This window comes from Streptomyces sp. NPDC058464 (assembly GCF_042721035.1).
Taxonomy (GTDB): domain Bacteria; phylum Actinomycetota; class Actinomycetes; order Streptomycetales; family Streptomycetaceae; genus Streptomyces.
Genome location: NZ_JBHXMA010000043.1, coordinates 1 through 57,671, shown reverse-complemented (window position 1 = coordinate 57,671; position 57,671 = coordinate 1). Strand labels below are relative to the sequence as shown.

Annotated in this window: 37 protein-coding genes (1 of these 37 running past the window's edge); 3 read left to right on the top strand and 34 right to left on the bottom strand. The window is 68.8% G+C overall.

Annotated elements, in window-relative coordinates; genetic code table 11:
- The 7 genes from ACFWPQ_RS40885 to ACFWPQ_RS40855 all read right to left on the bottom strand — a co-directional run.
- Positions 1–770, bottom strand: the 5' portion of a protein-coding gene (locus ACFWPQ_RS40885) for a tyrosine-type recombinase/integrase (RefSeq protein WP_384046941.1). It extends 484 nt beyond the left edge of the window; the window shows 770 of its 1,254 coding nt (coding positions 1–770); the start codon lies at positions 768–770; its stop codon lies off the left edge, out of view.
- A gap of 917 nt (positions 771–1,687) precedes the next feature.
- Positions 1,688–2,518 (bottom strand): hypothetical protein, encoded by an 831-nt coding sequence (locus ACFWPQ_RS40880; RefSeq protein WP_384046836.1) that lies wholly within the window; start codon positions 2,516–2,518, stop codon positions 1,688–1,690.
- Between the two features lie 256 nt (positions 2,519–2,774).
- Positions 2,775–3,215 (bottom strand): hypothetical protein, encoded by a 441-nt coding sequence (locus ACFWPQ_RS40875; RefSeq protein WP_384046833.1) that lies wholly within the window; start codon positions 3,213–3,215, stop codon positions 2,775–2,777.
- A gap of 151 nt (positions 3,216–3,366) precedes the next feature.
- Entirely contained in the window at positions 3,367–3,621 is a 255-nt protein-coding gene (locus tag ACFWPQ_RS40870; RefSeq protein WP_384046830.1) for a hypothetical protein, read from the bottom strand.
- 29 nt (positions 3,622–3,650) lie between these two features.
- On the bottom strand, positions 3,651–4,583 hold the full coding sequence (locus ACFWPQ_RS40865) for a hypothetical protein (protein ID WP_384046827.1): 933 nt from the start codon (positions 4,581–4,583) through the stop codon (positions 3,651–3,653).
- A gap of 249 nt (positions 4,584–4,832) precedes the next feature.
- Positions 4,833–6,014 carry a hypothetical protein gene (locus tag ACFWPQ_RS40860; protein ID WP_384046824.1) on the bottom strand — a complete coding sequence of 394 codons (1,182 nt, stop codon included), beginning with the start codon at positions 6,012–6,014 and terminating at the stop codon, positions 4,833–4,835.
- Positions 6,011–6,265, bottom strand: coding sequence for a hypothetical protein (locus ACFWPQ_RS40855; protein WP_384046821.1), 255 nt, complete (start codon positions 6,263–6,265; stop codon positions 6,011–6,013). The genes ACFWPQ_RS40860 and ACFWPQ_RS40855 overlap by 4 nt, the downstream gene beginning before the upstream one ends.
- Positions 6,266–6,511: 246 nt before the next feature.
- On the opposite strand from ACFWPQ_RS40855, the gene ACFWPQ_RS40850 reads away from it, so the two are divergent.
- Positions 6,512–6,718 carry a hypothetical protein gene (locus tag ACFWPQ_RS40850; protein WP_384046818.1) on the top strand — a complete coding sequence of 69 codons (207 nt, stop codon included), beginning with the start codon at positions 6,512–6,514 and terminating at the stop codon, positions 6,716–6,718.
- Between the two features lie 20 nt (positions 6,719–6,738).
- On the opposite strand, the gene ACFWPQ_RS40845 is transcribed toward ACFWPQ_RS40850, so the two are convergent.
- The 3 genes from ACFWPQ_RS40845 to ACFWPQ_RS40835 are packed head-to-tail and all read right to left on the bottom strand — an operon-like array spanning position 6,739 to position 10,486.
- A complete protein-coding gene (locus ACFWPQ_RS40845) occupies positions 6,739–7,314 on the bottom strand; it encodes a 2OG-Fe(II) oxygenase (protein ID WP_384046815.1) in 576 nt (191 codons plus the stop codon).
- The gene (locus ACFWPQ_RS40840) at positions 7,311–8,432 is read right to left on the bottom strand and encodes a hypothetical protein (protein ID WP_384046811.1); all 1,122 of its coding nucleotides are present in this window, start codon (positions 8,430–8,432) and stop codon (positions 7,311–7,313) included. The genes ACFWPQ_RS40845 and ACFWPQ_RS40840 overlap by 4 nt, the downstream gene beginning before the upstream one ends.
- On the bottom strand, positions 8,429–10,486 hold the full coding sequence (locus tag ACFWPQ_RS40835) for a carbamoyltransferase (protein ID WP_384046808.1): 2,058 nt from the start codon (positions 10,484–10,486) through the stop codon (positions 8,429–8,431). Before ACFWPQ_RS40835 ends, ACFWPQ_RS40840 begins: the two co-directional genes overlap by 4 nt.
- A gap of 204 nt (positions 10,487–10,690) precedes the next feature.
- Between ACFWPQ_RS40835 and ACFWPQ_RS40830 the strand changes: the two genes are divergently transcribed.
- Both ACFWPQ_RS40830 and ACFWPQ_RS40825 read left to right on the top strand, forming a co-directional pair.
- The gene (locus ACFWPQ_RS40830; RefSeq protein ID WP_384046806.1) at positions 10,691–12,142 is read left to right on the top strand and encodes a radical SAM protein; all 1,452 of its coding nucleotides are present in this window, start codon (positions 10,691–10,693) and stop codon (positions 12,140–12,142) included.
- Between the two features lie 20 nt (positions 12,143–12,162).
- Positions 12,163–12,369 carry a hypothetical protein gene (locus ACFWPQ_RS40825; RefSeq protein WP_384046803.1) on the top strand — a complete coding sequence of 69 codons (207 nt, stop codon included), beginning with the start codon at positions 12,163–12,165 and terminating at the stop codon, positions 12,367–12,369.
- Between the two features lie 234 nt (positions 12,370–12,603).
- Here ACFWPQ_RS40825 and ACFWPQ_RS40820 read toward each other — a convergent pair whose 3' ends face one another.
- The 24 genes from ACFWPQ_RS40820 to ACFWPQ_RS40705 all read right to left on the bottom strand — a co-directional run bounded on the left by ACFWPQ_RS40820 (position 12,604) and on the right by ACFWPQ_RS40705 (position 56,745).
- A complete protein-coding gene (locus ACFWPQ_RS40820; protein ID WP_384046800.1) occupies positions 12,604–14,607 on the bottom strand; it encodes a hypothetical protein in 2,004 nt (667 codons plus the stop codon).
- A 340-nt stretch (positions 14,608–14,947) separates the two neighbouring features.
- Positions 14,948–15,292: a helix-turn-helix domain-containing protein gene (locus ACFWPQ_RS40815; RefSeq protein ID WP_384046797.1), complete on the bottom strand. Its 345-nt coding sequence runs from the start codon at positions 15,290–15,292 to the stop codon at positions 14,948–14,950.
- On the bottom strand, positions 15,289–16,416 hold the full coding sequence (locus ACFWPQ_RS40810; protein ID WP_384046938.1) for a tyrosine-type recombinase/integrase: 1,128 nt from the start codon (positions 16,414–16,416) through the stop codon (positions 15,289–15,291). Before ACFWPQ_RS40810 ends, ACFWPQ_RS40815 begins: the two co-directional genes overlap by 4 nt.
- 117 nt (positions 16,417–16,533) lie before the next feature.
- The gene (locus ACFWPQ_RS40805) at positions 16,534–16,983 is read right to left on the bottom strand and encodes a hypothetical protein (RefSeq protein ID WP_384046794.1); all 450 of its coding nucleotides are present in this window, start codon (positions 16,981–16,983) and stop codon (positions 16,534–16,536) included.
- A gap of 534 nt (positions 16,984–17,517) precedes the next feature.
- Positions 17,518–18,261 carry a hypothetical protein gene (locus tag ACFWPQ_RS40800; protein ID WP_384046791.1) on the bottom strand — a complete coding sequence of 248 codons (744 nt, stop codon included), beginning with the start codon at positions 18,259–18,261 and terminating at the stop codon, positions 17,518–17,520.
- 391 nt (positions 18,262–18,652) lie between these two features.
- Positions 18,653–26,692 carry a SpvB/TcaC N-terminal domain-containing protein gene (locus ACFWPQ_RS40795; protein WP_384046788.1) on the bottom strand — a complete coding sequence of 2,680 codons (8,040 nt, stop codon included), beginning with the start codon at positions 26,690–26,692 and terminating at the stop codon, positions 18,653–18,655.
- Positions 26,692–35,781 carry a neuraminidase-like domain-containing protein gene (locus ACFWPQ_RS40790; RefSeq protein WP_384046785.1) on the bottom strand — a complete coding sequence of 3,030 codons (9,090 nt, stop codon included), beginning with the start codon at positions 35,779–35,781 and terminating at the stop codon, positions 26,692–26,694. The genes ACFWPQ_RS40795 and ACFWPQ_RS40790 overlap by 1 nt, the downstream gene beginning before the upstream one ends.
- Positions 35,782–36,392: 611 nt before the next feature.
- Entirely contained in the window at positions 36,393–36,953 is a 561-nt protein-coding gene (locus ACFWPQ_RS40785; RefSeq protein ID WP_384046782.1) for a DUF6262 family protein, read from the bottom strand.
- Positions 36,946–39,480 carry a tyrosine-type recombinase/integrase gene (locus tag ACFWPQ_RS40780; RefSeq protein WP_384046779.1) on the bottom strand — a complete coding sequence of 845 codons (2,535 nt, stop codon included), beginning with the start codon at positions 39,478–39,480 and terminating at the stop codon, positions 36,946–36,948. The genes ACFWPQ_RS40785 and ACFWPQ_RS40780 overlap by 8 nt, the downstream gene beginning before the upstream one ends.
- Entirely contained in the window at positions 39,477–40,562 is a 1,086-nt protein-coding gene (locus ACFWPQ_RS40775) for a tyrosine-type recombinase/integrase (protein WP_384046776.1), read from the bottom strand. Before ACFWPQ_RS40775 ends, ACFWPQ_RS40780 begins: the two co-directional genes overlap by 4 nt.
- Positions 40,563–40,710: 148 nt before the next feature.
- Positions 40,711–40,926, bottom strand: coding sequence for a hypothetical protein (locus ACFWPQ_RS40770; protein WP_384046773.1), 216 nt, complete (start codon positions 40,924–40,926; stop codon positions 40,711–40,713).
- A gap of 80 nt (positions 40,927–41,006) precedes the next feature.
- Entirely contained in the window at positions 41,007–41,999 is a 993-nt protein-coding gene (locus ACFWPQ_RS40765) for a hypothetical protein (RefSeq protein WP_384046771.1), read from the bottom strand.
- A 113-nt stretch (positions 42,000–42,112) separates the two neighbouring features.
- The gene (locus tag ACFWPQ_RS40760) at positions 42,113–43,603 is read right to left on the bottom strand and encodes a hypothetical protein (RefSeq protein ID WP_384046769.1); all 1,491 of its coding nucleotides are present in this window, start codon (positions 43,601–43,603) and stop codon (positions 42,113–42,115) included.
- Positions 43,604–43,639: 36 nt separating this feature from the next.
- Positions 43,640–44,263: a hypothetical protein gene (locus ACFWPQ_RS40755; RefSeq protein ID WP_384046766.1), complete on the bottom strand. Its 624-nt coding sequence runs from the start codon at positions 44,261–44,263 to the stop codon at positions 43,640–43,642.
- Positions 44,264–44,286: 23 nt separating this feature from the next.
- Complete coding sequence (locus tag ACFWPQ_RS40750; protein WP_384046763.1) at positions 44,287–45,855, bottom strand: ParB/RepB/Spo0J family partition protein; 1,569 nt, start codon at positions 45,853–45,855, stop codon at positions 44,287–44,289.
- Positions 45,856–46,147: 292 nt separating this feature from the next.
- Positions 46,148–47,392 (bottom strand): DUF6573 family protein, encoded by a 1,245-nt coding sequence (locus ACFWPQ_RS40745; RefSeq protein WP_384046760.1) that lies wholly within the window; start codon positions 47,390–47,392, stop codon positions 46,148–46,150.
- 92 nt (positions 47,393–47,484) lie between these two features.
- On the bottom strand, positions 47,485–48,096 hold the full coding sequence (locus tag ACFWPQ_RS40740; protein ID WP_384046757.1) for a hypothetical protein: 612 nt from the start codon (positions 48,094–48,096) through the stop codon (positions 47,485–47,487).
- A gap of 102 nt (positions 48,097–48,198) precedes the next feature.
- Entirely contained in the window at positions 48,199–49,095 is an 897-nt protein-coding gene (locus ACFWPQ_RS40735; protein ID WP_384046754.1) for a methyltransferase, read from the bottom strand.
- Positions 49,096–49,225: 130 nt separating this feature from the next.
- Positions 49,226–50,425, bottom strand: a complete 1,200-nt coding sequence (locus ACFWPQ_RS40730) for a hypothetical protein (RefSeq protein ID WP_384046751.1) — start codon at positions 50,423–50,425, stop codon at positions 49,226–49,228.
- A gap of 80 nt (positions 50,426–50,505) precedes the next feature.
- On the bottom strand, positions 50,506–50,763 hold the full coding sequence (locus ACFWPQ_RS40725) for a hypothetical protein (RefSeq protein WP_384046748.1): 258 nt from the start codon (positions 50,761–50,763) through the stop codon (positions 50,506–50,508).
- Positions 50,754–54,950: a DUF3560 domain-containing protein gene (locus tag ACFWPQ_RS40720; protein ID WP_384046745.1), complete on the bottom strand. Its 4,197-nt coding sequence runs from the start codon at positions 54,948–54,950 to the stop codon at positions 50,754–50,756. The genes ACFWPQ_RS40725 and ACFWPQ_RS40720 overlap by 10 nt, the downstream gene beginning before the upstream one ends.
- Positions 54,951–55,076: 126 nt before the next feature.
- On the bottom strand, positions 55,077–55,712 hold the full coding sequence (locus ACFWPQ_RS40715; RefSeq protein ID WP_384046742.1) for a hypothetical protein: 636 nt from the start codon (positions 55,710–55,712) through the stop codon (positions 55,077–55,079).
- A 114-nt stretch (positions 55,713–55,826) separates the two neighbouring features.
- The gene (locus tag ACFWPQ_RS40710; RefSeq protein ID WP_384046740.1) at positions 55,827–55,979 is read right to left on the bottom strand and encodes a hypothetical protein; all 153 of its coding nucleotides are present in this window, start codon (positions 55,977–55,979) and stop codon (positions 55,827–55,829) included.
- Between the two features lie 202 nt (positions 55,980–56,181).
- Complete coding sequence (locus tag ACFWPQ_RS40705; RefSeq protein ID WP_384046737.1) at positions 56,182–56,745, bottom strand: hypothetical protein; 564 nt, start codon at positions 56,743–56,745, stop codon at positions 56,182–56,184.
- Positions 56,746–57,671: the final 926 nt, after the last annotated feature.

Sequence of the window (57,671 nt, the reverse complement as noted above, 5' to 3'; positions counted from 1 at the left end):
CCCGTTCCCTTGCGCCTGACCCGGACGAGCTGATCACCCCAGTCGAGGTCGCCGCAGCGGATGCCGAGAACCTCGGCGGCGCGGCTGGCGTTGCTGATAACCAGCGAGGCCAGGGCCCGGTCACGGTCCGAGCGCAGAGCCGCGAACAAGGCGTCCCACTGCTCATCGGGCATCGCTCGCGGACGACGCTTGGGAACAGGCGGGTTATAGCGCAACCGGCCTTCAGGCCGGAAAGGCTCCAGCGGGTTGTGGTGCGCGTTCGGCCGACGCCCCCCGCAACGTTCCTGAGGCACCGGGTTGACCAGCGGCCCAGCTCCCCGCTCGATCCAAAACTCGTAGAAGCTGCGGATCACCGCGTTGCTGTGACGGATCGTGCGGACGGCGTACTGGTCTCCCGGGTGCTGCTTACGCGTGATCGGGTTGATCGTGCCGGCGGTAGCGGCCGTCTTCTTCCTGGGCGTATGGCGCAGTTTCGTGGTGCGTTGCAGCCACAGCACGAACTCGCGCACCTCCGCCGAGGTCACCTTGTCCCATTCGACGTCGACGACCTGGAGCCACCGCCACCACCGCAACAGGTCGTAGGCATAGCTCCGGACGCTTCCAGCACGGCGGCCCTGGGCGACGAAGTCACGCAGGTACCGGCGCACCGGCTCGATCGGCTGGCCGTCGGCGCCCTGTACCTCGTACGGCACCACACCGTTGGTCTCCACCACCCGCCCCCACCGCGGGAGCCGGATCGCGTCGACATCGCGTTCCACATCGTTCGGCATCGCCACGCAGATCCCTCCATTCGGGTTGCGTGACTTCCTACCGATGCAGCAGGACGGATCGACCACGACACGCGCGTGTCGCTGCCCGTAGTCCGGTCAACATGTCGGCTGGAGCCCATCCAGTCTCCGGCTCCAGGGCGGGAGTCGTAGCACCACTGGTGAGGAAGGCTCCGCTCGTCCGTCCAGTCCTTCACCTCCTGGGAGGTCACCTGGTGCGCCGGGGACCACTCGTGCACGATCCGGGCCGTGTTCTCGGTGGTCGTACGCAGCGCGGGCCGCTTCTTACGGTCAGGGCTCTCATCGGCCCTGATCCCCAGGACGTTGGCGCAGACCGCCGGACGGCCGAGCCGCTTCTTGTGGTCCCTGACCATGGAGCTGAAGGCGCCGTAGATGGGGCCGGTCTTCCAGTCGCTCCGGCAGGGGAGTACGCCCTTCCACGGCCAGTCACCGCGCTCGGCGATGTAGGTCAGCAGGTCGTAGGGGACCCGTTCGCCCTCCAGTTCTCGGGTCCGGCGGACCTCGATGTGCCGCTCGGGAGGCACGCCCAGGGCGCGGCTGTGAAGGGCCGCCAGCTCGCTGCTGCCGGGGTAGCGGATGCCGTCGACGGTGACGGCGGGCCACTCCAAGGGGCCGAGCGAGGCGTGGATCGTGTAGACCCGGTCCTCGACGCCGGCGGCGCGCGCAGCGTCCAGGGCCAGGGCGGCAGCCCGAGGGCCGTCCTTCCCGCCCGAGAGATTGAGGATGTAGATGTCGACCTCGTCCGGGACGAGGTCTGGTACGCGGGCGGCTTCGTGCTCGTCGGGAAACAGGCCGAGCTGCAGACTGCTGCTCATGGAGGAATCTCCTTGGGAGCTGGGGTTGGTGGCCTGTCGGCCGGGCGTTGCCGCGCCCGGCCGACAGGTGATGGAGCAGGTGCCTCAGGCGAGGGACTGCCGGGGCTCGTCCCGGAGGACGGGCCCGCCGCGGTGCTGGCGGGCGCGCTTGAGTACGGCGGCCGCCAGTGCCGCGGTGTCGGCGGCGCGGGTGTGGACCTTGCGGGGAGAGCGGTAGACCTCGACGGCGCCGTCCAGGACGGCGAGCCACCCGCCGGGGACGGCCTTCGCGTGCCCGGAGCTGTCGCCGCGCTCGTCGACGGGGGTGCCGCTGATGGTGACCTCGGAAGCGTCTGCCAGGGGGACGCGCAGGCACGGTCCCGCCTTCTCGTGGCTGGAGATCCAGCCCAGACCCCCGGTCTCCAGGCCGCCCACGAGCGAGATGGTGCAGTCGTCCGGCAGGTCCGCGAGTCGGACGTCCCGGGTGTAGTGGGTGAGCGTGATGTCGAGGATCCGGAGAGTGGAGACGTCGACATGGACGGCGTGGGCGTGGCCCTGCGTCTGGACGGTCCACTCGTAGAAGTAGCGGACGTCGTCACCGGTGCAGAGCACAGCAGGACCGAAGCCGGTCAGTGAACCGTCCGACAGCGCGCGGGTGAACCTGAAGAACCGCTTCACCTCGTACGCGCCGGCCGGGAGGTTCGGCAGCGGCGTCCGCTCGCCCGAGCCCGGCAGGTCCGCGAAGGTGGTGATGGCGCGGGCCTGGACGAGCGTGTGCTCGGTGAACCCCACCCGGGCAGTTGACGACTTCGACGACCAGAACTCGTGGTGGTGGCGGGCGGCTGATGCGTGGAGCGCTGTCGAGCGGTGCGCGGACCCGTACCGGTCGTAGACCGTCACCGTCCAGTACACGGTTCGGGCTTCTGTTTTGATCACGTCTGCTCCTGTGTCGGCTGGTGACCGCTCCAGGTTGCCGCCTGGAACTTGAAATCAATTATACTCGCTTTTTGGGGTGGTGCAACCCCCTTAAGCGGAAGGGCGTGCAGGTCAGGGCCTTGACGCGGCGGGCCTGTGTCCGACTGAACGCGGCAGCAGTTCAGGCCGCTTGATCACCCGCCCGTTGCTCCGGTCGGACTCGATAGTCCGTCACGGGCCGGCCGTCGCGGAGCACGGGGGGGTGAGGTGCAGGCTCTCAGGAATGAGCCAGGGCGTCTGCCCGCAGGTGGGCAAACAAGGCCTGCACCTCCTGCGGGTTATCCCCGTCCGAGGTGAAGGAGAGGATCGCTTGCAAGACGTGGCGGGCGAGGTCGCCGGTCGCCTGGACGTCACCGCTGGCGGAGAGGGCCCAGCCGGACACCATGCTCACCGCCACCGTGGTCATGTGCAAGATGAGGCCCTCTGACTCCGTCAGCGCCTCTTGCCGGTCGGCCCCATCCTGATCTGAGATGCCAGTGGCGATCAGCACCATGGTCTGCATCCTGCTGACGCCGAACTCGGCGATCAGCGCGGCCAGCGGCTGTTCGTCATGCCCGCCGCGGACCAGGGCGGCCAGAGCGTCGTTGTCATCGGACCACGCCGCTTGCAACGCGGCGACCACACGCATGACCTGATCCGGGGTCAGCTCTGGCGACATGGCGGCAGCGTAGCCACCCCGGTTCGGCCCCGGACGTGATTCAGAGTCGAAGTCCCTCGAACGAGGCAGGAGACCGGACCGGGATGAGCCCCGCCCCACAACCGACGGCCTTCGGGCATGCCTGAGAGGGGTCGCTTTCAGGCAGGGGCAACTACAGCGCGGGCAGTGGCCAGGTTTGGTCGTCGACGCCGAGGATGAGCACGTGGTGTCCGACGGTCCGGATGGTGTCGCCGGTGACCTGCTCGACGTCCAGACGTAGCCGGACGCGCCCGGCGCCTTCGCCGTTGGCCGCGAGGTCGCGTTCCAGCTCGTCGTCGAGGAGGTCCAGGGCGGCCTCGGCCGCGGCATAGTCGGCCAGGCCCTGGGCGAGGAGCCGGCGGGTGATGGTGTCGCGTACCTGAAACATCGGGGCTCGTTCCTCAGCTGGTGGGGTGGTCACGGGGTGGGGCCGGTGAGCTTGGGGCGTGCCGCGCTGACCGCGCGCGACCAGATGTCGGGGCTGCCCCCGTGCTCGCGGGCCAGGGAGGCGGCGAGGCCGCGGACGTCGCCGCGCTCACGCAGGGCCGCCAGGGCGATGTCCGCCCGCCGCTCGGCCTCCGAGGGCTTCGGCGCGGCTGCAGGGTGTTGCGCGCGGGCGGTGCGCACGACGTACTCCCAGGACTGCTGCGGTCCGCCGTACTGCACGCTGAGCTCCGCGGCCAGCCCCGGGGTGTAGCCGCTGCGATCGATCGCCTCGGCGGCATACTGCGCAGCGAGCTGCGTGGCGGTGAGCGGCTCCTCGCCGGTGCGGGCGCTCAGCTCGGCCGCGAGAGCCTCTTCGAGGGCGGAGGGCCGTCCGACGGCCGCCTCGGCCTGTGCACCGGGTCGGCGGCCGGCCTTGCCGAGCTTGTCCCCGGTGCGCCCCCGGTCGAAGTCCTGCAGGTCGCCGATGCGGAAGCCGGCGATCGGGCGGCCGGTGGGGCCCTCGACCGGCTCGTCGACGGGGTTCGGGAAGTAGCCGGGGTTCGCCTGTTGGTACTTGCGGATCACCGAGGCCCCGGCGAAATTCAGCAGGGAAGCGGCCTTGTTGATGGAGACGACCGTGTCGGGGTGGAGCTCGTACAGCTCGGGGTCAGCCTTGAGGACCTTGCTCGCCTTCTCCTCCTGGAACCAGGTGTAGAAGGCGCGGAACTGCTTCTCGTCGTAGAAGTCGGTCCCGTCGATCCGCTCCTTCTCCGGGTGCCGGTGCTTTTTCGGGTGCTCGTCGCGCACCTTGTACCAACGGGCCGCGCTGCCGACACTGGCGCCGGTGAACTCGCGGATCCAGTCGCGGTTGACCACCGCGCGGCCGCCGACGACGCGGCGCTGCGGGTTCAGGGCGTTGGGCATTGCACTCTCCGGTTCGGGTCGCGGCCCTATACTGAGGGCCTACTCCTCTTGTCTGTCCGGTGCTCGCACCGGCGGGCGGGTCGGGTTGGTGTGGTGGTCGGCGGGACGTTCGGCCGGGGTTGCCGCCCTGGGTCGACACCCTCGTGAGAGGGTGCCTTCCGCTGGCCACCGTTTTCTTAACGCTGCTTCGCGTAATCAATATGACGCTCTTGGTGTGTGGCTGTCAATCTCGCCGGCATACCGGCCCCGTCACGCGCGGTCGCGATGCGCGGCCCACGCGCGTTCGAAGTGCGGAACCTGCTTGTCCCGGACGTAGAGCGGGGCGGTCACCATCAGTTCCTCCGTAGTGGGAAGGGCCGGACCGCGCCGTTGCACCCATGCACGCACCCGCCCGTAGCGTTCGTCGACCTCAACCGGGATGTTGTGCCGTTCCGAGATGCTGCGCAGCCGCCGGCCGAGTGCGGACGCCCGGCCCACGTCGACCGTTTCCACTGAGCGCAGTGCCCGGCCGCGGCGGGTCGGGTCCGCTTTCGCGACCGGCAGGATCCGGCGCACGTGGTACAGCGCCCACGGGCAGTCGAGCTCCTTCTCGAAGGCCGCGAGGACAGGGCGGTCGGCGGGACGGTCTGGATCGAACTTCTCCAGCAGGCTGTCGCGGCCGAACAGCCGTGCCTTCGGGTTGAGGCTCACCGACGTGTACTCCAGGCGCAGCACCCGGCCGCCGATGTCCGGGTGTGCGCGCATCCGGTCCAGGTGCGCGGCCATGGCGCCCATCGAGATCGGGAAGCAGCAGAACGTGCAGTAGGACTTCTCCCACACCACGCCGAACCGCTCGTACAAGAACGCCTCGCACCGTTGTCGCCCCCACCCCCATTCGATCAAGGGATACAGCCCCTGGCGCAGGGGGTTCTTGCTCGCCCGCTGGTCTCGGAGGCTGCGGGGGACCTCGTCGGCGTTGAACCCCATCACCTGACGGAACGGCCGGCCGCCGATCTCCTGGGCGATCAGCGCGTCTCCGACCTCGCCCTTCGCGTGGAGGCTGCACAGCCGAATGCCCCCCTGCTGGGGAACCGTGCCGTTCGCCTCGTACTCGTCCTCCTCCAGCGACCAGGGCCCGCGCCGGACGATCCGCTCGGGCCGGCGGGAGTCGTCCATGACCACGATCTCCAACGCGCGGCTGGCCCGCGCGACTTGGACCAGCCGGACCCGGTGCTCACGCAGAAGCGGCAGCACATACTGCTCGGCGTGAGCATAGGTGGTCGGCCACTCGCTCCCCGTGATCTGGTGGATCACCATCGTGCGCGCCAGATCGACGCCGTGAGCGGACGGGTTCTCCAGCATTCTCACCAAGTACGCGCTGCTGTCGACGCCCAGCCCCCAGTTGATGACCAGCTCGGTGTCCTCGGCGCCGGTTCCGAACACGGTGGTCATGCCGCACCTCGCTGGTCGGCCTTGGGGTACGGGTAGGAGGTGGCGGTGAGCCGCAGCCCGGTGCGCGGCCCGATGTAGGCGGCGTAGCGGTGGTTGCCTCCGTGGGCTACGACCCGCGCGCCGACGGCCTGCAGGGCTTCAGCCAGCCAGGCATGTCCGGGCTCGCTTTCGCCGCGGGGGCGGGCGCCGAGAGCGACCAGGCGCCGCTCGACCCCTCCGCGGCCCCGCTCGCCGTTGCGGACCTTGGACATCGCGCGGTCGGAAGCGCGCGGGTTCGCCGATTCTTACATGCGGTCGTGCTTCAACCCGCGCGGCGATGGCGGCTTTGGCAGACCCCGCGTGCGAGTTCGCCGCTCAGACAAGCGACGGTCTGCACCCGCACCCGAGCACCACCAAGCAGTTCGAGGCACCACTGTGACTGCCAGCGCCCGCGTCGCAGCGTCCTTGACGGAGGCAATCGGCGAGTTCCAATACCGAGTCCACCATAAGGCCGCTCCATGGCGGACATGCTTGACGTCTTGGACCGGGAGAAGGGCCTGGCCCTGGCCGAGACCCTCACCGAGGCCGGCGAGCGCATCTTCGGCGACGCGCCGCGAACTCACCCTTGGGACGTGGACGACCGGGCACGGCCCGACGACCTTGCCGCAATCCTCGCCAAATGCGCGTCCCCCCCTGAGCCGGGTGGGCGTTACGTGATGGCGTGACCTTCGAGGTGCTGCCGCCCCTATCGCAATGAAGGTCCGGCCAGCCACCCAACCAGTGCGCACCTGGTTCCCGATGTGACGGGTGTGACCTGGTGGTGTACGAAGGCGGGGAGCACGACGATGCTGCCCTGTGCCCTCGGCATGGGTTGCGGCGTGCCGAACACCTCGAAGTCACCGCCCTCGTAGTCGCGACCATCGCTGAGTTGGATGCTGACGGTCAACTTCCGTTTCGACAATGGTCGCTCGAGGCCATAGTCGTTGTGCCAGTGGAAGTGCCCGTGGCCCCCCACGTACTCGAGGAACTGCGGGGGTTTGACGATATTGGAGACGTCCAGCTCGAAGTAGCTGCGGTTCAGTGCCTCGCCCGCGTCCCAGATGAGTTGATAGACGTCCTCGAACAACGCCGACCGCGGAAGCAGACGTGAATGGCCAACGCGGTGATCAGGCAGGGACTTTTGGCCGACGACGCCAGGGGCGACAACATCGAGAGACCTGCACCGCTCGGCGAGCTCTGCACATACGGCGGGGGCGAGCCCGGGCACGATCGTGGCCCACTGCCCGGGCCTGCCGATGACACGGGCGCTGGTGTCCATCATCTCGCTGCCTCGCCTGCCAACGGTCGGAGCATCATGTGGTCGAAGGGTCTCTCGGCGGGGATGTTCAGTGCGCCGGTGTCCTTCACGGCTCGTACGAAACCCGCGATGAGCGAATCAGTTTCGGCGGCCGCGTGCTTCTGCAGGAACCTACGCAATTGTGAGGGCTCGTCGAGCGCGGCCAGGGCCCCGACTACAACCCGGTGGTCGGGCTCGGTGATGCGGTGCAACATCGTCACGGCGCTCACATGGCGCAGCTCGGCAACCACGGCGTCGCCAAACGGCCCCGCCACTCCCGGCCACCGCGCGTCCGACCACTCAAGCGCGGCATTCACCAGTGCCGAGGCTGCCGCGGTGCGACTGAGTTCGCGCACCACCAAGAACGCCGTGTGCACGTCGCAACGGGCGATCAGCGTCTCCACCATCTGGCCAAGCCCCGTGGCACCGGAACGGATCAGCATTCTGACCAGCTGCACGGTGCGCGTGCGAAGTGGATCATCCTTGCTGGGGTCGAGAGCGATGGCGGGAGGAAAGTAGGCGTACTCCGGGATGGGGGCGGAATGCCCACAGGTGCGAGCCACCAGGGTGACGCTCGGGCAACCAAGATGCACTACGGAGTGGATCAACGCGGAGCCTTCGTGGATCTCGTGCACAGCTCCGACGTTAAGCAACTCCGCATCGGTGGCGACGACCCGCCCGATCATGAAGTGGTCGTCGACCCGTTGCGTTTCGGCGAATTCGAAACGGGTGTGGACGCTCTGACCGTCCAGGACGGCGAACGCACCGGAGAATCCGTGCGCGTGCACGTCGGTGCTGCTCTGGACCCAGTACAGCGCGTCGAGCTGAAAATCGCCGTCGTGGTAGAGCGTGACGGGCGGTTGCCCGAAGGTCTCGTCGAGCCGCGGCTGAAAGGGGAGCTCGGCGCCGTCGAGTACCCAGTGCAGGACATCGTCGCCCGTGACGGGCTCGCGGGCGAGTCCATCAGAAATGGCCCGGGCGGCAATGGCCGGAAACGATTCGGGGGTGTTGTCGGCCCGTCGCCAGCGGTGCCTGAGCTCGGCGGCCGTGTAGGACCTGAAGCCGTCGACCCGACCGCGTGCCACCGTCTTGCTGCCCGTCACGATGCTGCAACCTCCTGGCTACCGGCCAATGGAATCGAAGGCAACCTTGCCCGGTAATCTACAATCCAGGTTCTGCGAAGAAACCGCATCGTCCGGGTCAGCTGGGCGGCGGTGAGTTCGTCGTTCTGGTCGCGCTGAAGCCGCTCGTGGATTTCGTGACCCGTCGCTACGCCGTCAATCACCGCCAGCACGGACAGAGCCTCCGCATTGAGTGGCTGGAGTCTGCTGCCCCACGGTGTGACCACCTTGACGACGACGGCCGACGCCCGGCTCTTGACCGAGGTCGTTGGCCCGGGCAGGAACGAATAGTCGACGGTATAACCTTCGGCGGCGATGACGGGCACCAGTCCCAGGATGGAGTCGAAGTCCGCCGCCGGCTCGACGAGCACGCCTTCGATCACCGCGAAGTCCAGCCCCAGTTCGAGCATCGTCCACAACGCGTCGGACGGCGTCTCGACGATGGGCTGCCCGGAACCGTTCAACGACGTATTCAAGATCATCGGCACGCCTGTGCGCTCGTGGAAGCGTCGAATCAGCGCGTGGAACCGTGGCTGGAGCTCTTCGTGAACGGATTGCATGCGCGCGCTGTCGTCGACGTGCGCGACGGCGGGCACCCGGGAGCCGCAGCCCGGTCGGAAGGTGAACGTGCGTAGCATGAACGGGCTGTCGCACCGCGTCTCGTCGACGTCGAACCAGGTGTGGACGTGTTCGGCCAGCACCGATGGAGCGAACGGGCGGAATGCCTCTCGCTGCTTCACGTCGCGGTTCAGCCTCACCTTGTGCTCCCCACGGCGAGGATCCGCCACGATGCTGCGCTGCCCCAGCGCGCGTGGGCCGAGTTCGCTCCTGCCGTCGAACCACGCCCCGAGCTGTCCGCGCTCCAACCGGTCCGCAGCGACGTCGGCAATGTCGGTCACATCCCGGTCCGGGCACACAGCGACAAGCGGGATCGATCGGATGGCTTCGCGTACTTCGCTCGGGCCGTAGCGGTGCCCGAATCCCTCAGTCACCAGCCTGGCGGGGCGGTGCCGGCGGTGACGCCAGAGTCCGTAGAACGCGGCGCCTACGGCGGGTCCGCTGTCCTCGGCGAAGGGCGCGACGAAGACATCGGAGAAGCCAGACTCGTGCATGAGACGTTCGTTGACCAGACAGTTCAGCGCCACGCCGCCGGAGTAGCACAGGTGCGCTGAGGTGGACGATGCGCGCAACCGACTCACCAACGCCAGGATCGCCTCCTCAAGGGCAGCTTGAACGGAGGCGGCGAGGTCGGCGTACTCCCGCTGGCGCAGAGGCCATCGATCGGAGTGCCGAAACCGCTTCGGTACCGCAGTGGCGAACGTCGCCAAGCCGTTGGTCACGGACACGAATTCGTGCGGCTGAAACGACGGTGTACCGAACGGAGCCAGCCCCATGACCTTGCCCGCGTCCATGGGGTCGTCGAAGATCTGCTGAGCGACGGCGGAGTACATGCCGCCAATACTGCCGAAGCTGGGCATTCCCGCGTTGGGGCGGTCCAGCCATTTACCTGCTGGGACGAGTTGTTTGGCGATGGGACGGACGGTCGGTCCCGACGCCTCGTACGTCGAGATGATCTCCCAGCCGCCGGGTGCGCCGATGACAGCGCGGCGCTCCTCTTCGTTGAGATCTTGATCGGGTGACCCCATTCCGTCCACGACGAGGATGGCGGCATCCGAGAAGCCCGACACGGCGTAGGCGCTGATGGCGTGGCCGAGGTGGTGCGAAATCCGCAGGGTAGGAATCCCGTTAAAGCATGGGCGCAGTTGATGATTCAGGCTCACGTCCTGTTCGGTGTGCCCCACCTCCCCCTGCACGCACAGCACGATGGCGTCCAATTGCCCTGGCTCGATGCCGGCATGGCGAAGACAGTACTCGGTGGCCAGGCTGGCGGAGGCGCCGTAGGTGCGGTCGCGCTTGATTCCTGAGAGGCGTTCCTCTTGGACGGCAGCGACGATCTCGGTTCCGTGCAACAGACATGCACCGCCATTGTGTGCGGCGCTAAGTCCGAGAATCCACGGCGTTTCAGTCTTCCCCAAGTGTTCTCCCGCCCTATCATCGGAAATCGGAGGCGACCCGGCGCACATGCCAAGCCTATGCCCAACGGCTGGCGTCGTCGTCGAATTATCCGGTAGAAGGCCACCCCGTTAACCCATCCGAACGAAGCCCGCACGCCAAACGGCGGAACCTCGAGCAGGTTCAGTACGGGGATTGCGGCTACGGTCCCCACGAATGGAGGCGGAATGCTGAAACAGCTGCCGCTCCTGAACGTTGCGAACACATCCGGGTGCGGGTCATGCGCGTCCAAAACCCGCCCACCGGACATCTCCGCCCTCGCGTTGCAAGAAGAGATGCGCACCCTGGTGCAGCGAGCAGCCGACCAGCAGGCCGAACATGTCACGCTGAGCGCAGCGCCGACTGACTCGGGGCCCACGGAGCTCACGCTCGCGCTCGACGAACCCGTGTCACTGGTCAACGAACTACACCACGAGCCGGTGAACGATTCCCACGTTTGGGTCGGCGTCCAGGAGGCGGCGCTGGCCGTGGCGGACGACGCACAGCACCGGCTCATCGTCAGGCTCGTGGCCGGCGAGTCGCCGCTCAGCATCGCGAACGACGTCGGATGGAGCGATGTTTCGAACGTCGTGTCCCTCCTGGCGACCTCCGGGCTGATTCGCGGGTTGACGGGCTACCGTGACCGCACACCCGTCGGCGTCAGGGTGTTCGCTCGCCTCCACCTCACGCAGGCCTGCCAGCTCGAATGCGCACACTGCTATGCGGATTCGAGCCCGCACGTCGATCGCGCGAACGAGCTCCCAACGGCGCGGTGGCGCAGGTTCATCGACGACTTCGCCGCGCTCGGGGGCCAGCAGGTGCTGTTCACCGGCGGGGAGGCGCTGATGCATCCCGGCTGCCTCGAGCTCATGGCGGCCGCCAAAGAGCATCGCATGAAGGTGACGCTGTTCAGCAACGGCCTGCTGATTCCCAAGCTGGCTGAGCAAATTCATCCGCTGGCCAATTTGGTGCAAATCAGCATCGATGGACCCGATGCCGAGTCACACGATGCCATCCGCGGCCGCAACTCCTTCAAGCACGCAATCGCGGCGGTGGACAGGTTGGCTGAACTGGGCACTCCGACGCGCATCGGAATGACGATCGTGCCCGCCACATGGCCCAACTGGGTGCAGAAATTCACTCAGCTGCGAGATCGCTTCGCGGGGGCGCCGAACGTCGTCTTCAAGTTCACCTACGGCATCATGCCGCACGGCCGCGGCAGCCAGATTGACCCCGCCGGGCCGGCGTCGCGAGAGGAAGTGAACGACTTCCTCAGAGCGGTCAACGGTAGCGCTCCAGAGATCACGCGGTATATGGCCACGTGCGGGTACGCTGATCAGATGGTGATCGGACCCGATGGGTCGGTCTACCCCTGCCACCTGCTGGACGGGAAGGTCTGCCACATCGACGATATGCCCGTGCGCAAAATTGTTGACCTGGTGGCGGGACTGGCAACCCAGGTCGACGTGGACCATGTCGAGGGCTGCAAGACGTGTGAAATTCGGTATCTTTGCGGCGGGACGTGCCGCGTACGCGACAGCAAGAACACCGGCTCTCGCCTGATTACCACGTGCACGCCTGAGGACAAGCGTCGTATCTACGTGAAGATGGCTGGCGATTTCGTTCAGCACGTGCGGTAACAGCCGAGAAGGGGTAAATCATGGCCGACGAACCCAAGGTGCCTGAGTCTCTGGAACCGGAGTGTGAGGACACGCTTCGCGTCCCCGAGGAGAGCGTTCACCTGTCCAGCAAGGGATTGCGGATCGTGCTCGACGAGGCCACGCTCGCGGACCTCAGCGATCTGTTGGATCAGAACTCGGAATGTGCGCCCGGGTGTGTCAGCCTGCCCGGTGGGCCCCGCTGCTGACTCCCAGACGAGGCTCGGGGGGCAGTAGTCGACCAACCGCGCCTGGTCCTTGACGAGGGGGCGTCCCCGGCGTCCTGGGCTGGGCCTTGGGGGACGGCCCGGTTCGGGGTTTCGGTTGGCCTGCAGCTCGCGAGTAGCGCTTGCGTGCTGTGTGCCAGCGTTGTCGCTGCTGTGCGCGATCCGTCTGCGGGCCGCGAGCGGTTCGTCCAGCGACTGGACGGCTGACGGCCCGCCTCACCTCGGCAGCTTGGCTGTGCGTTCGGGATGGGCAGTCCCTACGTAGTGCATGGCGGTCTTCTCCGTGATCCCGAACAGGCGCATCAGCTTCAGCGGATCGCCGCAATCGAACGCCTCGTTGAGGATTCGGTCCTGGCGCAGGCCGTCCAAGGTCACGCCTTTGGGTAGCACCCCTCGGAGCGTGCCGATGTTGATGGCTGGCTGGTCGGGGTCGAGCGCGGTCTTCTGGCTGACCAGCAGATGCGGGTTCGTCGAGGCCGGCCAGCGGCGGTGGCGGTAGGTCAGCCACTCGGCGGCAAGGCGGTGCGTGAACTGCTCAAGGTAGAGGGTGTGCCGCAGCAGGCCGCGTCTGATCTCGACGGTGCCGCGGGCGAGGTCCACATGGTCTGTCTGGATCGTGCGGATGTCGTGGCCGGAGACCGCGTGCACGGCAGCCAGGGCGACGGTCAGGCGCCCGAGCGGAGTGGCGGCGTGGTCCAGCAGCCCGGCCAGCAGGTCGCTGGGCAGCGACTGCGGCATCCCCTTAAGGTCGCCGACGGGGAGGTTTCGGGCGGGATCGCGGAAAACGACGCGTTGCCGCTTGAGGGAGCGGAACAGGCTGCGCAGGACGATGGCGAGTTGCCGGCGGGCGTGGCCGGACAGGCCGTTCACGGCGTCCTCGACCTGCTGCTGAGTGATCTCCCGCAGCGTGGCCACCCCGGTCGCCGTCCAGTCAGTGAGCACCGGCTGGACGTAGGCGAAGTAGCGGCGGACGCCGTCCCACCTGCGGAACTCACCCTCCCGGCGGCCCTGGCTGCGCAACACGTCTACCCAGGCGCGGACCTCGCTCGCGAAGGGCTGCGGCAGCGCGTCAAGGGCGGCCTCGATCCAGGCCAGGTCGGCGTCCCGGTGGAGGTCCGGGTCCTCGATGAGCAGGCCGCGGGCGCGCAGGAACTGGCACACAGGCTTGGCGGCGAGGTTTGGATCGAGCTGGGCCAGGTCGTGGACGTCACGCTCGAGGACGGCCGCCTCGGCGCCGAGCCAGTACATGAGGATGGTGAGGGTGTGGATGTTCTTGCGGTAGTCCGGGGCCTGTTGGTCCGCGCGCAACTGGAGGTACTCCTCCACTAGGAGCCGCGCCCGCTCGGTCAGAGGCAGATCGGCCCGCGGTCGGCGCCGGAGCCGGGCGAGCACTGGTGACCAGTCGCGTCGAACGGTGAACAGCGTTTCCTGTCCGCGAACCACCCATTCTGCGGGTGCCTCGTCTGCGACAGCAGCAGGCGAGGCATCGCCTGGCACCGGCAGGACGGGGCCGCCCACGCCAGCGGGGAGGGTGATCTCCAGTTGAGTGGCTTGGGACGTCGCGGGCCTGGCTTCGTCCAGGAGGCGGTACGGATGACAGGTGCGGCAGCGGTCGGCACGCAACGGCAAGTTCTCACGGCGGCACCGTACGCACTGGCCGCGCGGATGTCGCTCGCGCCAATGTCGGCACGGAGAGCAGCGGAACCCAGCCCGGCGGCCCACTGGCATCCAGCCGTGGCAGTCCCGACACTGCCGCGGCGCGCGCGGCGGAATCGGCACCGGATCAGTGATGTACGGGGTGCGGGCGGGATGGTCCGTGCGGGAAAACCGCATCGGCTCCGGTGCCGCTGCCAGCAGGCCAGCCCGCAGCAGAACCAGCCGCACCGCATCCCGGTGAGTGGGCAGGTCCCGCAGCATCGGCTCGGGAAGCCGATCAGCTCCCTCGGCCTCACCGACCGCCAGGGCGAGGCGGACTATCTCAGCAACCTGGTAGTGCCAGCCCTGGCTCATGCCATGCTCGGCCGCCATCTCCACCAGGACGGAACGGGCACGGTCCCAGCCGGACAGCGGCCGACCGATGATCGCCCGCACAGTGGCATCCGTCAAAGTGCGCGGCATGGTGAACAGGGCAAGCTGGCGGCGAAACCCTGGCACAAGCACGGTCGCCGCTACGGCGGGTGCCTGCTCCTGCCTGAGCTTGAGCCTCCACGCCTGGCTCACGCGGCGCCCACCATCGGTCCTTCGGACCAGCTTCCGGGCCTACGTCGCGTAGTCGCGCCACGTGCCGACGATGAGCTGCAGGTCGCGCGGCCGGGCCCCTGCACCGCCCAGGGCCCACTCGGCGTCATCGACGGCCCGGATCGCCTGCAGACACGGCTTGCACAAGCCATCGGTATTCAAATGGGCCTCGTGCCGACATCGCGGGCATTCTCCCCGCCCAGGGTACGTCTGCTTCCAGGCCCGGCAGCCGTGGCACGTGGGGGTCCACCGCAGTACCGACCAACTCAGGCACATCTCGCAACTGCGGGCGCTGCCACCCTCGTTCGCCATCTCCGATTCCTCAGCTCGGCGGCAACGAGCGCGGCCCGCCGCGACGAGGTCCGCGCGGCACCGGCCGCCCCGGCCCCGACGACTGAACCTCGGCACCCACGGCCACGTCGCCAGCCTCCCCTGCCGGCTGGGCGCCGGCGAGCGGTTCGGCCTGGAGTAGATCCGCGACGGTGCAGTCCAATGCCGCACACATCAGGTCCAGGTCGTCCAGCCGCACCGTGACCGGAGTCCCGCCCCACAGTGCGGCGACCTTGCTCAGCGAAGGGTTGAACCCCACCTGCTGGAAAGCAGCCAGCACCTCGGTCGGCCGCCACAGGTCCCGCTGGGCGGCCACCATCCGCAGATTCCACCTCACCGGAGGTTCCCCTTGTCCATCACCAGTCGTTGGGCCGCCCGGGAACTCGCGGCCAGGTTCGCGTGCTCCGGGTCGGCGTGCGCGGTCGCCATGTACCGCAGGGTCGTGGTCGCCCAGTCGTGTCCGAGGACCTTCTGTACCTCCCACAACGTCATCCCGCGTTCGTAGTTGTGGGTGGCGCAGGCATGCCGTAGCAAGTGCGGGAACAGGTCGCTGACCGGTCCGCTCAGATAGGCGCCGGCCGCCTGGTGCAGGGCCCGGCGGAACGTCGAGGGGATGATCGCCGGCGCGATCGGAAGGTTCAACGCCGCCACCGCCGTGGGTTTGCGCTCGGACGGCCACAGCGGCGCCTTGGGATGCTCGACGTCGTCGCCGAACTCACCGCGAATCTCCTCGATGTACCACCACAGCAGAGCGCGGCCCTCCTGGAACATGTACGCCTCGCGCGGCCGGGGCCCCGACCCATGGGCACCCTTGCCGAGCACGACAAAGCGGCCCCAATGTCCGTGCTCCCAGTGCAGGTCGCCCATGCACACCCCACACAGCTCGGCCGCCCGGACCCCGGACAGGTACGCCACCTTCGTCATCACGTAATCGCGGCACGCGACCAGGTACTTCCGGGCGTTCGGCAGATCCTCGCGCCAACGGCCGAAGAAGTCCCGCAGCGCTGCCTGAGAGGGCGGGATCCGCAGACCGAAATCGCCGCGATGGCGCGGCCGGTTGAACAGGTCGATGGGCGACTCGACCGTGTGGCCGAATCGGCGCATGATCTCGCCGGCGTAGCGCTGTTCGAGGAACGCGAAGTACGCGTCGATCTTGTTGATCTTGCCGCGCAGAGTCGACGGGGCACGCTTCCCAGGTCCGGCGAAGTACCGGTCGACCTCGCGGGAAGTGAGCTGCCACGGCACCGTGCCGTAGAACTCACAGACCTCCACCACCGGTTTGATCAGGCCGTCCAGCGTCGTCGGTGCCAGACCGGCCGCATCCCTCGCCCACTGATACTCCGACAGCGTGTCGAGGAAAAAGCTCTCCTCGTCCTGCGCCGAGATCCGTGCCTGACGGCGCCGCTGGAGTGTGACGACGTCCGCAAGTCCGCTCTCGACCGAGACCGCAGCGGGGTCCACCGGCACAGTAGGTCCCGGCACGGGGCGCACGAGCGTCAGCGCGCGAGTTTCGGAATCTGACACGAAGCCGCAGATTACGGTGATTACTCGCAGAATCTGCGAGTTACTGCAGATATCTCACGCCATCGAGTGAAGGGCCAGCACGGGATGATCTACCTGCTGAGATGCAGGTTCATAGCCTCCGAGCAGCCTCCGGGAACCCGCGCGTACTCCACTATGGAGGACGGAGCCGTCGGGCAGCAGCGTCAGCCGCCGGGGCCGGGTCTTGCCCAGGTAGTCCATCCCTTTGGCCTGGTAGATCGTTCCGTAGTGGCCGGGGAAGACCAGCTCGGGGCTGTGGGCTGTGAGACGGGCCCTGGGCTCGGGGTCGCTGTGCGCGACGATCCCGCGGACGCCCCGGGCGGCCGCCAGCCGGAAGGCGCGGCCCTGCAGCCACGTCTCCGCGTTGGCCGGTACCTCGTCCAGCAGTACCAGCCGGCTCAGCTCCAGTGACTCCTCGTACGGGGTGAGCCTGGTGAACACCGAGGTGAGGACGGCGGCCTGGGTCGGGATCCCCAGGGCGAGCACTCCCACCAGACTGCTCGCCGGCGGCGCGGCGGTGTCGAAGAGGCCGTAGGCGAAGCGGACGGCGGGCCTTATCTACAGCTGTCAAGTAGGCACACAGGTGAAACCCTTGAGAGCACAATCAGTTATGTAAGGCACTGCGGCACCGGTATCGACGTCACCAGCGCGCCGCCCGGCGACTGGGTCTGCTGCAGACAACTGTCGGCTGGAGTCCGGTCAACGAGGTCATCCTGGACGCGATGGACGCGCTCGGCGCCTTTCACGTCGACGGCATCGTCATCCGGCCTCACTGATCGTCCACCGTGACCTTGTGCGTGCCTCCCCTCGCCGTAGCGGCGGGTGAAGATCGCTTCGGGGCGGCCGGCCACCGCGCCGGCTCACGAAGGCGACGATGAGTTCGTCCCCCGTCGGCGTCGCCACGGCATTCTGCTACGGCTCGGCTGCGCCGAAACGCTAGTTGAGCTGCAACGGTTTGCGTCCACCACGCCGCGGGCCGCGCCAGGAGGCACCGAGCTGATCGGGTTCGCGTCCGACCACTCACTTGTCGGGCCGAGCGCTCTGCGCCGCCGCAGCTGGCGCGGAGTTGCGGACCTTCTCGTCTCGCTCGCGGAGGTTCGCGTCCGGAGAGCCGGTCTGCGGCGGGAGCTTGGCAGCAACGTACGCGCCGTGGCTGACCCCGAGCAGAGTCAGAAAGACGCCACCGAAACCGGGCAACGCCTTGAAGTTGCTTGCCGAGCCGGCCGTGTGCAGCGACTGCCCCACCGCCGCGATGTACGCAAGGACTAGCACCAGTGTGATGAGGAAATTCTGGAACTTCGCGATGTCTACGACCTTGTCCGCGAAGGTGCCCTCCTCCTGCATGTAAATCTGGCGGAGCCGGGGACGCCACTGCTCCCGCTCGTCACCGGTCAGCCCCTTCTTCAGGAACCGCCCGGGCATGCTTGCCGCCACGCTCTCCGGCCGCGTGGCGTCCTTGTTCGTCTTGGCGGCGGTGGTCAGTACTCCGGAGCCGAGGCTAATGCCCATGACCGCTAGCACCTCACCCGGGATGTCGAAGTCAAGCGGCGGCAGGGCGTGGCAAATCCGGCCGGCAGCGGTGCCGGAGACTAGCGACATGATCACGATCGTCCACAGCGCGACTTGCAGGTGGGTGAGGCTGTACCGACCACGGGCATCGATCAGCAGGCCGGACATGTGGCCGGTTACCCTCCAGCCCTGTAAGACGCCAATGACGACGATCAGGACGGCGCTGACGATCCAGGAGATGATGATGGCCCACATCGAACGCATCCTTCCTGCTGAGGCACACAATTGCCTGGATCACCACGCTCCTGACCAGGCGTTTTACGAGGTCGGTCAAGAAACAGTCCGTAGCTTCGGTCCCACTCACTCATTTCGGAGAGCCGTAGCACGAGGTCCAGTCCGTCCGGTCCGCGACGTTTCCGAACCGGTGCGTGAGACATCGCACAGCGAAATGCGAGAGTCGGATTCAACAGGCGTGATCAGGCAAGACTGCGACAACTGGGTCTCCTGGGCGCTCGAGTGGCTTTGCAATCCCGATCTACCGAGGAGCCGTGTCTTTAGGCGCCGCTGCCGCCGGGATTACCCGATCCAGACCCCAGGTCCACTGACCACGCCCATCGAGGGGTATGCGGAAACTTTCTGAAGCATGCTAATCTCCCAGATTCTTCCATTGCAATCTGTTAATGAATGCGTGGCGACGGGATCCCCCCGCGTTCCAGTCGTTGTTCGGATCCAGTGCGCCTCCTGCTCCATGGCATTGCGCGCAGAACGGGTTGACGTTCTCCCCGTTCCGGAATCGCTGCATGTTCCTCTCCATCAATACCGGGTCGATGGCGACCCAGCCTCGTGGCCTCATCTCGTAGACCATGATGGGGGCGGCAATGATCAGCCCGACGCCCGATGCGGCTGCGCCCACTTCTGCTACACCTGCCGCGCCGAACACTGCCCCACCAATCTCCAGGCCTCCACCTACGAGACTGGCGCTCCCACTGGTGATCTTCCCCGCGGTGACGATTCCGGGGTCTCTCTTGGTGTCCACGCTGGCGAGCATGAATACGCCACCGGCCATGTTGAAGGCGCCCACACCTCCGGTGAGCCAACGCGCGCCCGATGACATGGGAGCAAATTCCGAGATTACCGGCGCCCCCGCCGTGGTTCCAGGCGGCAGTCCGAACTGTCCTCCGGAGGCTTCCCAGGCCATCTCCCATGTCTGCGCGGTTCTCCGGCTCACAGCGATGCCGCCGATATCGACCGCAGGCTGATCTATGACAGCGGCACCGACCCGCGGATGCTCGACGGTCAGGTTCTGGAATTGATTTTCCCAGGCATCCTGGAGCATCAATCGCTCGGTGCCCCCGAGTTTGTCGCTGCCGATGTGACCCATCTGTACGAGGTCGGGTGCATCCGCCAGTTCGGCGTGCGACAAGCCTCTCGTCGGTTTGAAGTTGCCGTTCTCGCCCAGCAGAAAGCGCAACGGATGGTTCGGATCACTTGAGATGATCGCCTGTGCTGCACTGCGCATCTGAGATCGCGAGGTCCCGATCAGCACTCCTTCGACCGGCGTGGCCAACGGCGCGGCGGAGCTCAGGACGTTGCCGGCCACGGACAGGCCGGTACCGACACCGAAGGAGCCGGACGGCGCCGAGGCTCCGGGCGGCGGCTGGTTGCGCTCACTCTCCGGGAGCGACTGCTGCAGCGCCTCTTCACGCGCCGTGGGCTGCGTCGGGTCGATGCACGACTGCAGTGTCGGATCGCAGGTCGTCCCGGTCGGGTCGCTGAACGTCAGCGGGTTGTTCCGGCCGTAGGAGAAGAGATTCACTCCGTCGGCCATGCCGTCCGGGTCGGCGCTTGTCCAGCGTCCCAGCCACGGCGGGTAGTACCTCGCTCCGTGATAGTAGAAGCCGCTCTCCTCGTCTCGCTCCTTCCCCGTGTAGCGATACCGCTTCGTCGTTTCCGTCTGGCTGCGCACGGCTTGATAGGTCGAGGAGCCGTAGGGTGCGTATTCCTCGTAGGAGATGATCTGCGCGTGATCGTCCAGCTCGAGGCTGGTCGAGCCGAGATGGTTGCCGAGCTGATACCGGATGAGACGCCTCGGCGCCTTGTCGTCTCCCGCGCGGTCGAGGGTGCGCGTCTCGACGAGCGCCAGGCGCCCGGTGTCGTCCATCACGTGCAGCGTCTCGCGCTCGAACGTCAACGTCTGTTCGCCGTCGAGGTTCTCGCGCCTGCGAAACAGCTCGAACCCGCCGAGATAGATGCGCTCTTCGGCAAGAGCCGATGTTTTCTCCCAAACCTTGCGCACGCGCTGGCCGGAAGCATCGTAGACGTAGTATGCCCTGCCGCCGCCACCAAGATCCGTCTCGTGCAGCTGATCCCTGTAGTCCCAGCGCATGTTCGGTTCCGGTGAGCCGCCGCCGAGGTGCGGCATACGAAGCATGTTGCCGTGGGCGTCGTAACCATCGGCGCCGGTGCTGTACGTCTCTGTCGTCGCCCCGATCGTGGTGCTTGTCAGGCGGTTACTCTGCTTCCCAGGCTCGAGCTGACTCGTCTCATCGTAGGCGTAGGTCCTCGTCCACCCGGATCGAGCCGGATCACTGCCGCGGTGTTGCATCGAGAGGACGTTGCCCGCGACGTCGTAGGCGTACCGCTCGAGGTAGTGCCCCATCGCGTTGCCGTCGTTGGGGTGCGGCAAAACGACGCGTGGGGCGTCGTCGTAGGAGTACGCGATCGGCGCGCCCGCCTGCCCCACGTGTTCGCGCCCCGTGGCCTCGATCAGTCGGTAGATGGCGTCGTAGGTGTAGTCGGCGCTCGGCTCCACGCGGGTGTTGCGGAAGTAGATCGTCTGCTGGGCTTCGTCGCGGATGGAGGTGATGTTGCCCGCCGCGTCGTAGGCGTAGTGGAGATTCTGCACCTGGCAGCCTGGCCAGCCAGCCGGCGGCGGCTGCGGGCAATCGCCAGGAAATGTGGCGGCATCGCGGCGGGTGAGCAGATGCGTGAGGCGGAAGGTCAGCAGGTCGTAGGTGTAGGTCGTTGTGGCGCCGTTGCCGTATACGATCCGCACGCGCCGGCCCTTGGCGTCGTAGTCGATGTCTGTGACCGCGTGCAGGTCCGCTGTGGCGGGATCGAGGAGATGGCCTGGCTCGGCACGCTGGTCGAGCCAGGCATCTACCCGTTCCAGGAGGTTGGCGTCGTTGTAACGGTGCTGAACGACGTTGATCTCCGCCCCCGGCTGATCACTGTGCGGCGCGATCGACTGCGTCACACGGTTGAGGGCGTCGTAGCGGGTGTGGCCCGTATACGTCTGTGGCTCCAGCCGCAGGGCCCCGGACCAATCCAGCACCGTGCGGTACTCCACCGCCAGACGGCGGCGGCTTTCCAGCAGATTGCCTTTGAAATCGAAGCGGTCGCTCGCGACGACGCCTGCCTGGTCGTCGACCTCGGCCACCTTGCCGCGCAGGTTGTCGTCCTCCGGGTTCGGGCGTCCCTCACCGTAGATGTTCCGCACGACGACCAGCTCCGGGCCTCCGGCTTCGCTCAGCAAGGAATCTGTTGGCCGCCGCAGCGGGTCGTAGGCGATCCGCATGCGGCGGTCGCGGCTATCCCAGGCGTAGAGCGACTTGCCCGCGACATCGTTCAGCACCCAACGCTCGCCGGCCTCCATGCTGGCTTGGTGGACCGGGTTACCGAGCATGTCGTAGGCGTAGCGCATGACGACGCGATCTCTGGCGTCGATGATCTCGCGCTGGTTGCCTTCGATGTCGAGGAAGACCCGCGTCGCGTGGAATTGCTCGACGGGCGGATCCGGTGTCGGCGTGTCGCTGTACTTGGCCTTGTTGGAGGCAACCGTGAGGAAGGTGCGGCCCAGCGGGTCGGTGTGGGCGACGGTCGGCGTCGCAGAATGAACTCGCGTCTTCTCGGCAGCCCGCGTCTCGTTCGCGCGATCGGCCGGGTCCGGATAGCGCGCAGCAAAGGCTGCGGCGTAGGCCGCATCAGTGCGCAGCGCGTGCCAGGTCGGCAGGTAGTCAGCGTTCGGTAAGCGGGCGAAGAAGTCGGCCACATCGGCATCGGCCTTGGGGTCGGCGATCAGGACCGTGTCGTTGACGTCCCAGGTCTCCTGTCGCCAGGCGTCGAAGATGGCCTTGTCCCAGGTGTGCTCAGGGTGCAGGGTCGCGACCGTTCGTTCGACCGGGTCATAGAAGAGCACGGGGCTCACGCCGATCTTGACGTCGAACTCGAAGCGGTGGGTGTCGGTGAAGAACGGCTCGTACTGGCGGACGGGCTTGCCCTTGTTGTTGAAGACCGTCCAGTCGCTGCCCACCCAACGAGGGCTCACATCGTGCGGCGTCGTCAGGGGGTGGCCGTCCGGGCCCAGGATGATCCTGCCGCGGCCGTCGCGTCGGGGCACGGGACCTGACTCGGCCTGGATCTTCTTCTGGATCTCCCGGCCGAAGCCATCGGAGTACGAGAGGCTGACCTGGATCTTCGACTGCTGACCCGCCGGAAGGTCGCTCAGGTGGGTCTCGCGGGCGACGGTGGCGGCGACGGCGGGCGGCTTCTTGGCTGGATCGGGTTCGCGCCAGTACGCGGTCAGGTCATAGATCACGCGGGTGGTGGCGCCGGCGAGCAGGGTTGCCGCGACCGGGCCCCTCGGATCGGCCAGGAACTGGTCGATCTCGGCGTGGGTGAGGTCGGGGGCGAACCCGTCCAGACCATCACCCTCCACCGCGGCTGGCGTTGGCTTGCCCATGACCGCGGTGCCGACGACCATGCCGAGGGCGTCGAAAGCGACCGCTGACCGGTTGCGGTTGGCATCCATCACCAGCTTGGGCTGCAGCACGCGGTAGTCCTGCGCGCGACGGATGAGCCGCTGATTGGGGCCGGCGTCCCGCTCGCCTGCGGTGACCCGGTTGTCCAGCGCGTCGCGCGTCTCTTCGACCAGGAGGTCGTACGCATCGTAGGCCACGAAGCTCTCGGTACTGACCGCATCGTTATGGAATGGATCGCGGTAGCGGTGTGGCAGGAAGAAGTGCTGCCGGGCGTGCGCCAGCTCCTGTACGGGCGTGTGGCCCGGGTCGCTGGAATAGAAGACCTGCCCGGACGGAATCCACCAGTTGGCGTCGCCCTCGGTGTGCACGTAGCGGCCTTCGTTCGCCAGCACCGCGTCGGGGACGCGGCCGCCGTAGACCTCGGCGACCAGGGCTGGCGTGAAGGCGAGCTTGTAGCTTTCGAAGGGCAGTGCCAGCGACTGCAGCACTCCTTGCGGTAGAGACCCGCTGAGGTCGTTGCGCCGGTAGTAGGTGCGCAGGTGCTCGATCAGGCGCTTCTCCAGACGCCCGGGGGTGGCCTCCTGCTCGTAGTCGAGCGGAATGGCCGTGGACGCAGCCTCCTGGACTTCGTCGAAGGCGAAGCGGTCGCGCGCCGGCAGCAGCGTCAGACCGGTCAGCTCGTGGGTGCGCGACTCGCATGAAACCGGCGTGCGGTGATCGTCGGACTGGTCGACAGCATTCGTATAGGTGGTCTCGGTCGCCGTGATCCAGATCTTCGCCTGCGCCGCCCGATCGATCGGGTCCAGTGCCGGGTCCGGTTGACGCCGCCCGTATCCCACGGTGGCTGACCGTTCCACGTTCCCGTAGTCGTCGACCGCGAGCGTGAACGCGTGAGTGGTGCGCGGATCCGTCGGAATGCGTTCGTAGTGGCGGGAGATCGTCTCCAGAGGGTGGGTAAGGAACACGGCATGCCGGTTCGGGCCGCGGTCCTGCAGCAGCCGGACCGTCACGTTCTGCTCCGTGACCTTGTACGGGTGGACGGACTGCGGCGTGCCGTCGTCGGCGTAGACCTCCTGGCGCAGGATGGACCCCTTCAGTGCCCGGCAGGCCTCGCGCCGCGCGCCGGTGTCGAGCCCCTGCGGCAGCACCGTGTCGGGCAGCAGCATCGCTGCCGCCTCGGCGTCGGTCAGCCCCGGTTCGCGGTAGTACTCGGCGGCGAGGTGGGCCGCGACCTGTTCGCCCGGGCGGAAGACCCCGGTGTGATACCAGGTCACCGTCCGTGCCGGTGGCACGTGGGAGACCTCGTCCTCGTTCGTCGCCGCGGTGCCCTGGGCCAGGTCCGGGTAGGTCTCGGTGTCCGACTGCTCGACCCGGCCGAATCCACGGAACTCTCGTTCGAAGCCGTCGAAGTATCCGTGGGCGTAGCGGAACCGGCTGACGAACCGGTTGCCGCTGATCCGGTCGATGGTCTCAACCCTGCTGACGCAGTGCACGGGGAAGGGGAGCCGGGTGGCCCACGGCCGGCCGGCCTTCAGATCATCGAGGTAGAAGCGGGTGGACGGCGCGTACTCGACTGCGGTCTCGCTGCCGAGATTGTTGACCGACCGGACGAGCAGATGCGGTTTGATGCCGCCCATCAGGTCGATGTACCGCATCGGCGTCCGGGTGTCTGCGGGCGCGGGCGAAGACCACACGAGGCACGCCGTGCCGTTGCCGAGCAGATCCGCGACCTGGACCGCGCTGAACTGACTGACCGGCGGAAAGCCCCGCAGGCGAAGGGGATCCGTCAACCGGTTGCCGGATTCATTCACATAGAGCCGTACGCCGTCGCGGCCAAGGTAGATGATGTCCGTCGTGTTCGAGCCGTCGATGTCGGCGAGCCGGATCCGCCGCTGGTCGAAGGCCTCCGCAGTGTCGAACCAGGGCGAGTTGCGCAGGATGATGCGCGACCCGAACCGGCCGTACCCCAGGCTCGGCCAGTAGGCGACCTGCCCGTTGCGGATCCGCACCAGGTCGACGAGGCCGTCGCCGGTCATGTCGGCCAGATACACCGCCTGCTCGCCGTCGGCGAAGACCAGCCGCGGCCCGGCACCGGCGTCGTCCGGCTGCGCGACCCGCTGCCCGGCGGCGAAGCCGTGTTCGCCGAGCGAGGGATACCAGGTCAAGGCGTCGGCCTCGGCGAGGAGGATGTCCGCCAGGCCGTCCCCGGTCAGGTCGACGAACCGCAGGTTCGGGTCATCGGGCCGGACAGTGGGGACGGCGCTCAGTGCACGCCACGGCGTCCAGCCGTCGTCGTCGCTGCGGGCGCTGAAACCCGGCGACGGGCCGTCCAGCACCGTTGCGTCGAGCCGTCCGTCGCCCTGCAGGTCCAGCAATTGGCCGCGGCCGGTCCCCGGGGCGACGGCGGCCGGTGCGTCCCGCAGCGGGATTGTCGGGCCGAGCCGGCCGGAGCCGAGATTGGCCTTCCAGTACCAGGTCCCGTTCTGCGCGCTCAGCGCACCCGGCAGGCCCACGCCGTCCAGGTCGACCCACTGGTACAGCGCCCCGTCCAGGCCGATCGGCAGGTTGCGCAGGCTCTCGTTGTCCAGGGTGTGCACCGCCTGGTCGATCACCGGCTTGCTGTAGGTGAACTCGACCGGCGGAAAGGAACTGCGCAGGTAGCGGCCGTCTGGCTGGCGGATGTAGCCGGACTGGGTGACCGACATCAGGAACGATCCGATGCGCGTGCTCCCTTGATGGGCGAGTTCGTCCTCGGGAGCCAACTGGCCGTCGTCCGCGAGGTCGCGGTAGTCGAACTCGGTCGACCGGACCAGGTAGGGATCCGGGCCGAGGTCCGGGATCCGGTGGAACATCAGCACTGCGGTGCAGCGGCGATGGGTCCGGATCTCGAATCCTGCCCGGTTGCTGGAGAACGGGTCGGGCCGCACCGGCCACGTGCCGGACGCATCGACCGATGCGTCGGCGTAGTGGTGCTGGGCGTCCGCCGGCACTCCGGGATTGGGCGGGCGATGGGTGAGATGACCTTCGGCGTAGTCGAGAACGGCTTCGAACATCCAGTCGCTGGCATCGGCCTGGACCAGACGCGAGGTTCGGTTGCCGTAGAAGATCCGCTTCAAATACCGCATGCGGACGTGGTCTCGGATCGTACTGCCCGGCAGTGGCGGCTCGATGCCGCGCTCGTCTTCGGGCTCGTACTCGTAGACGATCGCATTGCCCCGGGCGTCGTGGCTCTCGCAGATCAGCCACTGAAATGTCCGTGCTCCGTCCTCGATCCGGCTCTCGGGGGTGCGGCCGTAGAGCGTGGTCACGTTGTCCCGGCTGATCGAACGCCAGTGTGTCTCGCCGGTCGCCGTGTCCACCCAGCGCTCGATCCGGGCGAAGAGCCCCTCGATCCGCGGGCGGTAGCGGTGAACGCTGAACCCCGGGAAGGTGGTGGTGTCTGCGTGCCGGGTGCCATCGGTGTTCAGCACCGGCACGAGATCCTCGGCGCCGGAGATGAGGAACACATCGGACTCGTCCGCATCCGCGTATCGCGGCAGACCCTTGTCGGTCTTCCGTATGAAGGCCGGTGTGTTCAGGGACCAGCCGAATCCCCACACGCCGTTGCCGTTGCCGGAGTCGTAGCCGAGAGAGAGCGATGGCCCGAACCCGGACCGCCCGGGTGACAGCGGGATCGGGATGCTCATCGAGGCCGTGCCGGTCACGGGATTGGTGCCGAACTTCTCGCCGATCCCCTTGATCGCGCCGCCTCCTTTCGGCGTGCTGATTGAGGGAAGCGCGGGTTGCGGGCTCGCTCCGGAACCGGTCTCGGCGGTGCTGCCGGAACGGATGTCGGCGCCGGATGGACCACTCGGCTGGCCCGGCGAAGGCGTGCCCGGCTGGCCCGGGTTCTCCGGGATCGCACCGGGGAAGGGCGGGCCGGCCATCACAGGAGGGTGAAGCGCTCGACGACCCAGAACTGGCTGATGCTCGCCGTGAGATCGGCGATGGTCAGCTTCAGGCTCGTCACGGGCGCTCCGACATCGTGCGCCGCGAAGACGGCGAGGTCATCTCCGACGGGCGCACCATTGGTGAAAGAGACATCGACGCCTCCCTGGACGACGGTGATCTGGTCCGCGCTGAGGTCGCCTTGAACGAAGAGGTAGATGTCGCTGGCCACGACCTTCTCCGGATCCCGCCCCTGGGTGAAGAACGGCAGGGTGCGCGTGATGTCGGGCAACTCGACGACCCGCTCGGTGGCAGCCGCCGGTGGGTGCATCCCGGCATACCAGGCATCCGCGAGCTCGTTGATCACGTCGAATGCTGTGAAGAGCCCTTCGGTCTGGCTCAGGTCCTCGACATCCTTGATCCAGTCGAGCAGAGCGCCCTCTGCCGCTGTGCGCAGCGCATCGCCGCCGTCCCTGCTCGTGTACCGCAGTCGCATGGTGACGTCGGTGATGGACCGGTAGTCGAACTGGCGGAACCTCCGGGGGAGTTCCAGCCGCCAGGAGCTGATCACCCCGGCGCCCTCCCCGAACAGGAACCGCTCGCTGTTCAGATTGAGTTCGAAGGAGCCGTTCTCGGAGTCGGCCGAGCTGAACGCTGCCGCGGTGAGTGGAATGTTGGTGGTAGCGAAGCGTGGATCGTCCTCATCGGTGCTCTGCGGGTAATTGCCTGCATTCCTCGCCTCCGGTGTGGCCCGGTACTGGTGCTTGAGCAGCCTGACGGTGGCGTTGAGTCCGGTGTGCGGGCCGATTGTGCAGGGCATGCTCAGGCCCACGGTCTTGATCCGGCGCTGGTAGTGACCGGGGTAGTCCATGTCGAAGAGGACCTCTGGAAGCGAGAACTCGCAGGCGCCCGTCTCACGCAGGGTCATCAGGGCGGCGGGGTCGAGCTGGCGCAGGGAGATCGTTTTGGTGATCTCGAAGTCGTGGCCGCGGGAGTTCTGGTGGGCCGACTCCAACTGTTTGAGTCCCTGCCAGAGTTTCTCCCCGGCCAGCAGCCCGTCGCGGGCCGGATCCCAGTAACCGAACTGGATGAAACCGGGGCCGGTGTAGGCACGTTCGAAGCGGAACAGTTTCTCGGCCTTCTTCGCCAGCTCGTAGGCGAGTGTGTAGGCCTGGTAGTGCAGGTTACTGAGCTGGCCCTCCATCCAGGTGTAGAGCGCCGGCCCGCTGTACTTGCTCTCCAGGAAGTCCAGCGCGGCCTGCGAGTTGTCGATCGTGGTCTGCTGGTTCGTGATCTCCTTGCTGGCGATGTCGATCCGGATGTTTTGCGCGACCATCTGCTTGTCGATGTTGGTGATCTCGTGCCCGGCGATGTTGGCCTGCTGGACTCGTTCCTGCAGTTGCCTCTGCAGGGCCGCCTTGCGGCCGGCGTTGGTCGATTCGAACGATGTGCCGTTGGCCGCGACCTGCAGCTCGCGCGCGATGGCCTGGGTGAGGTTGCCGAGATTCGAGCCACCCCAGGTGAGCGCGGCGCCGACGCCGATCGGCGTCGCGTGAGCCCCCAGCGTCGGAATCGCATGGAACACGCTGGCCAGTGCCTCGATGTGACCGATCGCGGTCTGCCGGTCCCGTGCCTCGGCGGCCTTGTCCAGCTCCTGTTTCTCAAGCGCATTGACCTTGAGCCCGCCGACGTCCACCGGCGTCTCGATGAGGTCGGGTAGTTCGGCGTAGTCGGTGGTCTCGCTGGGCAGCTTCGACAGATCCTCACCGAGCAGCTTCAGCTGGTGGGTCAGCCGGTAGACGGCCGCCGTCCTGCTGGCCGCCAGGGTGTCGCGGGCCGCGGTGGCCTCCTCCAGTTGCTGCGTCCGCACCTCCATGATCAGACCGTTGATGGTGTGTTCGTGAACCGCCCGCAGATGCTGGAGTTCCTCTCCGTCGCCCTTCTCCTTCGCCGACAGGAATGCCGCGCCGAGCGATTTCAGCTCAGTGCAGGCCTCCAAGGCCTTCTGGATCAGGTACACGAACCGGTAGTCCGGGATGGGTGTGTCCAAATCGTTGAGCACGCTCGAGATGCTCAGTCCCGCGGCTGCGGCCGCCACCAGCAGGTTCGGATCCAGTGGTGCCTCGGACAGGGGGAGTGGCGAGTAGACGCCGTTGATGTCCTGGCACGCGCGGATCTTCGCCAGTCGGTCGTCGATCGTTGCGCGCAGCGCCTGGATCTCGGGGTTGGCCGGGATGCAGAAGTAGAGACTGGACGCCGACCCGAACAGGTTGGCCGGTTGCGGCTCGGTGATGGTCTTGCCGTCCGGAAGTTCCGTGAGGTCGGGCAGGTCGGGCTGGTTCGTGAATGGGAAGGCGAGTTCCAGATCGACCAGCGCATTGCTGAACGCGTCCCACCGGTCGAGCAGTGAGCGGTAGGTGGCAGGCTCGGTCTTCCCCCGCTTGGGGATCTCCTGCCCGGCCGGGCCGTAGAGGTGTGACGCCATCACGTAGCACTGGATGGCCATAGGAATGGTCTCGAGGGTGTTCTGCCGGAAGTAGTAGTCGCCGTACTCGATCCAGATCCGCACGTACTGCATGGCGGCCCAGCGCTTGTAGGCCGAGATGCGGCCGCGGGCCACGACATGCGGGTTGAAGGGATTGTCGCGCCACTCGCTGATGTCCTTGTCCGGTGTGTTCGGCTGCAGTCGCAGGAACAGATCCTGGGCGTCGCGGTCGATCTCGGTCAGCCGCAGGGGGAGGAAGCGCCATACCGGATCCTGTGCGGTGTCCTTGGCCGTCGGATTGACGATCCCGTGCATGACGCGGAGTGCGTCATCGAATTGCCGTGCGCTGAGTAGTCGCTGCGCCAGCAGCATGAGTGCGTGGAAGCCGAGTTCCCAGGTGTAGAGGGAGATTGGTGACCGCAGCTCGTGGAACAGTGCGACGTTGTTCTGCTGGTACGGGCCGTAGCGCTCGGGGAGCGGTGCGGCGTCGAGGTAGTACTGGAACAGCCCCTCAATGCCCCGCGTGTTCAGCGTGCCGAGCAGGGGCGGCACGTCTGCGTCGTCCAAGTGATTATCGGCACCCCGCGCGGGGGACAGGACCACCGATCGCAGATTGCGCCGTGCGTAGGGCCGGTCCGCGTAGAGCGGGCCGCCGGTCTCCGGCGCCTGCAGGGACCGGAGTGCATCCGAGCTGTCCCAGTGGAAGGTCAGCGGGGGGTCGGGGATGGTCCAGTCGGCCGCGTCCCCGCGCGCGTCCACGTGATGACCGCTGAACTCGAACCGCCCCACCTTGCCCGCGTGGTCGTAGTCGTGGTCGTAGACGTCGATCAGCACGGAGTCGCTGGTGATCCGTGGCACGAAGATGTACGAGCCGATGTCGGGCAGCACAGCACCCTTGTAGGAGTACAGTGCGCTGGTGGACAGCCGCTTGGGTGACCATTTGCCGTCACGGAACTCGCTGTAGTTGAGCTTGATCTCCCAGGACAGCAGGCTCTGGGTGTCGCTCACCGGGTTGCCGCCCACATCGTTGAAGGAGTCGCTCCCCGACGCCGCGGCCGGCGGGTCCGTCTTCCGGTTGAACTGCGGGAAGAAGATCAGCAGTCGGCCCTGGAAGACGACCGGAACGAGGTAGCAGCCGTTCACATTCGCCTGCACCTTCACCTTCGCCTGTTCCCGGATTACGTCGTAGCTGGGCACGTCGACCGGGACCCGCTGCCAGGGGTACCAGCGGATGTTCTGGGTGTCGAACACCCGGTAGTAGAACAGGTGTGGCGCGGCCTGGGTGCGGGCAAACAGGTGCACCATGGCGTTATCGACGTAGAGCCCGGCTGGTTCGAGCCCGGCGACCTCGTCCAGGCCGTCGACGTAGGCCCGCAGCGCCGCCTCGATGGTGTTCTGGTTGATGTCCTTCTGCAGTAGCTGCGCCTGCAGCGCGTCGAAGATTTCCGAGGTGTCGTCGCGCAGCTCGGCGCGCAGGTAGCTTTCGGGGTTGACGAACACCTTCCGGTTCGCCTCCCAGACGCGGTACTTCTGCATCCACCCCCAGCGCCGCCGGTCCAGCACCGTGGCGTCGACCCCGTGGTCAGCCTCCAGGCCCAGCAGGCACCTTTGGACGAATGTCTGGACGCTCGAGATCGCCTGCTTGATCCGTGACGTGTCCCGGCAGGTGCCCATCTCGACGTCGATGAGGAAGAACTCGAAGAGGCCGTCGGCGTCCAGCACGCCCCACTCGCGCAGCTCCGGGCGGGCGACGAGGTAGTCGACCAGGGCCCGGCGCTGGTGCGCTCGCAGCTCGTCGTACAGCGGCTCGACCGCCTTCTCCCAGTCCTCCTGGGTGAAGCGGCCCCGGTAGGCGGCTTCGATCTCGCTGGCCAGCGCATGGGCCGGCCAGAACCGCGATCCGGGGGCGGCCCAGGCGAACAGCTGGGGCACCTCGGCCCTGCAGGCGTCCACGACTTCCAGGGCGCGGGCCATCCGGGTCAGCATGATTTCGTTGCGGAACGGCGCCGGATCCGGGACGTCGAACCCGTCCGGCGCGAGCAGCTCCGAGACCTGTGCTGGATCCCAGCCCGTGGCCGTCACGATGCGGTCGGCCAGCTGGGCCGGGTCGGGTGCCGTTTCGCAAGCCCAGCGGAACAGGGCGACCATGGCGGCGCCGTTGCTCGAGATGGTGCTGCGCAGCCGGGTGTACGCCGCCAGCCGCCGCCAGCCGGCAAGGCCTGGGGCATCGAAGTCCCAGCCGCCGAAGTCCGGCTGGTGCAGGTCCAGCCAGCTCGTCTCCTCGGCATCGAGCTGGTGTGCGTTCATCAGGACGGCCGTGCGCCAGAGCTTCACGAGCACCTCGCCTACCCCGGCGGTCATGTGGTCGGCGAGCAGGGCCGACGCCGGGATTGCTGCCGTGGGGTGGCCCGTGGTCCGCCATGCCAGGCTGGCCAGCGGGATGGCGTGGGTGTTGAAGCGGATCAAGGTGCCGGAGCGCAGCGGGACCGGCCCGCTCTGCCACACGTTGTTGGGGTCCTGCTGCTGGCGATCCAGTGGCATCGCGGCGCCGTCGATCGACAGGGCGGCCGGCTCGGCGTCGAACCCCGAGGCCACGAAGACGTAGTCGTCGGTGGCGGGCACGATCAGGTAGCCGCTGAATCCGGGCTCGGCCGAACCGGTGGTCCTCAGTGACAGCAGTGCGGCCATCGCCGATCCTCCGTCCGTGCTGAGGACGGAGGAGAGCAGGAGGTCGGTCACCGGCCCGTCGAGACCTGCGGCCGAGGAGACGGTGTCGACAACGAGCTTGTGCGCCAGGCGGCTGCGCAGTTCCGGCAGCAGAGCCTGCAGAAAGGCCAGCCGCTTTCCCGCCGCGCTGGACGGCTCGGCGGAGGCCGGCTCGCCCGCGCCGGGCACGAGCCAGACGTCCCCGGCCAGCAGGACGCCGGCCAGCTGCCGTTGTGCGGCCGGATCCGCCACCAGCGGCGCTATGGTGGCCTCGAAGAACCGCTTCGGCTGTGCGGCGAGCCGGTCCAGGGCGGCGTGCCACGCCGGCAGCGCGGAGAGAGCCTGTACCAGGGCGCGGTCGTTGTCGTCGAGGATCCCGGTCACCGACAAAGTGGCGGGCGGCGCGGGCTGTCCCGGCTGCGCGGCCGGTGAGGTGTAGGTGACCCGTCCCGCCAGCGCCTGCGGAACCTGAATGGCCAGGCCTGCGGGCGCATTCGTGATCCAGGGCCAGCTGCCCTGCAGCAGGCCCACGATGTGGTTCACGACCGGATCGTCGAACAGCAGGCTGCACTCGGTGCGGAGGCGCTCCACCGTCGCGAGCGCAGCGTCGTCATCGCCCAGATCCGCGTGCTGCTGATCGATGGCGGTCAGCCCGTCGTGCAGGGTCTTGGCCAGCCGGAGCACCGCGACCTTCGACGGGGCCAGCGGGCGCCGCACGTCGTCGTGGCCGGTGAGTGCGAAGTCGAGCTGGCGCAGCGACAACCCGGCGTCCTCGGCCCGCTGCCAGTCCTCGAGGAAGGCCCAGGTCGTCCCGGCGTCGACGAAGGGGTCCCCGAACACCGCCCGGAGCCGGACCAGGTCGGGGGTCTTGAGCCTGAGCCGGCGGCCCAGCACCGCGTAGCGGAACAGCGCGGACAGCGTCGTGACGGTGAGCTCGTCCGGCAGGCCCAGCTCCGTGCTGAGGACGGCGACGTCCTGCGCCGCCATACCGAGCGCGGCCTGGATACCAGCGAGGTGGTCGGTGAGCGGCCCGGCGCCGACCAGGACCTGGCCGTTGGCGTCGGGGCGGAAGACGTCGTCGGTGCCCAGCACGTCGTGGCGCAGGAAGACCCGGGCATAGAGCGAGTGGTCCCCGGCCGTGCCGATGTCATCCCAGAACGCCAGCACGCGCTCGAGCTCCAGCCCCGTCCGGTCCATGATCTGGTGGACGAAGGTGAGTTCGTGCAGGAAGTCTGCGCTGATCGAGGCCGGGCGGGCGACCGGCGGGCACCCGCGGTCGGGCTGGCCGCACGGGCCGGTCGAGCACCCGCAGTCCTCCTCGGCGTCCCACGCCATGGCCTGACTGGCGTGGTCGGGGGCGTCCGGGTCGTCCTTGGCCTGGCCACCGTCGGCGCCCAGGCCGGCCAGCGCCTGGTCGGTCTCGGGTACGGTCCAGCCCAGTGCCCGCCACAGCCGGGCGAAGCATTGGATGCGTCCGTACTCCGCCTTGGTGACGGCGGACCCGTCCAGGTGGATCAGCCGCACCGGGTCCAGGTCGCAGGAGTCGGCTGGCGGCAGCCAGCGGATCCGTGAGCCCGGCCCGGTCTCACCGGGTGCCTCCTGTCGGGGCGAGGAGGGCCGGATCAGGAAGCCGTTCCCGTCAATCTCGCCGATCACGAAACCTTCGGGGCTGAGGATCTGGATGTTGCTCAGCACCCGCCCGCTGTTGAGGACCGCTTTCCCGTCCGGGTCCACCTGGCCGGTGGGCGCGCCGTCGAGGTCGGTGATGGAGCCGGCATGGTCGAGGTGGCCGAGCTTGCCCCAGCCCTCGAAGTCGAAGGGTCCGTATAGATCGCCGGTGATCGGAAGTCGGGGGCGCTCGCCAGAGTCCAGCACGATCAGCTGGCCGAGGCGATCGAACCAGCAGTGCACCCAGGCGGTGAGCTCCGCGCGGGTGAGGCCCTCCTCCGGGGCCGTCGGCCCGCACGGTCCATCCTGGCTCAGGCGCCGCCACAGCCCCGGAACCACGCCCTGCTGGGAGACCAGGAAGTCGATGACCTTGGCGAAACGCCGCTTCGGATCGGTGGTTGTGGTATCGACCAGGGTTTGCAGGAATCGGTAGCTCGCCTGGATTGCCATCGTCAGCCTCAGCGCGGGCCCGCTCGGCATCACCGGGTTGACGAAGCGGGTCCGCAGGATCTCGACGAGTTCGGCGTAGGCCAGGCCAGTCCGTGGCAGGAGCTGGTCCTTCACAAATGTGAGCCCCAGGTGGCGGGTCTCGTCGGCGTCCAGCATGTCGTCCGCAGATATGTACCCGTAGTACTCGTGCACCGGACGGACACCGATCCGCCGCCGGTAGTGCCGGGGACTGATCGTGTTACCCGTGCACAGTTCGAGATAGGCCCGGGGCGGGAACGCCTCGCCGGTGAGGATGACGTACTGCTCCTGGGTGAGGCCGAGGAACTCGGCATCCGCCGCGCGCTGCCGCAGCGCCGCCCAGAGCTCCCGGATCTGCGGAAGGTCGTCCGGGTCCAGGTTCTTCGTGTCACTGTCCGGCGGCCCGCTGTGGAACCGGTCGAGCACGTCGAATCGCGTGGTCTTCATCGCGCGCAGCCAGATCCGCATCCGGTCGATCGGCTGGTGGTAGGGCAGCCCGATCGGGAAGACCGCACTCTTCAGGATGCAGTAGGCCTCCTGGTTGACATGGTGTGGCTGCGCCTGCAGTTCGCCACTGGTCTCGGTGCGCACGTTGAACGTCTCGAGCGTGACCTGCTTGGGATCGTCCGTGTTCTCGGCGTAGTCGTCGAGGTGGACGACGAAACTCTCCATGATCTCGTTGACCAGGTCGACGTACGGCAGCACCACATTGGTGTTCGCACAGGTGAGTTCGAGGCAGCCCAGATCCGGCCGGCGTCGCAGCAGCTTCTCCAGCGGTGTCCCCGCGATCCCCGGCACGGCTGGCTTACCCGGGTCCAGGTTGTTGTTCCGCAGATACTGCAGCAGCTCCACGAAGTAGGCGGCCGGGCTGTAGACCGACAGGCAGTCGTCGCATTCGCAGAAGTCCAGATCGCCGAACAAGCCCTGGACGTCGAGGGTTGCCCCGGTGGCGTCGGCTGCCCTCTGCACCCGGTCGAGCCGCTCGCGCTGGGAGAGCGCGCCGTCGGCCAGCTGGATCCCGGAGCCGGTGATCTGCTGGCGCATCGCCGCGAGCGCGTCCTCGTTGCGGATCTGCACCCGCATCGCAGTCTCGTGCGTGCCGACGGCCGTAGCCGGATCCAGTTGGCCCTCCACCAGGCGGAGGAACTGCTCGCGCGGCGTCATCGCTACAGCCATGGCCGACCGGTTGCCCGTGCCGATGACCGCGGCCACGGCTTCCGGCGTGGGGCTGAACGCCTGCACGCGCTGCAGGGTCTTCAGCCCCTCGATCACGCCCTTCCGCTGATCCTCAGGGACGCCGTCCAGGGCCTCCGGAGCCCGGAGGGCAGAGGTGAGCGAGTCCCGCCGCAGATCGAACCTGGCGCCCAGATTGCCAAGCACCCGCACCACGCCAGCCTGCTCGGCGGCACCACCGATCGAGATCTCGTCGTCCTGCACCATCCGCTGAAGGACCGCGGTGGGCTCGCGCTGGAACAGTCCGGTGCGAAGCTGCCGGGCGAACGCCGTGCGGCGCTCCTGTGCCGTGTCGCCGGGCAGGTCAGCTGGCGGCGCGGACCGGCCGAGCGCCGTCACTAGGTCATCGAGTCCCTTCTGCAGGGCGATCTCTCGTAAGCTGGGCACGGCACCCGGAGCCGCCCCGAGCGCCGCCTCGAGTGGCCGGTGGCCACCGCTCCAGGCGACGAACTCCTCTGCCGCAGAGACCTCGTCGGGCTTGGTGTCGTCTGGGGCCAGCCGACGGATGGCAGCTTTACGAGCGTCCATGCGAAGTCCTCGGTCGGGGCCTTCTGATCGGGTTAGGTAATCCTGAGTTGACCAGGAACAGCGCTTCGATCGTGGTGTCGGGCTCCGCGTCGTCCAACGCGGCCGAACCCTGGAACGAGGCGTTGAGCGTCAGTCGAACGCTGTCCCAGGCGGCAGGCGGCAGCCTCTCGGTCTGCGGGAAGGCCCTCAGGCAAAAAGTCTCTACCGACTGCGCCCGCCCCGCAACATCTCAGACCTCGATGACTACACCACCGATGAGCCCACCCGGCAGTTGCTGTCCAGCCAAGCTGGCACGCGAACGCACTAAGACCACGTTCCATGAGAGACGGCTGGCACTGCTCCGAGTTGGCCTCGCAGCCGGCCTTCGTTGACCAGGACCGCACAATTAATTCGTGCACAGCCATGCTTCGCCCCCGTGCCCTCTTGATGGCCATGTCGAGTGCCCTGCGCCTCAGCAGTGTGGTTGGGAGCCGGGGCGAGCACAATGCGACGTTCGGCGTATGCGCAGTCGAGGATCTATCTTTGCCTCTAGCGGGAGTCGATTCGCTCGGGGCTACTTGACCCAAACGCCCCGGGTGGGCGTGCATAAAGTGTCTGCAAAGGACTGAAGTTCACAGGTTCTCGGACCGGATCATGCGTCGCAGGCTGGTCCGTGCGCTGGCCAGGTCGTCCTCGACTTCGGCGAGCTTGCCCGTCAGTTCCTCGACCCGTGCCAGCGCCTGGGTGAGGTCGTCTTGCAGTTTCTGGTTCTTAGCGGTGAGTTCGTCCACCCGCGTGGCGAGGTCGGCGGTGCCGAGCTGGTCGAGTTGCTGGCCCAGGCTCCGGCGGACTGCCGCCTTGAGCCGCTCGACTTCGGTGCGTAGGCGCCGGTTCTCCTCGCGCACGATCTCCTGCTCGACCTTCCAGCCGGCAGGGGCCTTGGCCTGGCTGCGGGCCTCGCCGCGTGTGGTGCGGGACTGGCGCCGGCGAGCGGCTTCTATGTGCTCGCGCACCCCGTCGGCGTAGACCAACCAGTGTGAGACGTTCGCGGCGCGGGCCACTCCCGTGAAGGTGACCGGTTCCTCGTCGGCGACGAGCTGATCGACGATGGACAGGACTCTGGCGCGCTTGGTGCGGGAGTCCTTCTGCCGGGCATCGCGAAGGACCTGCGCGGGCGTACGGGACTCACTCATCGGACGTGCTCCTGGCGGGGACGGTGGGAATGGGGAGGACCGGTAGCGGGGCTGTGGCGCGGACCTTGCGCAGCACCGCGGACGCTTCTTCGATATGGCGCCGCTCATCCTCGGGCATCGCGGCGAGCTTGGTGTGGATGCCGGCAACGACGGACTGGTAGGAGTCGATCTGGTCGGTGATGTTGCGGATGACGAACTCGGCGGCCTGCATGGCCCGAGCGGTTTCCCGGTCCGCCTTGAGCGCGCGGATGTGGTCTTCGACGGCCGGGAGGAAGGAGGGGTCGGGGCGGTAGAAGCCGCAGCCGGAACACTGGAACCGGATCGGGCAACTCCCGCCGCCGGCCTTCACGTTCGAGGGCTCGGTGCAGTTTCCGAACGGCACGGCCACTGAGCGTGCTTCGTACGCCGTGGCCGACGAGGTCGGCGCCGCCTGCCCAGAGCGGTCGACGACGTGGAGTCGCATCGTCTCGACCGCTTTGCGGCGCCGCTCGAGAGAGACCCGGAAGTATCCAAGAGTGGTATCTGCCGATTTGTGATCCATGAGGTCACGCAGGGTGTGCAGAGGCGTTCCGGCGTCCGCGTGCCGCTGAGCGTAGGTGTGCCGGAAGGCGTAGGCGAAGATCCGGCTGCGGTCGAACTCCAGGGGACGGCCGTCCTTGTCGACGGCGTCGGTGATCAGTGTCGGCAGGCTGTCGACCCAGCTCCGCAGCATCTTGGCCACGGTGCCGGAGTCGATGCACGCGTCGTGGGCATGGCTCGACGCCGCGGGGAACAGAAAGGTGCGCGAGCGGGCCGGGATCGTCAGGGTCCTGCGGATCTCGAGCCACGCCTGGATCGCGAAGGCGGTCTCGCGGCTGATCTCCAGGCGGCGCTTGTTCCGCCGCGACTTGTGGTTATCCCAGATCAGCACGTACTCGCTGCCGTCCGCTTCCAGGCAGTCGATGCGCAGCCAGCGCACCTCCCAGGGCCTGCGTCCGGTGTCGCGCAGCAGGATGTAGACGGTGAGCATCATCGCCTGCACGACCTCCGGCGGGAACTTGCCGTAGACGAGACCGACGCCGATGAGGTCGGTCGCGGCGTCGAGCTGGGCGATGACGACCTCGGGGATGGCCTTGCCGGCCATATCCTCGGAGGAGTCCTCGTAGGGGATCTTGTGATGCGGATGGCGCGCGAACCCGGTGGCGAGGTGGTCGAGGATCTGCAGGCGGCGGCCGAAGTCGAGGAGCTGGCAGAAGCCGGTCAGCAGCTCGTTGCGGGAGCCCGAGGACAGTGGTCCGGTTCCGTCCTTGCGGCCCTGTCCGCGGATCTCGGTGACCACTGCGTCCATGTCGGTGACCTTGAGCGCGGACGGGTCGTCCCCGCCGCCGGGCCGCCTGGCCAGAGCGCGGGAAGCGACCACGCAGCTTTCGTAGGCAATCCGGAAAGCGGCGTTCTCGGGCGTAGCCTCCTTGATCCAGTCCGCGAGGAGCTGGCGCAGCCAGTCCTGCCGGATTTTCGTGACGTCCAGTCGGCGCGCGGTGGTGCGTATGCCGGAGCGGGTGCGTGAACGAAGGCCCAGGTCGCTCAACTCCCATACAGGCTTGTCGAGCGGGTCGATGCCGCAGAACCGGTCGAAGGCTCCGCGCACCAGGCGCACCACGTCGTTCCAGTGCGCCTCGCAGTTGCGGTCGAGATAGCCGAGATCGGCGAGCTTCTTGTCCGTCAGGGCGGCGATGCTGTCGACTCCGGCCAGGCCGCGGACCATCAGCCGCATGGCGATGGGGCTGAGCGTGGGACGCTGCTTGTCGCGCTCGACCAGGGCATAGAGGAGCTCGTGGCGTAGCAGGTCGGGCAGGGCGATCAGGGAGAACTGGAAGCCTGTCAGGCACGGGTGCTGCGCCGCTGCCCAGGCTCCCAGGTCCTCATTGGTCGCGGCCTTCAGGGCCGTCTCCTTGCGGTAGCGTCGCCAGCGTTCCCGGTGGTACGTGCACAGCGGTACCCGCGCGTGAGCGGTGCCGGCGCAGGCACCGACGCGGCACGGATCGCCAGGCGGACGTGGCTCGGCATGGATCCTGAGCCAGTCGTCGAGCTCCAACTGCGTCTGTCCGCTGCGGACTTGGTGGCGCCACTGCGCGTAGTGCGGGGTGCAGGCGCCAAGTGTCGCGGCTTCCAGGGCGCACCGCAGCCCGTCGTGCTCGACCGAGCACGGCGGCCGCGAGCCCGGCAGCGAGCGCACCAAGGCGCGTCGGCCGACCGTCGTGAACTCCTCCCGGCTCAGCCCGCTCTCGAGGAATTGTTCGTAGCAGGACCGGCACAGGTGCCGGGTCGCGCGGACCGCGACATGGCATCCGGCGCTGTTGCAGCGCCAGATCGCGGTCGACTCCTTGTCCGGGTCACCCGTGAACAGCCAGTGCCTGCCGTCCCATTCGTCAAGGCGCCAGCTCGCGTCGTCCGTGTGCCCGATCAGCCATTCCCGCCACTTCGCGCGGTCGAACGGCAGTGAGATGACGTCGCTCTCGAGTGCGTGAGCAGGGGTGAGGACGCTCATCGGGACAGCTCCCGGCGTCGGGCGTCGGCCCGTTCGACCGCCGCCCGGCGTTCCTCGTCGGAGGTGTGGATGTACACGCCCATCGAAGAGTCCGACTCGTGGCCGAGCAGGTCCTTCACCACCGCGCGGTCGTGCCCCTGGCGGATCCACTCAGTGGCGGCGCCGTGGCGCACCATGTGCGGGCGGGCGATCAGATCGGCTCGGCGGGCGAGCCGGTCGAACAGGTCCTTGGCGTTCGAGTAGGTCATCGCCCGGCCCAGCGGGGCACGGAACAGGTTGACCAGAACCTGCTCAGTGAACTCCGCCTCCGGTACGGCCGCGCGCTCGTACAGGTAGTCGGCGTAGCAGCCGACCAGGTCGCTGGTCACCGGGATGGCGCGTGGCCGCCGGGACTTCGCCCATGCTCCGTTGCTGTTCAGACGGCGCCGTACGTGGACGTGCGGGCCCTTCTCCTGGCAGCCGAAGGCCAGCGCGTCGGGCAACAGGTGCATGTCCTCCCGCCGCAGACCGAGCGCTTCGCCGATCCGCATGCCCGTGCACCACAGCAGCAGGACCAGGAAGCGGTCCCGAGCGTGGCGCGTGGCCTCAACCAGGCGCGTGATCTGGTCGACCGTCAGCCATTCGATCCCGGAGTCCACCGACGCGAACTTGAGCTGTCGCGAGCGGACCGTACGGTGCTGGTTATTCTCGCCCGGGTTGAAGTTGGGCGGCAGATAGCGCAGGTACCTTGGCTCGGTGAGCTGGTCAGTCAGCTCGTGGTCAACCCAGCCCATCCTGCTGCCGAAGGCCAGGAACTCGCAGACCGTGCCGGTGATCGCGTTCGCGGTGTTCGTGTCGCGGAACCGTTCCGGCCCGCCGCCCGCCCGGCTCCTCGACGGCAGAGGCTCTTCGACGAGCCAGTGCAAGAACCGGGCCAGCTGCCACACGGTCACCTGAGCCCACGGGAGCCTATGGAACGCGCAGTACGAGAGATAGAGCGCCGTGCGACCCGCGTACGTGCGCTCGGTGTTGTACGCCTTGCCGGCGTTGCGTAGCGCTGCGAGAAAGAGCGAACCCTCGTCGTGGAGGACGTAGTCGTCCACCCCAACTATCACCCACACCGTACGGCCTTGCTCCAGCGCCGCCCGCTCAGCACGGAACGACGTGACAAACGTGCCTGAAATGCCAAACACCCCTCGGATACCGATGACCAGGCCATGCGGACGGGGACGTCTCTGACATGGCTGCTTACTAGATCATCGTGAAGATAACGGGCCACGAGCCGCTGTAGTGGTGGGCGCGGACGAAGGCCCGCGCCGTATGGACCAGGTTGCTCGGCATCTCACGGACCCGGTAGCGAGCCGGATCGAAGCCGCCCTCACCGGTCGGCCTCCAGCTGTGGCGGCGGTTCCTCCACCGCTGGCAGACGGCGCCGGGATCGAGCGGCGGCTGTTCGTACGCTGACATCACAAGAGTCCTCTCAGGGTGGTGAGTTGGTGAGCGCCGGTCCGGGGTTGCCGCCCCGGACCAGCGCGGTCGGCCGTGGTTCAGGCGGTGGGGAGCATCAGCTGGCGGGGTGCGTGCAGGACGTCCAGGACGCGTTCGCGCCAGCGCATCGCCCAGTGCACGCAGTTGTTGCAGCTCTTGTGCCGGCCCTCGCACTGGGGGAGCGGGGCGTTCCAGCGGGCGTCGCGCGACCAGGCGAGGCTGTCGGCGGAGGCCAGGTATCCGGCGCAGGATTCGAGGGCCTTCGTCTTGAGGCCGAAGCCGTGCAGGCGGCGCAGGCCTGCGCCGGCCACGGTCGCGAGGACGGCTTCGACGTCCTTGACCGACGTGCGGCGGCACACGGAGCCGACCCCGGCCAGCGGATAGTCCGCGAGCCGTACGCCGCGCTTGTCGTACAGGTCCAGGCAGGCCTCGTAGTCGGTCGGGCGCCAGCCCTGGACGCTCGGGATGATGTCGACGCCGGGGTCCTCGGCCATCAGGTCGATGAAGTTGCCGACGGTGCGGTCGATGTGCTCGCGCACCGACAGACCGGTCTTGGCGACCATGTCCGGCTCGCACATCCAGTCCTGCGGTCCGGCCCAGACCAGACGCCCGATCCCGTCGCGGAACTGACGCAGTTCGCGGACGTAGGCGTAGGGCCCGATCGTCCAGCTGCCGTGCTCGCCGAGCTCGGAGAACGCGCCCGAGTCGCACACCCAGTCCTCGGCGGCGCGCGGCAACGTCACCATGCCGGTCAGCACGTTGCGCGAGAGGCACATCGGCACGCCCCAGGTGGACAGCCACTTGGCGCGGTGCCCGCCGAGCCAGAACATGGGCCCCTCGGGCGGCGAGTCGCCGGGATGGAAGCCGAGACCGTACTCGCAGTGGCAGACGCAGCTGCCCATGGTGCAGAACCCGCAGTCCACGCACTGTTCGTGGTAGCAGTGGCCGCAGGCGTAGCGGGTGGCGGGCGTGCAGGTGCACGTCTCGGGATACAGAGTGCCCGCCGCCGGGATCGACGGCTGCCGGGCTGGGGCGGTGAGTACGGCGTTCACGGGTACGTCCCTCGGGTTGGTGAACGGCGCCGGTCCGGGGTTGCCGCCCCGGACCGGCGGTGGGAGTGAATCGGCCGGCGGCCTGGGCTTCCGCCCGGCGGCTGGCGGCCGCGTCAGGTGTCGGTGCTGGGCCGGGAGCTGCGGTCCCAGGGACCGAGGACGGCCCGCGGCTCGCGAGCCCCTCGTCGGCGCTCGCGGCGCGCGGCCAGCAGCATGTCGAGGATCCGACGGCCCTTGACCTCCGCCTGGTGGCGCAGGGCCGGAGGGATCCGGACGGGGAGCAGTACCCGCTTCGCCCGCAGGTCGATCTCCAGCGTGACCTCGCGCACCAGGGTGTAGGCGTGCTCCCGGCCGGCGTACAGGTTCAGCCGGGCTTCCACCCGGTGGTCGACCGGGGTGAGCTGTACGTACTCGTTGCCCCAGGAGTAGTTCTGGACGCCGGGGGAGAGCCGCACGCACGCGGGCACGGTCCGGCCGGTGGGCACGTCGAGGGTGTTGAGCGGGGCGGTGGGGTCAGGTTCCCGGCGGGTGACGTGTTCGTGGAAGGGGTACCAGCCGGAGCCGTAGAACACGGGTGAGCGGTCCAGGATGTATGCCCAGGCGCCGAGGCCGAGTTCGACACCCCAGGAGTAGTGCGTGTCCTTCGGCGCGACGTGAAGGTCCAGGGACGGGGCCTCACCGGGCGGCGGGGCCGGGGTGAAGTCAGGGGGAGCGGGCAGGTCGGCGGGAGCGAACGTCGTGCGGGTGTTGCCCATCTCGCCCGGGCCGGCGGCGCTGGTGCTGACCACCTTGCGCACCATGCGGGGAACGGCGCGGCCGTGTGGGGTGATCCGCATCGCGACGGCGGAGCCGTCGGCGGAGATCATCTCCTGGAAGTCCCAGTCCGGCTGCGCCGCGCGCAGCTGGAGCTGCACCTGTCGCAGCGCCCGGGAGATGCGGCGGCCCAGGGGGTCTTCCGGGTCGGGGCGTCGGTCGGCGGGAAGGACGAGGGCGGCGTCCGGGTGCCATCGGTCGGATTCGACCTGCCACGGCCCGGGCTTCAGCAGCGCGGCGGCTTCCCCAGCGAGTCGCCGGGCGTCGGTCAGTTCGCGCAGGACGGCGGCGGTGAGGCGGGCGGTGGACGGCGCGTCCCACGGGCCGTCCAGGACCAGGCTGAGCCCGTTGCCGGGGCGTCCCAGAGTGACGCCGAGCCGCCTGCCGTCCAGCCAGGCTTCCGCGTGACCGAACTGGACGAACAGCCCGGGCTCGCCCGGGCGTTGGAAGGGCGCACCGGTGGTGAGCAGGCGAGCGACGGCCCCCAGGGGCGGGCGGACGTCGCCGGCGTCGGGCAGGGCGGGGGCGTAGCGGGTGACCGCGTCGAGAATGCGGGACGTTGCGGGGGTCGGCACGTAGGCGCTGAAGCGGGCGGTGCAGATCCGGGCGGGACCGGTCGGCGACGGCGCGGTCAGGGCGGCCTGGAGCGGGCCGTGCAGCTCGCGGGTGCGCAGGGTCAGCCGGTAGCCGCCGGGCAGGTCGGCGTGGGTGTGGCCCCGGCCGCGCAGGCGGTGTTCCACGAGGGTGTCGGAGATCGCGTAGGTGGGGGAGACGGGTTCGAACGCGGACATGGCGCGGGCCTCCACAGGCGGCGGTGAGCGGGGTGGTCAGCGGGCGATGCGGGCCCGGGCGCGGTCGGCCTGGATGTGCACGGCATCGGCGTGGGCGGCGGCGCGGACCTGGTCGGCCCAGTCGGCGGCGCGCCGGGCCAGTTCGGCGAGCCGCAGGAAGGCGGCGTCCTGGTGGCGGCGGGCGAGGGCTGTGAGCCGGGCGTGCTCGGCGGTCAGTTCGTCGGCGGTGTATGCGGCGATCGACTCGGCGCCGTGACGGCGGGTGATGCGGCCGAAGGGGCAGGCGCCTTCCTCCTGCTCGATGACGGCGACGTCGGCGGCGGGCCAGCCGGTGTCTTCGTCGCGCGGGCCGAGCCGGATGTGCAGCACGCACACCGCGTCCGGGTCGTGCAGGGCGTCGGCGTGGTAGCGCAGGTGCGGCCGGGGCACGGGGCCGGTGGCGCGTTCGGTGTGTGCGCGCCACAGATCAGGGGCCGGGTCCTCGTCCTCCTGGCGCAGGCGGTGAAGGTAGGAGACCAGGGCGGGCAGCTGCCAGGCGGGGGAGCCGAACGGCGCGGCCGGCATGGCGAGCGCGGTCCGGGCGGTGAGTCCCGTGTGGTTGCTGACGGCGGCCTGGGCGACGAACAGAGGCGTGCAAAGGGAAAGTTCGGAGCGGAGCATGGCGGGGCCTTCCGGGCGGCGGGTCAGGACGCGGCCTCGGAGTCCCCGGCGCTCGCGGCGCCGTCCAGGGTGTCCTCGGCGGCCTCGTCGTCCTGGTCGTCGGTGTCGGCCGGGTTCGGCTCGCGCTCCTGGTAGGCCACGTCGTCGGCGATGGCCTGTTCGACGGCGGAGAGCGGGTAGCCGATCTCGCCGAGGAACGCCAGCCAGACCCGGGCGTCCTCGCGGATCTCCCTCAGCTCCAGCACGGACGAACGGGCGGCGCTGTCGGTGCGCCAGGTCCGCGCCTCGCTCATCCGCTTCTCGAACGTCGCGGCCAGCACCGCGAAGCTCAGCAGGGTGAGCTTGGCCGGGGTCGCCGACTTGGCGCGCTCGGCGGGCTGGTCGTACCCGGTCAGCTCCTTGACCAGCTCCCGGCGGCCCGCGTCGCCCACCCACTGAGCCACCGGCTTGGGGCAGGTGATCAGCTGCGCGGTGACGAACGCGGCGAGCGGCTTCGGCGCGGTCTTGCGGCCGATGAGGTCCTTCAGCCAGGCGTGCCGGGCTTTCTCGGCGGCGCGGTAGGCCTTGTTGCCCGCCATGACGTACTCCCGCGACGGCTCCGACGCCTTCGTCGTCGCCACCGTGTCGGTGTCCTGCGCGCTGCTGTCGCCGCCGTCCTCCGGCTCCGGGGCGTCCTCCTGGGGCGGGTAGTGGCCGAAGCCGTCGGGGTCGGTGCAGTAGTAGTCCACGTCGCCCGGCTCGCGGGGGTTCTCGGCCCAGGTGGCCATGTGGCCGGGGCAGTCGGCGTGTGCCTCGGCGGTCATGGGCCCGCCGTCCGGGCCGTCAAGCTCGCTGAGCGGCTCGGCGCTCGGCGGCAGCGCGTCGGCGTCCTCGGCCAGCCGCACCCCGGCCGCCGCCAGCTGCGGGCGGACACCGTCACGGGCGCGCTGCTCCTCGCGGTCGTCACGCTCCCACTGCACCTGGAACTCGAAACGGCCCTTGGCGTAGGCCTCCAGCAGCCGGTCGACGGCGGCCGGGTCGTCGTCGAACTCCCCCAGCACACCCAGGACTTCCAGGTCCAGATCGTACGTACCGGCCTCGGCGAGCGCGGAGCGGGTCCGCTCCCCGACCGACTTGGCGGTCTTCACCGCCTGCGAGACCTCCTTGCGGGAGCGGCCGGTGAGCTGGGCCACCCGCGTCTGCTTCATGCCCGCCTCGACCGCGCCGAACAGGGCGTCGGCCTTCTCCAGTTCGGTCAGGCCCTCGCGGTAGTCGTCGTCGTTCTCCAGGAGCTGGTCAATGAAGTCCTCGCCGGCCTCCCGCAGGGAGGGGTCGAGCACGTAGGCGGGAACCTCGATCAGGTCCCGCTCCTCGTCGGTGTCCTTGGTGGCCCGGGCGGCGGCGCAGCGCCGGTGGCCCATCTTGAGCTCGTAGGCCGTGCCCTCGTCGTCCAGCGGGACGACGACCACCGGGATCTTCACGCCGTTGGCGGCGATGGACTTCAGGAACGTGTCGTTGAGGTTGAGGTCCTTGCGGACGTTGAGCGGGTTGACGCGGATCTGGCCGAGCCGCAGGGTGACCCGCTGCAGCGGTGTTGTTGCGGTGTCGCTCACGGATTGCTCCTCGCGCTGATCGGGTTGGTGTCGAGCAAGTTGCCGCTTACTCATGAAATCAATTATACGTCCTCCCGGGGAAGGGGCAACACCCTTTCCCTAAGAGGGATAATCGGGCAATCGTGCAGGCCGGGGCGCCTCGCGGTCTCCGCCGCGCAGGGCACAGAGGTGGTCAGAACGGGTCGTCCTTCGGTGGGTTGGTGCCGGATGAGGTGCCGCTCATCCGGGGAACTGCGGCGGTGCGGTCGGTCAGGATCCGAGGGGCGGTGGCGCGCCCCTCGGATCGCCGGGGTCAGTCCTCGTGCGGCTCCATGATCGTGATCACGGCCTCGCCGTGGTCGCCGGGCCCGATCGCGCACACGAGCTGGATCCGCAGCGCCTTGCGGGTGCGGCCGTCGCGCGGCACCCGCCGCAGGTCGACGGTGACCCGGTCGCTGTCCCCGCCCCCGCGCCGGATCGCCGCCCGGGCCATGGTCAGCACGTCCCACAGGCGGCCGCGCTCGTCCTGCGGCACCTGCCGCTCGCTGTCGCCGTCGTTCCAGGCCACGCAGCCCTCCCACACGGCGCTGGTGAGGGCAACGGGGACCCGGAAGCCGGCCTCACGGGCCAACTCGGCGTCGACGGCCGTGAGGACGCCATCCGCCAGGGCCCGGGCGCGGGTGTAGGCGTGGATGATGTCGTCCGGGTCGGCCAGGGGCACCGACCGCATGGCGTCGTCGCTGACTTCGGGGTCGCCTGTGACGGCCGCGTCATGCAGGGCGGCGTCGATACGGGACAGCACGTTGTCACTGCTGGCGCGGGCGGTCCGGGGTGAGCTGCGGTGCTCCCGTGGCTCCTCCGGGGAGCTGCCGCCGGGGGCGTCGGGGCCGCTGGCCGGTGGGGCGGGCAGCGGCCAGCGTGTGGGGCCGGTGGGCGGCTCGGGGGTGTTCTCCTCGGCCGTCATCGCGGCGTGCACCGTGAGCATCGTTTCCAGGCCCTGGGCCCTTCCGGTGTCCCCGCTGGTCACGGCCTCGGCGCGCTCGCGCTCGAACTCGTCCCGGATCTCCTCGTGGCTGAAGCCCTGGGCGAGCCGCACGCGGACGGCCTTGCCCACGAGATCGACCGCCAGGTCGGGCAGGTGACCGAGGCGGTCCCGGCCCGGCATGCCGGATACCGGCCCGCGCTGGACCAGCGTGCGGGCCGCGATGTGGTCGCGTACCCGGGCGGGCTCGGGGGTCCGGTGCGCGGGCGGGCCTCCGGGGGCGGCGGTGGGAGCTGCGGGAGCCTCGGCGGCAGTGGTCGGCGTGCTGTCGCCCGGGGCGTCGGGGTCCTCGGCGGTCAGGACGTAGAACCGGTTGGAGTGAACGTGGACCGTCCACTTCTGCCCGGGGGTGTCCTCGGTGAGCCGGGCGCGCGGTGTGCTCTCCCACGCCTCGAACGCGCTGGCCGGGTCGACCGGCACCATGTTGCCGCTGTCGGAGTCGTAGGCGCGGCAGGCGCGGGCCGTCGCGCGGATCTCCGCCACGCGGTTGGTCCAGTTCCGGCGGATCGTGGTCATTGTGGGTCCTCCTGTATCGGGTGGTGCCGGATGAGTTGCCGCTCAATCCGGTGAGGGGGCCGGGCGCCGTGGTCGGCGCCCGGCGGGGGCGGTCAGGCCCGGACGGCCGAGTCGGCGGTGCGCAGGGCCTCGCGGGTGGCTTCCAGCAGCGGCACGGAGATGCCGCCCGCTTCCAGGTCGGCGGCGGTCGTGCGGCCTGCCCGCAGGTCGCACGACAGGTTCCCCAGGCAGACCAACAGGGCGCCGAGTTCGTAGCGCAGGCCGTGCGGGGTGACCGTGCGCGCGCCCACGAGGAACCCGTGCCGGTCGTAGGGGGCGGCGTTCACCAGGTCGCGCACGGTCGGGTAGTCGTCGGAGGTGCACCCGCGAAAGCGGGTGGCCCGCAGGAAGGCCACCATGGCGCGGTCCATGCGGAAGGCGCCCGGCTTGGTGTGGTCGTCCTCGGCGGCGGCCTCGACCAGCCGGATCACGGGCTTGGTGCTGGTCCAGCCGGAGTTCGACGCGGTGGTGTCCCTGCCGTGGGCCTCGGCGTTCCGCACGTGCGCGAAGGTGCTGTAGATGGTGGTGCCGCCCGGGCTGCGCTCCTCGTGTCCGGCGACCTTCTCGACCAGCCAGACCGGCTCCGATCCGGGCCGGTAGGCGGTGAAGTCCTCCCGGTCGAAGACCAGCATTCCGGCGGTGATGTCGTGTCCGTAGGCGCCCATGTGCGGATCCCTGTCTCCTCGGTGGGTCGGTCGGCGGCCGGTGAGTTGCCGCCCACCTGCAAAATCAATAATACACCTTCACGGGCGGTGATCAATGCCCTTTCAGAACAGGGTGTCCCCGCCGTCGCAGGAACGGGACGGCTGCGCGGCCTGGGGCGCCGCGCTGGTCCGCCGGGTGGTCTTCGGCCTGCGCGGGCGGATGGCCACGGCTTCCCGCTCCGCCAGGGCGGCCCGCTCCGCCCTGGCCTCCAACTCGTCCTCGTCGCGGTTGTGCAGCACGATTTCGACGGCCGGTGAGGCGTCGCGCCACTGGTCGCGGAACTCGTCCGTCGGGATCCCGGGGTTGGGGCGGAGCGTGATCCCGGTCTCGCGGTGGAAGCGCTCGTACGCGGCAGAGTCCTGACGGACGAACCCGGTCTCGATGCGGAATGGGGCGGATTCCCTCGGGATGATGAACGCCCCCCGCCGGGCGAGCGTCTCGGCGACCGCGATCACGTGGAACTCGAACAGCGGCCCCCGGTACCCGGGGGAGTTGCCGCTGCGCTTGATCCGCCCGAACGGCGGGTTGCTGATCGCGCAGTCGAAGGGGCCGAGATCCATGCCTGGAACGTCCAGCACGTCAGCACAGATCCACTTCGCCTCCGGCAGGACGCGCCGCCCGACCCGCACGTACTCCGGGTCCTTCTCCACGCACACGATCTCGCGCGGCGGCAAACCCTCCCAGCGCCGGATCCAGTAGTCGCGGGCGTGCCAGGCCAGGCGGCCGATACCCGCGCACAGGTCGATGACACGGTCCCCCGGGATCACGTGGTGGAGTTCGCCGGCGAGCTCGGCCGGCGTGAAGAACGCGCCGTCCAGGGTGCGGCCCATGTTCGCGGACTCGTGGAAGTGGTCGAGAACGAATTCCCGCTCCTCATCGGTCAAGTCACGGGCCATGTCGACCAGTTGGCGCGCTCGGTTGTGCTGCTTGGTCTGCTCCTTGCTGAGCTTTCCGGCCATGGCGTGCCGCCTTTCGGGGTGGTGTGGGGGAGCGGTCCTGGCCTGGTTGCCCGGACCGCTCCAGGGCGGTCGTGCGTGCGATGGGGACGTGGCTACGACGTCCGTGCCGCGCGCCAGCAGGAGGCGTTCGTCAGCTGTCGGTCGGCGGCTGAAAGGCGCTGCACCGGCGTCCCCATCCGCGAGCGGGGTCGTGCTCTGTCGCGTACCGGTCGCACGTCCCGCACCGTGGTCCCCATTCCTGGGGTGGGGCGGTGGGCTCGGCGATGTACACGTCTCCGGACTTCCAGGGGAAACCTCGTGGGGCGAACCGCACGGACTCATCCGGCATGAGCAGAGCCCAGCCGTCCGGCCAGTCGATCGGGCCCGGGCGCGTGGCTTCGGAAACTGCCTCGCGGACGGCTGCTTGCGTCCAGACCTGCGGGAGGCGGCCGTGTCCGGTGACGCGGTACGCGTCGGCCGTGATGTACCGCTCCGGGTGGGTGATGATGACGCCGGATTCGCGGTCCGGCGTGAAGGTGATCGCTGAATGCCTGTTGGTCTGGCGGTAGATGATCGTTTCGTCGTCGGTGATGGTGGCCTGGCTGGAAAGCCAGAATCCGAGTGATCCGCCGAGGAATGCGCGTACCGCGCCGCCGCCGAGGAATGCGCGTACCGCGCCGCCGCTGAGGTGAGGCTGACCGTAGCCGGGGGCCTCCCGCACGGGGACGCCGGTGTCGTTGCGGTGGATGGTCTGGGTGTAGCGCGCGTACATCCGCGCGTCGCGGACGGCGATGCGTTCCCGGGGCGCGCCGTCGTACCACTGCGGCAGCGGCACAATCTCCAACTCCGTACCCGGCAGCGGACTGCCGGGCCGGATCCAGCCCGCTTCCCTGCCCGCGCGGCACATGGCGGGAGCCTCACGCACCCACGCGAGGAATTCGCCGAAACCGCCGGCATACCGGCCGTTGCGCTCGGACACCTCTGCCCAGTAGCTGGAGCCGTACCACACGCACCGGGCGGTGAGTTCCGCGGTCGTGGTCGGCGTGGGGAATGCACCGGTCAGGTTGACCGTACGTACGTGGACGCCTTCCGCGATGCCTTCGGAGGTGACGGTTACGCCCCACCCGTTCGCCGTCGCTGCCTCGGCCAGCGTGCGTGCCCTCGGGGGCAGTTCGGCGACCTCGGCGGCGGACGGTGCGGCGGGACGGGCCGCGGCGGTGCCGGCGGTCGGCTCGGCCCTGGGGACGGCTCCGCCGTCCGTCTCCCAGGCCTCGACGGTGCCCGGGTCGGTGACGGCGGCGCCCGGGTGTAGGCGGTCGCCGGTGAGCTGAGAGGGGAGGTACGTGGACATTGGGGCTCCGCTGCTGCGAGTTGGTGCCGGTGAGTTGCCGCTCAGCCGGACTTGCAAAATCAATAATACACTCTTGCTGGTCAGTCGGCAACGAAGACGTCGTGACCGTTGACGGTGATCCGCACCGCGATCGTGCCGTCCCGGCTGATCAGGTCGGACGGAACCTCGCCGGTGTCCAGATGGACGGACACCACCAGGCCTGCACCGCGCTCCCAGTAGGCGTAGACCTGAGTGCCGCCGGTCTCCAGACACGGCAACGTTGATCGGTCCTTGCGGCGTCGGTGCAGGAACCGTACGTGCCGGTTCAGGGTGTCCGCGCGGCGCTGGCTCAGTCGCATAGCGGCGCCTCCTCCAGGGGAGCCGGGGCGGTCTGGTCCTGGTGCCCGGCCGGCTCCCTCGCGTCGTCCGCTCGTTCTGCCTCGGCGGCCTGTTCCGGGGTGGGCTCCGGGGTGACGTCGCGCGGGTCGGAGGGGATCGCCTCACCTGCGAGCGCGGCCCGCATCTGCTCGTCCGACATGCGCCCGCTCACCTCGTTGTAGGGGAGCGTGTACGTGCTGCCCTTATGCCGGGTCTCCGCCGTTGCAGCACGGGTGACCACTCGGCAACCGCCCACCGCGCCCACGGCGCCGCCGTCAAACGCGGCGTGGATGTGCGGCACGGTCACGGTCTTGGCGTTGACCCGGGTCACCTCGTACCAGGACCCCCGCCACCGCGCGAAGTCACCACGGACAAAGTCCGCCTTGCCCCACACCTTGAAGCCGCGCCGCTCCGCCTCCTTGATCGTCTCCGCCCAGTACGTCAGCTCTTCGTCGTACTCGGCCAGACGGCGCGTCAGCTCCTCCCGGCGCGCCTCGGACGGCCCGCGTCGCCACACATCAGCCGCACGGCCCTTGTCGTCAGCACCGTCACGCTCCCGCAGAACGCCGCGCCGCTCCGCCTCCAGCTTCTCGATACGGCGCAGCGTGCGCCCCGGGTTCTTCCGGTACCGCTCGTACGCCTCAGCCGCCGCCGCACGGGATGCCCAGTAACCTGCCCGCTCGCCCTCGGCGATGCTCTTGCGCATCGCGTTGTGCATGCGCTCCTGGTCCCTGCGGGCGCGCCCCTCCGAATGGTGACCCACCAAGATCGGCTGACCCATCCAGAACCGTTCGCCGATCCGGTCCGAGGCATCCCGCGCCGACTGCGACGATGCCGCCGCGCGTCCGGCCCGGTCCGCGTACCGCTCCGTCCGCTCCTCGGCCGCATCCACGCGGGCGGCCTCCCGCTCGGCGAACGACATGCCCTCATCGATCACCACAGCGCACGACAGGCCGAGTGCGCGCACGGCGTCCGCCGCCCGGTTGATCTTCCACCGGTCGGCGCCCTTGTAGCGGCTGCCCCGGATGAAGATCCCCGGCGTTCGCCGGTAGGTCCAGCCCAGCGGGCGCAACGCTTCCCACACCCCGTCGCCCTTGATGGAGCCCTCAACGGTGGTGCCGTCTTCGTGGGTGTGCCGAATGACGATGTCCGCCGCCTCAGCCTGCTCCTCCGCGACGTCCCCGGGCAGGGTGAGCGCGCGCAGCGCCGCCGGAGAGTGCCCCATGACCCGTGCGGCGCACTCCGCGCAGCGCGGAGCACAGCCGGGTACGTCCCACAGCAACACCCCGAACCCGCCACACGTATTTGCCGCCGCGCAGTCACCGCGCCCGGCAGGCTTCGCCCAGGCGGTGGGCATAACCGCCACAGCCGCTGCGACGGGGGCCGGGGGGTCGACGTCCGGCACCGTGCTGCCCTCCGCCTCCCACACGTCCACCCCGGACGGGTCGGACACCACGTCAGCCGCGGGCGCCGACACCTCGGCACGGGGTGCCGGCGGGGGGAGCTCTCCGCCGTCCCGCGCGAGCGCTCCGCCCTCGCCCTCCCACCCGTCCAGGTCGGCCGCGTCCGCGTGCGCGTCCGGCCGCGCGTCCTCGGCCAGAGCACCCGGCGCCTTGCACTGCTGGGCAACCGTGGCGTTCACCGCGTGGAGTGTCGCCACGGTGTCCAGCCGGACCCCGTCCACCCATGCACCCGAGGCGGTCACGTCGTACAGACCGGCCGACCACACCGCGCGCACTTCCCCCGGAACCTTGCCCGTGGCCCGGCCCCCGGCGCGCACGGTCACCGTGGCGCCCTGGCGCTGCATGGCGACGGTCCACCCGTTCGCCGTCGCCGTCTCGGCGAACGCCACGGCAGCCATGGGCAGCCACACACCCGGCGCCGTCTCCGTCTCCGCCACGACCGGCGCACCCGCGTAACCGTCCTGCCAGTCCTCCAACTGAGCGGCCGTCGGCGTCTTACCCGCCGCCGGGATCTTGGGCGCCTTCCACGGCTGAACCAGGGCCTTGACCGACGCGGACGCCTGCCCCTTCTCGATCCCGCCCGTACGCCCGTGCGTCTTCTTCGAGGGGAGGTCACGGCCGATCAGCGCGCGCCCCTCGTCACGGGCCGACACGGCGTCCGCGAGGAGATCCACGAACGCGCGACGCTCCGCCATGCCCGGCGCGTGTTCCATGTCCGGTGACACCTCAGCGCATGCCGGAAGTTCGAACATCACTGCCGTTCCGCCATCGGCCGATGCCCACGCCCCACGGCCCGCCGGAACGTCACCGGCTGCCGCACGGGCCAGGAAGTTGCGACCGGCCGTCGCACGCTCCCCGGCCTCCCTGGCTTCCGACTCCAGCGCGGACAGCGCACGCTCACGCGACCGCACCACATCCCGCGCGTCCTGGCGCCGCTTGTCTTGGGCCCACGACACCTCGCGCGCACGTGCGGACCACGCCCCCGCCGTCTCCTCCGCAACCCACACGTCCGGCCCCAGCACACCGGCCGACCGGCGTACTTCCTGGTGAAGGTCGTACGCATCCCGCCGCCACGCCGCGCACGTCTCCGCGTGCTCCTCCACCGCCGTCAGCCGCTCACGCGCCACGGTCAGCGCACGGCGCGCACGCTCCGTCAGCCACGCCCGCGACACCCGCACCGTGCCCTCGTACGGGCCACGGAACGCCACCGGGAACACCCCACCCCCGTTGCCGTGGCAGATCACCGGCAGTACCCCAACCGCGCCTCCGTCGGTCTCCCACCCGTCCACCCCGCCGGGGTCCGACACGGCGTCGGGCAGCACCGCCGGACGCTCCACCACGACCGGCGCGCCCTCGGCCGGACCGGTGCCCGCCGCCTCGGGCGCCTTCCCTGAGACCTCTTGTGACGCGTCCGCGCCCATTTCCCTGGAAGTCGCCGTGTCCGGTTTCACGTTGCTGCCGGCCGGAGCGTCACCGGCCGGAGTCTCGGCCGTCTCGGCCGGTCCTTCCCACCCGGGGCGGGTGATGCGCAGCAGGAACGCCGGCGCCTGGGGCCGCACCCGCCCAGCAACCGCGCGCGGTTCCGGCGCCCGCTCTGCGCACTCCTGAGGCGTCGGCGCATCAAGTCCGAACCAGCGCACGACGGCGAGAGAGTCACGCGCTTCCCAACGGGCCGCGTCGACGTCGCCCAGCCCGTACGCGGACTCGGCCCCCTCTGCGCACTCTTCGGCCTCACGGACTGCACCCCGGGCGCTGTCGTACTGTTCGTTCGTCAGCGCGTCCCAATCGATGCGCTGAGCGAACGCACGGACCGTGTTCAGGGCAGCGCGCGCCATGCCGACCGACACGGCTGTCTGCGCGTTCTCCTCGGCCCTCTCCGCCGCACGCTCGGCATGGATGCCGTACACGCGCGCCGTCTCGGCCGTCGCGCGCAGCACCGATGCCGGACGCTTCGCGATCACGTACGCGATAGCGGCCCCCGTGACCTCGCCCCACGTACCGCGCACGTCCCCCGTCGGAAGGCTCACGGTGTGGCCGCCGCCCGACTTGAAGTGGAAACGGAACGGGAACCGCTCACCGCAGACGGACAGTTCCGACAGCAGGTCGGAGCGCCGGAACTCCCCCTCGTACCGTTCGTCCAGCGACCGCGCGTGCATCGCTTCCGGCCACTCCTCCGCCGCCCTGCGGGCACGCTCGACGTCGGCCGCGGAGGGTGCCCTCCGGGCGCGCTTCCGGGGGGCCGGAGTATCCGCCGCGGTCTTGGCCGGAACGCGCGCCGGAGTATCCGCCGTGGCGGGCTGTGCGGGGGCGGTGGGCGCCTCGGCGGTCATCAGGTTCGCGACGGCGCGCCATGCGATGCCCTGAGCGGCCGTCTGGCCGGAGCGGGTGAGGGTGGCGCCGTCCCAGCGCTGCCCCCGGGCGGTGAGTCGCCACACGCAGCGCAGGACGGTTTCCCCGGCCTTGTGACGGGCGGTGAGCAGCAGCGCGCAGTGTCCGGGCTGCGTCTGGACGGTGGCCGTCCATCCAGCCTTCTCGGCCTGGGCGGTGAGGCGGACCAGGTTGCGGGGCAGGGCCGCACCCCGGACGTCCGGGGTGTGGAGGTGCGCGGCGGTCGGGGCGGTGGGCGCCGGCACTTCGGCAGGGATCGGGGCCGGCCTCTGGGCCGTGGCGCTCGTGCTGCTGGCGGGGTGCGTGGTCGCGGTCATGTCGGGTCTCTCCGGGTCGGGTTGGTGCCGGGTGAGTTGCCGCTCACACCGGGAGGCAGGGCAGGGGGGAGGCAGGGCGTTCGCGCCCGGGGCCGATCGGGCGACCGGCCCCGGGGCGGCTGGTGCTCAGTTGCGGCGGTTCGGGGGCCGGTTGTCCCGGGGCGCGGTGCTCCTGGCGCTCACCGTGCGGGTCTCCGCCTCGGTCTCCGGGCGCGATACGCGCTCGGCCTGGCGGTACTCAAGGCCAGGCTCAGGGGGGAGCGGGGTACCGGTGGGGTCGGTGCTGTATGCCCGCTGGATCTCCTGGGCGGTCAAGGGCCGAAGCCACCTGTTCCGGACGGTCCAGCCGCGTACCCACTCCGACCCGTCCGGGGCGAAGGTGCGCACGACCAGGGCGCCGGTGGAGCACTCGACCAGGGCGGCCGCGAGTACGACGGTGAGCCGCAAGGCTTCGTCCTGGTCGAGCGTCACAATCTCGCCGAAAACGGTGAGTTCGTGCCCTTCGGTGAGTGTCCGGTCCGGGGTGTTGGCGCAACCCACCATGTGGTGTGTGCCGTCCTCCAGGAGATTCACGACGGCCAGGTACGCATCCGTCGCAAGGTCAAGGAGCGCGTGCGCCTGGGCGGCGGTGACGGCTGCGCGCAGCGGGGCGGCGCTGTCGGGCGCGGGGGTCCAGCGCATCTCATCTGCGCTGAACTCCTCGTGAGCCTCCGGGTCCATCCCGTCGAGCGTCTGTCGGATGTGGTCTTGGTACTCGCTCATGTCCCCTGCCTCGGGTCAGTTGGTGGCGGATGAGTTGCCGCTCACCCGCAGAATCAATAATACGCTCTTGCGGGGGGTGATCGTCAAGGACAATCACCCCCCGGGCGTGGCGACTTACGACGGCTCCACCGGCGTCACGGTGGTACGAAAGGGCATGTCCCCTCCCAGGTAGAAACGGACGCGCCTCTTCTCGGCGGTGCCGCTGCGCGTGCCGTAGATCTCGACGGCGGTCAACTCGCCGTGCTCGTAGCACGCTTGCAACAGCATGCCGTCCCACACCTCCGGCCACGGGTCGCCCTGGCTCGGCGTCCTCGGGCGGGCGAGTGAAGACAGCTTCCGCGTGGGGCGGCGCTCGATCCTCACGCGCTGCCCCAGGCTGAGCGGTCCCGTCTCGGTCATCCTGATCCCTTCTCTGGTGGCTGTGGTCCTTGGGGGAGGGGGGCGCCCGGCAGGCGCCCCCCTGGGCGCGTCACAGCCTCCGGGCTGCCCGCTGCTCCTCGGCTGCCGTCAACAGCTCGGTGACCCCGTGGCGGGCCTGATTGGCCCGTACACGCTCGGCAACCTGGTCTGCGGACGGCAGTCCGAACCCTCCGTCGTGGGCGAACACGTCGTACGCCTCACGCCACCCGCGCCACTGGCACTCGACGGCAGCACGTGAGGCGCACGTGATCGTCAGACCTCCGACGGTGACGGACAGTGCGCCGATTCCACCGGCGCTCGCTGCTGTGCTGCGAGCACGGATCTTGGCGCGGCGGGGCACGTCATCCAGGATTACGAACGAATTGATTGTGAGTTCCGGCTCGCTCAATTCACCCGGGTCAACCTGCTCGGGAAAAACCCTGTCGAGAATTGCGGCTGCCTCGCACCAGCCTTCCCACCACACGCGCGCGGCGGTAGGGTGCCGGAATTCGATGATGGCGTTCGGGATCTTGAGAAGGGGAATGAGCGTCAGACCGATAGACGCATCGGTCTTGTGAGCTCCGGGGAGAAGGATGGTGAGTCGGCTTACTGCGTCGACGGTTCCGGTTTCCAAGGGGGCTCCTCGGGTTGGTGGTTGAGCGCTGATCAGGTTGCCGCCCGACCCGCAAAAACAATAATACACTCTCCGGGGGAGGGGGCACCCCGAAACGCCGGAACTTGCAACATCTCTTGCAACAACTCTTGCGCCAACTCCTGCGCCTTCTCTTGCAACAACTCTTGCGCGAGCCACTCGGGAAGGGTCCGCATACGCGCAGGTCAACCAAGCCTTCCGGGCATGGTCGGGGGTCTGACATCCCCCTCTGCTGCCACTTTTCCCGCTGCCGTTTGAAGGATGAGTGAGGAATGGGGGGCGGGGTGCTTGTCTGGGTGGCGGGCTTCGGGGTGGGGGGTTGGGGTGGTGTGGTTGCGCGTCGCCCGGTGGGCGTCGCGCGGGTGGGGTCGGCCGGCCTTGTGGGGGCCGGTGTGGGGGTGGAGCTGGGGGAGCCTGGCCGCCGTGGCCTCTCGTACCGTCTCCGCGCCTGTACGAGCCGTGTGGGCCCGCACCGTTCTCGTGTCCGTCGGTTCGTGGTGGTGGTCCTGCCGGAGGCAGGCCGCTCCCTCAGTCGTGTTCGGTAACCGGGGTTCACGAAGTCGGGGGTTTTCCTTTTCTCGTATTCCGTGGTGTACTTGTTTTTACGGAATACCAGTCAAATACCCTCGCCCGTACGGGAATCCGGGAGGATTCCCCAACCCTGGGAGTCACCCCCCACCATGACGATTCCTCAACTCAAACCCCAACACCCCACTCCCGAACATAAACCCGCCCATCCATTCCCCAATCCGTGTGCCGGAGGCACACGCGATGCCGCTGCTTTTCGTGCCGGAGGCACGCACGTTGTGAAAAAGGCCGGAGGCCGTTTTCACAACGCCCCGCCGGAGGCGGCCTTTTCGCGCGGGGACGCGCGAAACGAGCGTAGCGAGTATTCGGCTGCCGGAGGC

Bases quoted from the DNA above. Each gene is read 5' to 3' on its own strand.
- ACFWPQ_RS40770 (WP_384046773.1), bottom strand. From the start codon at position 40,926: ATGTCAGCGTACGAACAGCCGCCGCTCGATCCCGGCGCCGTCTGCCAG.
- ACFWPQ_RS40780 (WP_384046779.1), bottom strand. From the start codon at position 39,480: ATGAGCGTCCTCACCCCTGCTCACGCACTCGAGAGCGACGTCATCTCA.
- ACFWPQ_RS40800 (WP_384046791.1), bottom strand. From the start codon at position 18,261: ATGTGGGCCATCATCATCTCCTGGATCGTCAGCGCCGTCCTGATCGTC.
- ACFWPQ_RS40725 (WP_384046748.1), bottom strand. From the start codon at position 50,763: ATGCGACTGAGCCAGCGCCGCGCGGACACCCTGAACCGGCACGTACGG.
- ACFWPQ_RS40735 (WP_384046754.1), bottom strand. From the start codon at position 49,095: ATGGCCGGAAAGCTCAGCAAGGAGCAGACCAAGCAGCACAACCGAGCG.
- ACFWPQ_RS40830 (WP_384046806.1), top strand. From the start codon at position 10,691: ATGCTGAAACAGCTGCCGCTCCTGAACGTTGCGAACACATCCGGGTGC.
- ACFWPQ_RS40720 (WP_384046745.1), bottom strand. From the start codon at position 54,950: ATGACCGCGACCACGCACCCCGCCAGCAGCACGAGCGCCACGGCCCAG.
- ACFWPQ_RS40760 (WP_384046769.1), bottom strand. From the start codon at position 43,603: ATGTCCGCGTTCGAACCCGTCTCCCCCACCTACGCGATCTCCGACACC.
- ACFWPQ_RS40845 (WP_384046815.1), bottom strand. From the start codon at position 7,314: ATGATGGACACCAGCGCCCGTGTCATCGGCAGGCCCGGGCAGTGGGCC.
- ACFWPQ_RS40875 (WP_384046833.1), bottom strand. From the start codon at position 3,215: ATGTCGCCAGAGCTGACCCCGGATCAGGTCATGCGTGTGGTCGCCGCG.
- ACFWPQ_RS40740 (WP_384046757.1), bottom strand. From the start codon at position 48,096: ATGGGCGCCTACGGACACGACATCACCGCCGGAATGCTGGTCTTCGAC.
- ACFWPQ_RS40825 (WP_384046803.1), top strand. From the start codon at position 12,163: ATGGCCGACGAACCCAAGGTGCCTGAGTCTCTGGAACCGGAGTGTGAG.
- ACFWPQ_RS40785 (WP_384046782.1), bottom strand. From the start codon at position 36,953: ATGAGTGAGTCCCGTACGCCCGCGCAGGTCCTTCGCGATGCCCGGCAG.
- ACFWPQ_RS40855 (WP_384046821.1), bottom strand. From the start codon at position 6,265: ATGTCCAAGGTCCGCAACGGCGAGCGGGGCCGCGGAGGGGTCGAGCGG.
- ACFWPQ_RS40730 (WP_384046751.1), bottom strand. From the start codon at position 50,425: ATGTCCACGTACCTCCCCTCTCAGCTCACCGGCGACCGCCTACACCCG.
- ACFWPQ_RS40710 (WP_384046740.1), bottom strand. From the start codon at position 55,979: ATGCTGTTGCAAGCGTGCTACGAGCACGGCGAGTTGACCGCCGTCGAG.
- ACFWPQ_RS40715 (WP_384046742.1), bottom strand. From the start codon at position 55,712: ATGAGCGAGTACCAAGACCACATCCGACAGACGCTCGACGGGATGGAC.
- ACFWPQ_RS40850 (WP_384046818.1), top strand. From the start codon at position 6,512: ATGGCGGACATGCTTGACGTCTTGGACCGGGAGAAGGGCCTGGCCCTG.
- ACFWPQ_RS40870 (WP_384046830.1), bottom strand. From the start codon at position 3,621: ATGTTTCAGGTACGCGACACCATCACCCGCCGGCTCCTCGCCCAGGGC.
- ACFWPQ_RS40795 (WP_384046788.1), bottom strand. From the start codon at position 26,692: ATGGCCGGCCCGCCCTTCCCCGGTGCGATCCCGGAGAACCCGGGCCAG.
- ACFWPQ_RS40860 (WP_384046824.1), bottom strand. From the start codon at position 6,014: ATGACCACCGTGTTCGGAACCGGCGCCGAGGACACCGAGCTGGTCATC.
- ACFWPQ_RS40755 (WP_384046766.1), bottom strand. From the start codon at position 44,263: ATGCTCCGCTCCGAACTTTCCCTTTGCACGCCTCTGTTCGTCGCCCAG.
- ACFWPQ_RS40865 (WP_384046827.1), bottom strand. From the start codon at position 4,583: ATGCCCAACGCCCTGAACCCGCAGCGCCGCGTCGTCGGCGGCCGCGCG.
- ACFWPQ_RS40745 (WP_384046760.1), bottom strand. From the start codon at position 47,392: ATGACCACGATCCGCCGGAACTGGACCAACCGCGTGGCGGAGATCCGC.
- ACFWPQ_RS40790 (WP_384046785.1), bottom strand. From the start codon at position 35,781: ATGGACGCTCGTAAAGCTGCCATCCGTCGGCTGGCCCCAGACGACACC.